Source organism: Sphingomonas sp. 179-A 2A2 NHS (assembly GCF_045371305.1).
GTDB lineage: Bacteria > Pseudomonadota > Alphaproteobacteria > Sphingomonadales > Sphingomonadaceae > Sphingomonas.
Genome location: NZ_JBIQDE010000008.1, coordinates 1 through 53,626 on the forward strand (window position 1 = coordinate 1; position 53,626 = coordinate 53,626).

General features: G+C 64.0%; 61 protein-coding genes and 1 pseudogene (1 of these 62 cut by a window edge). 41 read left to right on the forward strand and 21 right to left on the reverse strand.

The annotated features are described in order from the left end of the window. The 14 genes from ACH0AE_RS16275 to ACH0AE_RS16340 form a co-directional block, all read left to right on the forward strand. A partial coding sequence (locus tag ACH0AE_RS16275; protein WP_406875978.1) for an efflux RND transporter permease subunit occupies positions 1 to 2,920 on the forward strand: 2,920 nt, incomplete at its 5' end. A gap of 53 nt (positions 2,921 to 2,973) precedes the next feature. Beyond that, complete coding sequence (locus ACH0AE_RS16280; RefSeq protein WP_406875979.1) at positions 2,974 to 3,462, forward strand: SRPBCC family protein; 489 nt, start codon at positions 2,974 to 2,976, stop codon at positions 3,460 to 3,462. Next, positions 3,459 to 3,833 carry a hypothetical protein gene (locus ACH0AE_RS16285; protein WP_406875980.1) on the forward strand — a complete coding sequence of 125 codons (375 nt, stop codon included), beginning with the start codon at positions 3,459 to 3,461 and terminating at the stop codon, positions 3,831 to 3,833. Before ACH0AE_RS16280 ends, ACH0AE_RS16285 begins: the two co-directional genes overlap by 4 nt. 45 nt (positions 3,834 to 3,878) lie before the next feature. Continuing rightward, entirely contained in the window at positions 3,879 to 4,220 is a 342-nt protein-coding gene (gene fliE / locus ACH0AE_RS16290; RefSeq protein WP_047867274.1) for a flagellar hook-basal body complex protein FliE, read from the forward strand. Between the two features lie 31 nt (positions 4,221 to 4,251). Then, positions 4,252 to 5,139 (forward strand): bestrophin family ion channel, encoded by an 888-nt coding sequence (locus ACH0AE_RS16295; RefSeq protein ID WP_345907589.1) that lies wholly within the window; start codon positions 4,252 to 4,254, stop codon positions 5,137 to 5,139. Positions 5,140 to 5,144: 5 nt separating this feature from the next. Continuing rightward, on the forward strand, positions 5,145 to 5,528 hold the full coding sequence (locus ACH0AE_RS16300) for a hypothetical protein (protein ID WP_406876023.1): 384 nt from the start codon (positions 5,145 to 5,147) through the stop codon (positions 5,526 to 5,528). 3 nt (positions 5,529 to 5,531) lie between these two features. Further along, complete coding sequence (locus tag ACH0AE_RS16305; protein ID WP_406875981.1) at positions 5,532 to 6,218, forward strand: ZIP family metal transporter; 687 nt, start codon at positions 5,532 to 5,534, stop codon at positions 6,216 to 6,218. Then, complete coding sequence (locus tag ACH0AE_RS16310) at positions 6,215 to 6,823, forward strand: cation transporter (protein ID WP_406875982.1); 609 nt, start codon at positions 6,215 to 6,217, stop codon at positions 6,821 to 6,823. The genes ACH0AE_RS16305 and ACH0AE_RS16310 overlap by 4 nt, the downstream gene beginning before the upstream one ends. After that, a complete protein-coding gene (locus ACH0AE_RS16315) occupies positions 6,820 to 9,321 on the forward strand; it encodes a heavy metal translocating P-type ATPase (RefSeq protein WP_406875983.1) in 2,502 nt (833 codons plus the stop codon). The genes ACH0AE_RS16310 and ACH0AE_RS16315 overlap by 4 nt, the downstream gene beginning before the upstream one ends. After that, positions 9,318 to 10,067, forward strand: a complete 750-nt coding sequence (locus ACH0AE_RS16320; RefSeq protein ID WP_406875984.1) for an HAD-IIB family hydrolase — start codon at positions 9,318 to 9,320, stop codon at positions 10,065 to 10,067. The genes ACH0AE_RS16315 and ACH0AE_RS16320 overlap by 4 nt, the downstream gene beginning before the upstream one ends. 114 nt (positions 10,068 to 10,181) lie before the next feature. Next, positions 10,182 to 10,637 carry an MgtC/SapB family protein gene (locus ACH0AE_RS16325; protein WP_406875985.1) on the forward strand — a complete coding sequence of 152 codons (456 nt, stop codon included), beginning with the start codon at positions 10,182 to 10,184 and terminating at the stop codon, positions 10,635 to 10,637. 98 nt (positions 10,638 to 10,735) lie between these two features. Beyond that, the gene (locus tag ACH0AE_RS16330; protein ID WP_406875986.1) at positions 10,736 to 11,113 is read left to right on the forward strand and encodes a hypothetical protein; all 378 of its coding nucleotides are present in this window, start codon (positions 10,736 to 10,738) and stop codon (positions 11,111 to 11,113) included. A gap of 12 nt (positions 11,114 to 11,125) precedes the next feature. Further along, positions 11,126 to 11,734: a DedA family protein gene (locus tag ACH0AE_RS16335; protein ID WP_406875987.1), complete on the forward strand. Its 609-nt coding sequence runs from the start codon at positions 11,126 to 11,128 to the stop codon at positions 11,732 to 11,734. A 220-nt stretch (positions 11,735 to 11,954) separates the two neighbouring features. Continuing rightward, positions 11,955 to 12,197, forward strand: coding sequence for a hypothetical protein (locus ACH0AE_RS16340; protein ID WP_406875988.1), 243 nt, complete (start codon positions 11,955 to 11,957; stop codon positions 12,195 to 12,197). A gap of 420 nt (positions 12,198 to 12,617) precedes the next feature. Here the strand turns inward: ACH0AE_RS16340 and ACH0AE_RS16345 are convergent, their stop codons facing one another. Next, positions 12,618 to 13,541, reverse strand: a complete 924-nt coding sequence (locus ACH0AE_RS16345; RefSeq protein WP_406875989.1) for an ArdC family protein — start codon at positions 13,539 to 13,541, stop codon at positions 12,618 to 12,620. Positions 13,542 to 13,951: 410 nt separating this feature from the next. Between ACH0AE_RS16345 and ACH0AE_RS16350 the strand changes: the two genes are divergently transcribed. The 3 genes from ACH0AE_RS16350 to ACH0AE_RS16360 all read left to right on the forward strand — a co-directional run bounded on the left by ACH0AE_RS16350 (position 13,952) and on the right by ACH0AE_RS16360 (position 15,414). Beyond that, positions 13,952 to 14,227 carry a hypothetical protein gene (locus tag ACH0AE_RS16350; RefSeq protein ID WP_406875990.1) on the forward strand — a complete coding sequence of 92 codons (276 nt, stop codon included), beginning with the start codon at positions 13,952 to 13,954 and terminating at the stop codon, positions 14,225 to 14,227. Between the two features lie 255 nt (positions 14,228 to 14,482). Then, a complete protein-coding gene (locus tag ACH0AE_RS16355; RefSeq protein ID WP_406875991.1) occupies positions 14,483 to 14,971 on the forward strand; it encodes a helix-turn-helix domain-containing protein in 489 nt (162 codons plus the stop codon). Further along, positions 14,968 to 15,414: a type II toxin-antitoxin system PemK/MazF family toxin gene (locus tag ACH0AE_RS16360; RefSeq protein WP_406875992.1), complete on the forward strand. Its 447-nt coding sequence runs from the start codon at positions 14,968 to 14,970 to the stop codon at positions 15,412 to 15,414. The genes ACH0AE_RS16355 and ACH0AE_RS16360 overlap by 4 nt, the downstream gene beginning before the upstream one ends. Positions 15,415 to 15,618: 204 nt before the next feature. Here ACH0AE_RS16360 and ACH0AE_RS16365 read toward each other — a convergent pair whose 3' ends face one another. The 4 genes from ACH0AE_RS16365 to ACH0AE_RS16380 form a co-directional block, all read right to left on the reverse strand. Beyond that, positions 15,619 to 16,596 carry a hypothetical protein gene (locus ACH0AE_RS16365; RefSeq protein WP_406875993.1) on the reverse strand — a complete coding sequence of 326 codons (978 nt, stop codon included), beginning with the start codon at positions 16,594 to 16,596 and terminating at the stop codon, positions 15,619 to 15,621. 79 nt (positions 16,597 to 16,675) lie between these two features. Continuing rightward, a complete protein-coding gene (locus ACH0AE_RS16370; protein ID WP_406875994.1) occupies positions 16,676 to 17,005 on the reverse strand; it encodes a hypothetical protein in 330 nt (109 codons plus the stop codon). Positions 17,006 to 17,164: 159 nt separating this feature from the next. Further along, the gene (locus ACH0AE_RS16375; RefSeq protein WP_406875995.1) at positions 17,165 to 17,764 is read right to left on the reverse strand and encodes a thermonuclease family protein; all 600 of its coding nucleotides are present in this window, start codon (positions 17,762 to 17,764) and stop codon (positions 17,165 to 17,167) included. Further along, a complete protein-coding gene (locus ACH0AE_RS16380) occupies positions 17,761 to 18,645 on the reverse strand; it encodes a toprim domain-containing protein (RefSeq protein ID WP_406875996.1) in 885 nt (294 codons plus the stop codon). The genes ACH0AE_RS16375 and ACH0AE_RS16380 overlap by 4 nt, the downstream gene beginning before the upstream one ends. 93 nt (positions 18,646 to 18,738) lie before the next feature. Between ACH0AE_RS16380 and ACH0AE_RS16385 the strand changes: the two genes are divergently transcribed. The 16 genes from ACH0AE_RS16385 to ACH0AE_RS16460 all read left to right on the forward strand — a co-directional run bounded on the left by ACH0AE_RS16385 (position 18,739) and on the right by ACH0AE_RS16460 (position 35,121). Then, positions 18,739 to 19,026, forward strand: a complete 288-nt coding sequence (locus ACH0AE_RS16385) for a hypothetical protein (RefSeq protein ID WP_051585695.1) — start codon at positions 18,739 to 18,741, stop codon at positions 19,024 to 19,026. A 499-nt stretch (positions 19,027 to 19,525) separates the two neighbouring features. Then, positions 19,526 to 20,212 carry a lytic transglycosylase domain-containing protein gene (locus ACH0AE_RS16390; RefSeq protein WP_406875997.1) on the forward strand — a complete coding sequence of 229 codons (687 nt, stop codon included), beginning with the start codon at positions 19,526 to 19,528 and terminating at the stop codon, positions 20,210 to 20,212. Then, positions 20,209 to 20,574 carry a TrbC/VirB2 family protein gene (locus ACH0AE_RS16395; protein WP_406875998.1) on the forward strand — a complete coding sequence of 122 codons (366 nt, stop codon included), beginning with the start codon at positions 20,209 to 20,211 and terminating at the stop codon, positions 20,572 to 20,574. Before ACH0AE_RS16390 ends, ACH0AE_RS16395 begins: the two co-directional genes overlap by 4 nt. A 63-nt stretch (positions 20,575 to 20,637) precedes the next feature. Next, complete coding sequence (locus ACH0AE_RS16400; protein ID WP_406875999.1) at positions 20,638 to 20,982, forward strand: type IV secretion system protein VirB3; 345 nt, start codon at positions 20,638 to 20,640, stop codon at positions 20,980 to 20,982. Further along, complete coding sequence (locus ACH0AE_RS16405) at positions 20,975 to 23,365, forward strand: VirB4 family type IV secretion/conjugal transfer ATPase (RefSeq protein WP_406876000.1); 2,391 nt, start codon at positions 20,975 to 20,977, stop codon at positions 23,363 to 23,365. The genes ACH0AE_RS16400 and ACH0AE_RS16405 overlap by 8 nt, the downstream gene beginning before the upstream one ends. Before the next feature lie 13 nt (positions 23,366 to 23,378). After that, positions 23,379 to 24,089: a type IV secretion system protein gene (locus ACH0AE_RS16410; protein ID WP_406876001.1), complete on the forward strand. Its 711-nt coding sequence runs from the start codon at positions 23,379 to 23,381 to the stop codon at positions 24,087 to 24,089. Next, complete coding sequence (locus ACH0AE_RS16415; RefSeq protein ID WP_406876002.1) at positions 24,089 to 24,403, forward strand: hypothetical protein; 315 nt, start codon at positions 24,089 to 24,091, stop codon at positions 24,401 to 24,403. The genes ACH0AE_RS16410 and ACH0AE_RS16415 overlap by 1 nt, the downstream gene beginning before the upstream one ends. A 42-nt stretch (positions 24,404 to 24,445) precedes the next feature. Next, positions 24,446 to 25,450, forward strand: a complete 1,005-nt coding sequence (locus ACH0AE_RS16420; RefSeq protein ID WP_037487028.1) for a type IV secretion system protein — start codon at positions 24,446 to 24,448, stop codon at positions 25,448 to 25,450. Between the two features lie 395 nt (positions 25,451 to 25,845). Next, positions 25,846 to 26,538 (forward strand): type IV secretion system protein, encoded by a 693-nt coding sequence (locus ACH0AE_RS16425; RefSeq protein ID WP_085809884.1) that lies wholly within the window; start codon positions 25,846 to 25,848, stop codon positions 26,536 to 26,538. Further along, entirely contained in the window at positions 26,535 to 27,374 is an 840-nt protein-coding gene (locus ACH0AE_RS16430; protein WP_085809885.1) for a TrbG/VirB9 family P-type conjugative transfer protein, read from the forward strand. Before ACH0AE_RS16425 ends, ACH0AE_RS16430 begins: the two co-directional genes overlap by 4 nt. 1 nt (position 27,375) lies before the next feature. Beyond that, the gene (virB10, locus tag ACH0AE_RS16435) at positions 27,376 to 28,572 is read left to right on the forward strand and encodes a type IV secretion system protein VirB10 (RefSeq protein WP_058733694.1); all 1,197 of its coding nucleotides are present in this window, start codon (positions 27,376 to 27,378) and stop codon (positions 28,570 to 28,572) included. Next, on the forward strand, positions 28,569 to 29,579 hold the full coding sequence (virB11, locus tag ACH0AE_RS16440) for a P-type DNA transfer ATPase VirB11 (protein WP_058733695.1): 1,011 nt from the start codon (positions 28,569 to 28,571) through the stop codon (positions 29,577 to 29,579). Before virB10 ends, virB11 begins: the two co-directional genes overlap by 4 nt. Beyond that, complete coding sequence (locus ACH0AE_RS16445; RefSeq protein ID WP_375601253.1) at positions 29,551 to 31,371, forward strand: type IV secretory system conjugative DNA transfer family protein; 1,821 nt, start codon at positions 29,551 to 29,553, stop codon at positions 31,369 to 31,371. Before virB11 ends, ACH0AE_RS16445 begins: the two co-directional genes overlap by 29 nt. A gap of 1 nt (position 31,372) precedes the next feature. Next, complete coding sequence (locus ACH0AE_RS16450; RefSeq protein ID WP_058733696.1) at positions 31,373 to 32,110, forward strand: LPD7 domain-containing protein; 738 nt, start codon at positions 31,373 to 31,375, stop codon at positions 32,108 to 32,110. Between the two features lie 186 nt (positions 32,111 to 32,296). Then, positions 32,297 to 33,718: an SMEK domain-containing protein gene (locus ACH0AE_RS16455; RefSeq protein ID WP_406876003.1), complete on the forward strand. Its 1,422-nt coding sequence runs from the start codon at positions 32,297 to 32,299 to the stop codon at positions 33,716 to 33,718. Continuing rightward, a complete protein-coding gene (locus tag ACH0AE_RS16460) occupies positions 33,715 to 35,121 on the forward strand; it encodes a hypothetical protein (RefSeq protein ID WP_085809852.1) in 1,407 nt (468 codons plus the stop codon). Before ACH0AE_RS16455 ends, ACH0AE_RS16460 begins: the two co-directional genes overlap by 4 nt. A 107-nt stretch (positions 35,122 to 35,228) precedes the next feature. Here the strand turns inward: ACH0AE_RS16460 and ACH0AE_RS16465 are convergent, their stop codons facing one another. The 5 genes from ACH0AE_RS16465 to ACH0AE_RS16485 form a co-directional block, all read right to left on the reverse strand. Beyond that, entirely contained in the window at positions 35,229 to 36,341 is a 1,113-nt protein-coding gene (locus ACH0AE_RS16465; protein ID WP_085809853.1) for a relaxase/mobilization nuclease domain-containing protein, read from the reverse strand. Continuing rightward, positions 36,341 to 36,910: a hypothetical protein gene (locus ACH0AE_RS16470; protein WP_406876004.1), complete on the reverse strand. Its 570-nt coding sequence runs from the start codon at positions 36,908 to 36,910 to the stop codon at positions 36,341 to 36,343. Before ACH0AE_RS16470 ends, ACH0AE_RS16465 begins: the two co-directional genes overlap by 1 nt. 196 nt (positions 36,911 to 37,106) lie before the next feature. Then, positions 37,107 to 38,120, reverse strand: a complete 1,014-nt coding sequence (locus tag ACH0AE_RS16475) for a ParB/RepB/Spo0J family partition protein (RefSeq protein ID WP_085809855.1) — start codon at positions 38,118 to 38,120, stop codon at positions 37,107 to 37,109. Next, the gene (locus ACH0AE_RS16480) at positions 38,117 to 38,857 is read right to left on the reverse strand and encodes a ParA family protein (RefSeq protein ID WP_085809856.1); all 741 of its coding nucleotides are present in this window, start codon (positions 38,855 to 38,857) and stop codon (positions 38,117 to 38,119) included. The genes ACH0AE_RS16475 and ACH0AE_RS16480 overlap by 4 nt, the downstream gene beginning before the upstream one ends. Positions 38,858 to 38,860: 3 nt before the next feature. Then, on the reverse strand, positions 38,861 to 39,052 hold the full coding sequence (locus tag ACH0AE_RS16485; protein ID WP_085809857.1) for a hypothetical protein: 192 nt from the start codon (positions 39,050 to 39,052) through the stop codon (positions 38,861 to 38,863). Between the two features lie 135 nt (positions 39,053 to 39,187). Here ACH0AE_RS16485 and ACH0AE_RS16490 point away from each other — a divergent pair, with 135 nt between their 5' ends. After that, positions 39,188 to 39,349, forward strand: coding sequence for a YlcI/YnfO family protein (locus tag ACH0AE_RS16490; RefSeq protein WP_161604098.1), 162 nt, complete (start codon positions 39,188 to 39,190; stop codon positions 39,347 to 39,349). Here ACH0AE_RS16490 and ACH0AE_RS16495 read toward each other — a convergent pair. From ACH0AE_RS16495 to ACH0AE_RS16505, 3 genes are all read right to left on the reverse strand, one after another. Continuing rightward, positions 39,346 to 39,666: a single-stranded DNA-binding protein gene (locus ACH0AE_RS16495; RefSeq protein WP_085809858.1), complete on the reverse strand. Its 321-nt coding sequence runs from the start codon at positions 39,664 to 39,666 to the stop codon at positions 39,346 to 39,348. The two genes, ACH0AE_RS16490 and ACH0AE_RS16495, sit on opposite strands and share 4 nt — an antisense overlap. A 531-nt stretch (positions 39,667 to 40,197) precedes the next feature. After that, positions 40,198 to 41,034 carry an RNA replicase gene (locus tag ACH0AE_RS16500; protein ID WP_085809859.1) on the reverse strand — a complete coding sequence of 279 codons (837 nt, stop codon included), beginning with the start codon at positions 41,032 to 41,034 and terminating at the stop codon, positions 40,198 to 40,200. Between the two features lie 436 nt (positions 41,035 to 41,470). Then, positions 41,471 to 42,331 carry a replication initiator protein A gene (locus ACH0AE_RS16505; protein ID WP_085809860.1) on the reverse strand — a complete coding sequence of 287 codons (861 nt, stop codon included), beginning with the start codon at positions 42,329 to 42,331 and terminating at the stop codon, positions 41,471 to 41,473. 317 nt (positions 42,332 to 42,648) lie between these two features. On the opposite strand from ACH0AE_RS16505, the gene ACH0AE_RS16510 reads away from it, so the two are divergent. From ACH0AE_RS16510 to ACH0AE_RS16525, 4 genes and pseudogenes are all read left to right on the forward strand, one after another. Continuing rightward, positions 42,649 to 43,224, forward strand: a complete 576-nt coding sequence (locus ACH0AE_RS16510) for a recombinase family protein (protein ID WP_239436570.1) — start codon at positions 42,649 to 42,651, stop codon at positions 43,222 to 43,224. Positions 43,225 to 43,278: 54 nt separating this feature from the next. Continuing rightward, positions 43,279 to 43,611 carry a helix-turn-helix transcriptional regulator gene (locus ACH0AE_RS16515; RefSeq protein ID WP_239436569.1) on the forward strand — a complete coding sequence of 111 codons (333 nt, stop codon included), beginning with the start codon at positions 43,279 to 43,281 and terminating at the stop codon, positions 43,609 to 43,611. Between the two features lie 11 nt (positions 43,612 to 43,622). Further along, positions 43,623 to 44,051, forward strand: coding sequence for an arsenate reductase (glutaredoxin) (arsC, locus tag ACH0AE_RS16520; protein WP_239436574.1), 429 nt, complete (start codon positions 43,623 to 43,625; stop codon positions 44,049 to 44,051). Continuing rightward, positions 44,050 to 44,460: pseudogene (locus ACH0AE_RS16525) on the forward strand (HAD-IC family P-type ATPase); the annotation flags it as partial. The gene arsC and the pseudogene ACH0AE_RS16525, both read left to right, overlap by 2 nt. A gap of 86 nt (positions 44,461 to 44,546) precedes the next feature. Here ACH0AE_RS16525 and ACH0AE_RS16530 read toward each other — a convergent pair. From ACH0AE_RS16530 to ACH0AE_RS16565, 8 genes are all read right to left on the reverse strand, one after another. Continuing rightward, on the reverse strand, positions 44,547 to 44,987 hold the full coding sequence (locus ACH0AE_RS16530; protein ID WP_239436568.1) for a DUF411 domain-containing protein: 441 nt from the start codon (positions 44,985 to 44,987) through the stop codon (positions 44,547 to 44,549). A 49-nt stretch (positions 44,988 to 45,036) separates the two neighbouring features. After that, positions 45,037 to 45,432 (reverse strand): DUF305 domain-containing protein, encoded by a 396-nt coding sequence (locus ACH0AE_RS16535; RefSeq protein ID WP_239436573.1) that lies wholly within the window; start codon positions 45,430 to 45,432, stop codon positions 45,037 to 45,039. Between the two features lie 107 nt (positions 45,433 to 45,539). Continuing rightward, complete coding sequence (locus tag ACH0AE_RS16540) at positions 45,540 to 45,986, reverse strand: DUF305 domain-containing protein (protein WP_239436567.1); 447 nt, start codon at positions 45,984 to 45,986, stop codon at positions 45,540 to 45,542. Positions 45,987 to 46,068: 82 nt separating this feature from the next. After that, the gene (locus ACH0AE_RS16545) at positions 46,069 to 47,229 is read right to left on the reverse strand and encodes a copper resistance protein B (RefSeq protein WP_239436566.1); all 1,161 of its coding nucleotides are present in this window, start codon (positions 47,227 to 47,229) and stop codon (positions 46,069 to 46,071) included. Then, entirely contained in the window at positions 47,226 to 49,124 is a 1,899-nt protein-coding gene (locus ACH0AE_RS16550; protein ID WP_239436565.1) for a copper resistance system multicopper oxidase, read from the reverse strand. Before ACH0AE_RS16550 ends, ACH0AE_RS16545 begins: the two co-directional genes overlap by 4 nt. A 71-nt stretch (positions 49,125 to 49,195) precedes the next feature. Next, positions 49,196 to 49,765, reverse strand: coding sequence for an RNA polymerase sigma factor (locus tag ACH0AE_RS16555; protein ID WP_239436564.1), 570 nt, complete (start codon positions 49,763 to 49,765; stop codon positions 49,196 to 49,198). Next, complete coding sequence (locus ACH0AE_RS16560) at positions 49,762 to 50,202, reverse strand: periplasmic heavy metal sensor (RefSeq protein ID WP_239436563.1); 441 nt, start codon at positions 50,200 to 50,202, stop codon at positions 49,762 to 49,764. The genes ACH0AE_RS16555 and ACH0AE_RS16560 overlap by 4 nt, the downstream gene beginning before the upstream one ends. Continuing rightward, complete coding sequence (locus ACH0AE_RS16565; RefSeq protein ID WP_239436562.1) at positions 50,199 to 50,471, reverse strand: hypothetical protein; 273 nt, start codon at positions 50,469 to 50,471, stop codon at positions 50,199 to 50,201. Before ACH0AE_RS16565 ends, ACH0AE_RS16560 begins: the two co-directional genes overlap by 4 nt. Before the next feature lie 123 nt (positions 50,472 to 50,594). Here ACH0AE_RS16565 and copC point away from each other — a divergent pair, with 123 nt between their 5' ends. The 3 genes from copC to ACH0AE_RS16580 all read left to right on the forward strand — a co-directional run. Continuing rightward, positions 50,595 to 50,966, forward strand: coding sequence for a copper homeostasis periplasmic binding protein CopC (gene copC, locus ACH0AE_RS16570; protein ID WP_239436561.1), 372 nt, complete (start codon positions 50,595 to 50,597; stop codon positions 50,964 to 50,966). A gap of 1 nt (position 50,967) precedes the next feature. After that, entirely contained in the window at positions 50,968 to 51,897 is a 930-nt protein-coding gene (gene copD, locus ACH0AE_RS16575; RefSeq protein WP_342453538.1) for a copper homeostasis membrane protein CopD, read from the forward strand. Between the two features lie 202 nt (positions 51,898 to 52,099). Then, positions 52,100 to 53,626, forward strand: partial view of a heavy metal translocating P-type ATPase gene (locus tag ACH0AE_RS16580; protein ID WP_274616077.1) — the 5' portion only. Its footprint extends 873 nt past the window's final position; only the first 1,527 of its 2,400 coding nucleotides appear in the window; it begins with the start codon at positions 52,100 to 52,102; the stop codon falls past the right edge of the window.

Sequence of the window (53,626 nt, forward strand, 5' to 3'; positions counted from 1 at the left end):
GGTGGGCGAACGTCTGCAGGGCGTGCAAGAGAACCTGCCCGATGGCGTGAACCCCGAAATGGGTCCGATCGCGACGGGCCTGGGCGAGGTGTACATGTACACCGTCCGGCTCGAGCATCGCGAGGACGACAAGCACAAGCCCGGTGAACCGGGCCAACAGCCCGATGGCAGTTACATCACGCCAGAGGGTGAGCGACTGACGGCCGAAGAGGACAAGGCGACCTACCTGCGCACCGCGCAGGACTGGATCGTCACGCCGCTTCTGAAGAACACACCGGGCCTCGCCGGCGTCGACTCGATTGGCGGGTACGCCAAGCAGTTCCTCGTCGTGCCCGATGTGCAGAAGCTGGCGTCGCTAGGCATCACGCTGACCGACCTGGGCAACGCGCTGGAGCGCAACAACACCAGCGTCGGCGGCGGCTTCGTCAATCGCAATGGCGAAGGTCTGGCTGTCCGCTCGGATGCGCTCGTGCGCAATGCCGGCGAGTTGGCCAGGACCGTGATCGCGACACGTAACGGCGTGCCGATCACGGTCGAACAAGTCGCGACCGTGAAGACGGGTCAGGCGATCCGCATGGGTTCGGCCTCGGAGAACGGCACGGAAGTGGTTGTCGGCACCGCGATCATGCGGATCGGCGAGAACAGCCGCGTCGTGTCCACGGCGGTCGCCGAGAAGCTGAAGTCGATCAACGCCTCGCTGCCACCCGACGTCGTGGTTCAGCCGGTGCTCAACCGCACCGAGCTGGTCAACTCGACGATCAAGACGGTCGCCAAGAACCTGTCGGAAGGCGCGGTGCTGGTCATCGTTGTGCTCTTCCTGCTGCTCGGCAATTTCCGCGCGGCGCTGATCGCGGCGCTGGTCATCCCGATCACCATGATGCTGACCGGCTTCGGGATGCTGCGTGCCGGCGTCTCGGCGAACCTGATGAGCCTTGGCGCCTTGGACTTTGGCCTGATCGTCGACGGCGCTGTCATCATCGTGGAGAACGCGCTGAGACGGCTTGCCGAGCAACAGCATCATGAAGGCCGCTTGCTGAGCGTAAGGGAACGGCTCGCGACCGTGGCGGCCGCCGCGCGCGAGATGATCCGCCCCTCGGTATACGGGCAGGCGATCATCATCCTTGTCTACGTGCCGCTGCTCACGCTGACCGGCGTGGAGGGCAAGACGTTCGTGCCGATGGCGCTCACCGTCATCATCGCGCTCGCCTTCGCCTTCATCCTCTCGATCACCTTCGTGCCGGCCATGATCGCGATCTGGCTGTCGAAGAAGGTTGAGGAGAAGGACGGCCGCATCATCACGTGGCTGAAGAAGCGCTACGAGCCCGGTCTTGACCGGGCAATGAAGCGCCCGACCCTGACAATCGGCGCGGGTGTTGGCAGCCTTGTCGTGGCGGCGCTCGCCTTCACGACGCTCGGCTCGGTGTTCCTGCCGCAGCTCGATGAAGGCGACCTGCTGATCCAGTCGCTGCGCATCCCCGCCACGTCGGTCCAGCAAAGCCAGGCGATGCAGGTGCCGATCGAACGGATGATGTCGAAGCAGCCGGAGGTGGCGTTCGTCTATTCCAAGACGGGCACGGCGGAACTCGCTTCCGACCCGATGCCGCCCAACGCCACCGACATGTTCGTCATCCTGAAGCCGCGCAAGGATTGGCCAAATCCCGATCTTCCCAAGGAGGAGCTGGTAAGCCGGATCGAGGGAAATCTCGCAAAAATCCCGGGCAACGCCTATGAGATCACCCAGCCTATCCAAATGCGCTTCAACGAGCTGATCGCCGGCGTGCGCGGCGACATCGCGGTGAAGGTGTTCGGCGACGACTTCAACACGATGAACCGGACGGCCGAGCAAATCGCCGCCGTACTGCGCAAAACGCAGGGCGCGGCGGACGTGAAGGTCGAGCAAACGACGGGCCTGCCCATGCTCGACATTCGCGTCAATCGTGACGCGATGGCGCGCCTGGGCGTCACCGCGCAGGATGTGCAGGATACCGTCACCGCGACAATCGGCGGACGCACCTCGGGCCAGATCTTCGAGGGCGACCGCCGCTTCCCGGTGGTGATCCGCCTGTCGGAGACGCAGCGCGCTGACATTGGCCTGCTTGAACAGGTGCAGGTGCCGGTGGCGGGGGGCGGCTATGTGCCGCTGTCCAGTGTCGCTGACATCAAGGTCGTCGACGGTCCCAATCAGATCAGCCGCGAAAACGGGAAGCGGCGCGTGGTGGTGCAAGCCAACGTGCGTGGTCGCGACGTCGGTAGCGTCGTTGCAGACGCGCAGGCGGCGATCGGCAGCCAGGTCCGGCTGCCTGCCGGTGCCTATCTCGAATGGGGCGGTCAGTTCGAGAACCTGCAATCGGCGAGCGAACGACTGAAGCTGGTCATTCCGGCCTGCTTCATCCTGATCCTGTTGCTCCTCTACGGGGCATTGGGATCGGTCCGCGATGCCGCGATCGTCTTCACCGGCGTGCCCTTCGCACTGGTGGGCGGCGTTCTGCTGCTGTTCCTGCGGGGCATGGACTTCTCGATCTCGGCGGCGGTGGGCTTCATCGCCTTGTCGGGCATCGCGGTCCTCAACGGCCTCGTGATGGTCAGCTCGATCCAGGACCTGATCCGGTCGGGGCTATCGCGCGAAGAGGCGGCCCATGTCGGCGCAATGCAGCGTCTGCGGCCCGTCGTCATGACCGCGCTCGTCGCCAGCCTCGGCTTCGTGCCGATGGCGCTTGGCGAAGGCGCGGGCGCGGAGGTGCAGAAGCCATTGGCGACCGTCGTCATCGGCGGCCTGATCTCGGCAACGCTGCTGACGCTGTTCGTGCTGCCGACGCTCTACGCCCGGTTCGGGCAGAAAGTGATCGAGAAGCCCGAGCACTACAATGAGGAGCATGAAGGGGACGACCACGGTCAGACCTTCGTGAACAACTTGGCCTGATGGGTGAGCGGGGCGATCCGCGATCGCCCCGCTCATCTCTGGGAGATGGGGATATGCCTCGCACCATAACCAGCTCAATGCTTCACGGCGGGCCACTGCGGATCTGGTCGGCGATCACCGATCCGGATCATCGTCGGGCTTGGAGTCCGCTCGTATTCCTCGACAACCCGTGCCAGCTTGGCGAGACGGAATGTACCTTCGCGATCCAGGGCATCACCCGGCCAATTCGGACGCCGGCCCGGGTCGATCAATTCGACAAGCCGCACGCCTTCGCTTGGTCCTGCGGCATCCCTTATCTGTTCATGCTCGAAGAGCGGTACGAGCTGGCAGGGGACGATGGTGGCACCAGGCTAACACATAGCTGCACGCTGCGCGGGGCGCTGTCTCTGCCGTTCGCGGCGATGATGTTGCGTCGCCTGCGGTCCTTGATGATCGAGGCTGACGATCGCCTCGCAACCTATCTGCGCTGGCGGGTGGGTCAGCCTGCCCGTGGGATCAATCGTCAGCGCGTCCCCTCCCGCTACAGGAGGAAGGCGCGATGATGCCTTTGAAGCGGGTACTGCCCGCCCTCATCCTCGTTGTCGGGCTGGCGGCTTGCACGGAAAGCAAGCCGCCAGCCCCGCCAACGGAGCAGCAAATCCATTCGTCCGACAGCGCCGTGGCGACCGGCGAAATGGGGCGCCATCCCTATCGCTGTTCCGACGGGGAACCGCTGTTCGTCGACTACAAGGACAACGGCCTGCAGATCGATTTGCGGCGCTCCAGCAGCGCCATGCCCATGACGCTGACCGCGCCAGCGCAGGGCCTCCAATATGTCGGCGAGACAGCCACCGCGACCTTCAAAGGGGCGCAGCTCACCGTCGTAGAAGGGGAGGGCCGCACCCGGACCTGCGAACGGGAGGGCACCCGATGAACCGTCCTGTCTTCCGACACGTCGCACCGCAACGGGAGAGAAACGATGTCTGACACGTCGATCTCGAATGTGATGGCCATTCGCGCCGAAGTGATCGCGCGAAGCCGCGCTTTGCGTGAGGCGCAGCCGACGGCACCGCCCGGCGTGACGCCGACCGCTCCGGCGTCGAACTTCGCCGACACCCTCAATGCCGTGGTCGCAAAGGTCAACGAGACCCAGGAGCAAGAGGATGTCGTCACCGAAGCATATGAGCGTGGCGAAACCACCGACATTGCAACCGTCGCGCTCATCCAGAGCCGCGCATCCATTACTTTCGAGGCGACCCTGCAAGTCCGGAACAAGCTGCTGTCTGCATATCGGGACATCATGAACCTGCCGATTGGATGACGATCGCGAAGATATTTAAGGCGCAATTGATATGATAGTCGGCGCGAGGCCACGTTTTAGGCAGATCATTATTGAGGTTTGGAAGCCTCTCACGATCCTGTTCGTGTGGGACGTGGCGGTGACGGCATTCCACATGATGACCCCGATCAAGGAACCGCCTTTGCCGACGGCGCTGTTCGGTACTGCCATCGCGCTCTTCATGGGGTTTCGGACCAACGCAGCTTATGCGCGCTGGTGGGAAGCGCGAACCCTTTGGGGCGCGCTCATCAATGCGTCGCGCAGCCTGGCTAGGATCACACGCAGCCTGACCAAGGGGGAACCCGAGGGCAGTGAGATGCGGCACAACATCATCCTGCGGCAGATCGCCTTCGCGCACTCGATGCGCTGCCAGCTTCGCCGACAGTCGCCCTATGAAGACATTGCCCGGATCGCCGGAACGGACGTCGCCGATATGGCGGTCGCTCGCCTGAACCCTGCCAACGCGCTCTTGGAGGACATATCGGGCATTTACGCCGACGCGCTCGCGGAAGGTCGGATCACCGAGATCCAGCAGGCAACTGTCGAGCGCGTCCTGATCGACATCGCCAATGCGCAAGGTGGCATGGAGCGGATCAAGAACACGCCGCTGCCCAATGGCTTTCGGTTCTTCCCGAACCTCTTCACGCGCGTGTTCTGCGTGCTGCTCCCGATCGCGCTGGTCGAATCCCTTGGCCTTGCCACGCCGATCGGATCGACGCTGATCGGACTCGTCTTCCTCGCGGTGCTGAGCATCGGCGAGGATCTGACCGATCCGTTCGCCAATAGCGTTCACGATGTCCCGCTCACGGCCATGTGCCGCACGATCGAGATCGACCTTCTTCAGACGGCGGGACTGCCAGCCCCTCAGCCGCTGACGCCCGATCACGGCGTGCTGTGGTGAGGGCGGTGCATGCCTTGCGGCACCTGCCTGGCCCTACAGCCGCGCGCATCGGCGCCGTTCTGTTCGCGGGTATGGTCGTCGGAGCGTGCAATCCCGCGCCGAGCGAACCTGTCGAGCCGGCGCATGAAACGCATCTGACGCCCCGATTGATCGCGCAGCGCATCATGTATTGCGACGACGGATCGCGCGCCGATGTCGACTTCATCGATGACGGCCTGAAGATGGCTGTCACCTGGCTGCCCAAGGGCAGAACCGAGATCCTGCACGCGCAACGGACCGGCGATGAGTTTCGCGGCGACCGGTCGCGGGCAGTCGTGGCGGGTGGGTCGATCGCCTTCACGCAGCGCGGGAAGATCCGCGTCTGTCACCGAACCCCGGAGGGATCATAGCATATGCAAGCATTGCTCTACACGCTTGCGCCTGTGCTGGCGGTCGTGCTCGGCGCGATCATCGCGAGCCGCACCAAGTTGAACCCTGGCCTCGTGGCGGGCCTACAGCATCTCGCTGCCGGCGTCGTGTTTGCGGCGGCAGCGACCGAAATCCTGCCGCAGGTCAAGCATGAGGCTTCGCCCAGCGCGACACTGATCGGTGGGGCGGCGGGTGTCGCGACGATGTTGGGGCTCAAGGCTTTTGAGGCTCGTTTCAAGGGACCGATGGCGTTGCTGGCCGCGATCGGCATCGACATTCTGGTCGATGGTCTGGTGCTCGGCCTTGCGTTCGTCGCGGGCGAGAAGGCGGGATTCCTGCTGACGATCGCGCTGACGCTCGAAGTGCTCTTCCTGGGTCTGACACTGACCAACGAGCTGGCGGAAACCTATCGCTCGCGCCCGCGCATCATCGTGATCGTCTCGGCCTTGGCGCTGCTGCTGCCGATCGGCGCGCTCGCTGCCGTTCCTGTCGCCACGCTCTCGCCGGTAATGGTCGCTGGCTTCCTGAGCTTTGGGCTGATGGCGCTGCTCTACCTCGTCACGGAAGAGCTGCTGGTTGAGGCGCACGAGAAGCCTGACACCCCGCTCATCAGCTCGATGTTCTTCGTAGGGTTCCTTGCCCTGCTAACGCTCGAGGAGATCATGGGATGATCCCGAGCAACGACAACAATGGCGGCGAAGAGCGTCGCACCCTCTGGATCGTCCTGCTGCTGAACGCGGCAATCGCGGCGGGCTTCTTCGTCTCAGGATTTTTCGCGGATTCGAGCGCCCTGATCGCCAACGGTGTCGACAACCTGTCCGATACGGCCGTCTATGCGCTGAGCCTTGTGGCGCTCACCCGGGGCCAAACGTGGAAGACGCGCGCCGCGGTCGCTTCGGGCGTCATGTTGCTGATTTTCGCGGGCGGTATTCTGATCGACGTTGGCCGGCGCTACCTTCAGGGCAGCGAGCCGATCGGACCGACCATGATGGTCATGTCGGCGATCGCCGGCGTCGTGAACTACCTGTGCCTGCGGCTGCTCCAGCGGCTCAAGGATCCGGACGTCAACCTTCGGGCCGCCACCACCTTCAGCTTCAATGACTTCATTTCCAATGGCGGCATCCTGATCGCCGGCGTGCTGGTGTTGTGGCTGGGCACCAACTGGCCGGACCTGCTGGTCGGCTTCGCCACTGCCATCATCGCCATCAAGGGCGGTGTCGAAATCCTGCGCGACGCACGCGCCGAAACCAAGAAAAGGGAAAGGAGGTCGTCATGAACGACAAGCTCGAACTCGATATTCCGGTCCTGCTGCCGGACCTTCCGGACGCGGCCGACGCGTGTCTGGACCGTCTCGTATCGACCCTGTCGAAGCGCGAAGGCGTCGAGCGGGCCCATGTGATCTGCGTCGACGGCGACACGCCGTCGGCGCTGTGCATCCATTTTGACGCCGCCAAACTGCCGCTGCCCCGCTTGCGCGAAATGGTGCGAGCTGCGGGGGCTGAGATCACCGAACGCTACGGTCATGCGATCTGGCAGGTGACGGGTATCAATCACGCGCGCCGGGCGCGGACCGTCAGCGATGCGCTGTGCGCCTTGCCCGGCGTCATCCAGGCAAGCGCCAGCACCAGCGGCTCGGTTCGGGTCGAGTATGATCGCCGGGAGACCACCGAGGAGGAGGTCCGCGCCGCACTACGCAAGCTGAAGGTCGGTGTGGGCAAGCGGGTCGCGGCTGACGACCATGCCGGCCATGACCACGGGCCGGGTGGCTACGGCGCGGGCGAGGAGAAGCACGGTCCTGGCGATGGCCACGACCATAGCCATGCCGAGTTTCTTGGCCCCAACACCGAGCTGATCTTCGCGCTCGCCTGCGGTGCCCTGTTGGGGGTCGGCTATGCGATCGAGAGGCTGGTCACTGGTGCGCCGGACTGGCTGCCCACCGCCTGCTATATCGCGGCCTATTTCTTCGGCGGGTTCTTCACGCTTCGCGAGGCGATCGACAATCTCCGGCTGAAGAAGTTCGAGATCGACACGCTGATGTTGGTCGCTGCCGCCGGCGCCGCTGCGCTGGGCGCATGGGCCGAAGGCGCGCTGCTGCTGTTCCTGTTCAGCCTTGGCCATGCGCTTGAGCATTACGCAATGGGACGCGCCAAGAAGGCGATCGAGGCGCTGGCTAAGCTCGCGCCCGAAACCGCGACTGTGCGACGCGACGGGCAGACCAGCGAAATCCCGGTCGAGCAAATGGTCGTTGGGGACGTTGCCATCGTCCGCCCGAACGAGCGCCTGCCTGCTGACGGCTTCGTCATCAAGGGCACCAGTGCGATCAACCAGGCCCCGGTGACGGGTGAAAGCATTCCGGTCGACAAGGTGCCGGTCGCGGACGCTGCGGCGGCGCGCGCCAAGCCCGATGCAGTGGACGCGGAAAGCCGGGTTTTTGCCGGAACAATTAACGGCGGCGGCGCGATCGAGATCGAGGTGACACGCCGTTCCAATGAAAGCGCGCTCGCCAAGGTCGTGAAGATGGTGAGCGAAGCGGAGACGCAGAAATCGCCGACGCAGCGCTTCACCGACCGGTTTGAACGGATCTTCGTACCTGCCGTCCTGATCCTGTCGGTGCTCCTGCTGTTCGCATGGGTGGTCGTCGACGAGCCGTTCCGCGACAGCTTCTATCGCGCAATGGCGGTGCTGGTGGCGGCAAGCCCGTGCGCGCTCGCCATCGCAACGCCGAGCGCGGTCCTGTCGGGCGTTGCCCGTGCCGCGCGGGGCGGCGTGCTCGTGAAGGGCGGTGCACCGCTCGAAAACCTCGGATCGCTCAAGGCGATCGCTTTCGACAAGACGGGCACGCTGACCGAAGGTCGTCCGCGCATTACCGATGTCGTGCCCGTCGATGGCACCGATGAAGGCGAGCTGCTGGCGCTGGCCGTCGCCGTCGAAGCGTTGAGCGACCATCCTCTGGCCCAAGCGATCGTCAAGGACGGCCGCGAACGACTGAACGATCGTACCGTGCCGACTGCCGGCGACCTCAAGAGCCTGACCGGTCGGGGCGTCACCGCGAGCGTGGATGGCGAGACGGTCTGGATCGGCAAGGCCGAGATGTTCGGAAGTGAGGGCATTCCGGCGCTAGGGCAGGGAGCGCAGGACGCGATCGCGAAGCTGCGCGAGAACGGTCGCACGACGATGGTGGTCCGCAAGGGGGACCGCGACCTGGGCGCGATCGGCCTAATGGACACGCCCCGCGAAGCGGCAAAGACCGCGCTGCGCCGGCTGCACGAGATGGGCGTGTCGCGGATGATAATGATCTCTGGCGACCACCAGAAAGTCGCCGAAGCGATCGCCAACGATGTCGGGATCGACGAGGCATGGGGCGATCTCATGCCGGAAGACAAGGTCGCCGCGATCAAGAAGCTTGCCGGCGAAGACAAGGTAGCGATGGTCGGCGATGGCGTGAACGACGCGCCGGCGATGGCGAGCGCAACGGTCGGCATTGCGATGGGTGCAGCCGGCTCGGACGTGGCGCTGGAGACGGCCGACGTGGCGTTGATGGCCGACGATCTGGCGCACCTGCCGTTCGCGGTCGGCCTGAGCCGCCACACGCGCGGGATCATCCGACAGAACGTCTTTGTCAGCCTGGGCGTTGTCGCCTTCCTCGTTCCTGCCACCATCCTTGGCCTCGGCATCGGGCCAGCGGTGGCGGTCCATGAGGGTTCCACGCTGCTCGTCGTCATCAACGCGCTCAGGCTGCTCGCCTACCGCGATCCGGCGGGGAAGGCGGCATGAAGTGGCTGATTGCCTTCGACCTCGACGGCACGCTTGCGGAGAGCAAGCGGCCATTGTCACAGGAGATGGCCGCAACCCTCGCCCGATTGCTCGCCGTCACCGACGTGGCGGTGATCTCGGGCGGTGACTGGCCGCAATTCGAGAAGCAGGTCGCCTCGCGTCTTCCTGCCGGCGCCGCGCTTGACCGTCTCTGGTTGATGCCGACCACAGGCACAAAACTCTATCGGTTCATCAACGGCGCTTGGCGCGCGGTCTATGCCGAGCTGTTCGACGACGCAGAGAAGGCGACGATCCGCGCGGCCTTCGATCAAGCCCTGACCGATGCCGGCCTCGCCGACGAACGTATCTGGGGCGAACGGATCGAGGACCGGGGCAGCCAGATCACCTTTTCGGGGCTGGGGCAGGCAGCGCCGCTAAAGGAAAAGGAAGCGTGGGATCCCGACCGAAAGAAGAGGACCGCGTTGCAGGCCACGTTGCGCGCGACGCTGCCGGACCTCTCGATCAATCTAGGTGGCACGACATCGATCGACGTGACCAGGGCAGGGGTGGACAAGGGCTATGGCCTGAAGCGCCTGAGTGCTGAAAGCGGCGTCCCGCTCGACGGGATGCTGTTCATCGGCGATGCGATCTTCCCCGGTGGGAATGACTATCCCGCCGCTGAAATTGGCCTCGATACGGTGAGAGTGCGCGACGTTGCGGAAACCACCGCCGTCGTGACCGCCATCATCGCATGTCTGCACCGGTAGGGATCGCCGATGTTCGCGATCTCCGCCTTGGGCCTGAACGTCTGTGGGACTCTCGTCCCGACCTTACCCCTTTACCTCCGGTCTGGAGCAATCGCGTAGAACAGGCAGGCCGACATGTTTCAAAGCTCGTGGTGGGAGATAACCACCCATATCATCAGTCTCGCCGTCGCCTATGCGCTCGCCCTTCTTGTTGGCTGGGATCGCGAGAAGGACGCCCGCAGCGCAGGCATCCGCACATTCCCGTTGGTGGCCATCGCCAGTTGCGGCTTCGTGCTGGTGGGCATCGCGATCCTCGGCCGCACGTCTCCAGCGCAAGCCAGGTTACTCGAAGGTCTGATTACGGGCGTCGGCTTCATCGGGGGCGGCGCGATTCTGAAGAAGGGCGACAAGGCGTCAGGTACGGCGACGGCGGCCAGTCTGTGGGCGACTGGGGCACTCGGCGCGGCCGTGGGCTACGGCCTATACGACATCGCCTTCATCCTGAGCGCCACCACCTTCCTCACCCTGCGCTGTTCTCGTCCGCTCAAGCGCGCCACCAAAGGCGACGTCGGCACCTCGGCGAGCCCATGACGAGCCCTTGGGTAAGCCGATGGATGCGGCCTGTGCGATACCTTACCCGGCGCTGGGCACCGGCGAGGACTATCGCGGCACGGGACTGCCAACATCGCTTGCTGCGCTGGGCGACGCTGCTGGAGCGCAATCCCCACCAGATCATCGGCCTGCTGTCCCCCTCTTGGACGGGCGGTGACGCGCGCGGCACGATGGTCGATCGGCCGAGCGCGATTGATGTCGCATGGAACGACGTGGTGCTGCGGGTGATGGGGTTGGCGGGACGGTCATGCGGTGAAGCAAAATCGTTCTTCGGGTTGTCGGATGCCGAGCTGGATCGGATTGCCGCAGGTTCGTGGCAATGTCCAGTTCGACCCGCTTGGCAGGTCGCCGTGCGGATCAGGAACGTCGAGTGTCCGCGCCTAGAAAATCGGATCGTTGGGTCCGTAGTCGCCCTCCTGCTCGTGATTTGCGCGATCTCCTGTTGGATCTTCTGACGAGGCTGGTTTGTGTTCGACATCATAACATCGATCCTCGCGTCACTCGGCGGCTTTGGCGTCTTCCTGTTAATGCTGGCCGAGAACGTCTTTCCGCCGATCCCGTCGGAAGTGATCCTGCCACTTGCCGGCTACACCGCTGCGCAGGGGCGCGGCTCGCTGTGGGTGGTGGCAATCGCCGGCACCCTCGGATCGGCTGCAGGGGCAGTGCTGTGGTACTATGTCGGCCGCTGGATCGGCATCGATCGATTGAAGCGCTTTGCTTCCCGCCACGGCCGATGGCTGACGTTGACGCCCGGTGAGGTCGATCATGTCGACCGCTGGTTCGATCGCTACGGTCGTTGGGCGGTTCTGTTCGGGCGCATGGTCCCGGGAGTCCGAACCCTGATTTCGGTGCCCGCTGGGGTCAGCGGGATGCCCCTTGGTCCATTCTTAGTCTCGACGCTCGCCGGCTCGGCCATATGGACCGTGATCCTCGTGCTGGCGGGCTATGAGCTGGGCGAGCGCTATAGCCAAGTGGCGAGCGTCATCGAGCCGGTCAGCAACGCCGTGCTCGCGCTGGCCGTCATCTGGTATCTTTGGCGGGTCGCGACTTTCGAGCGATCAAGGGGTGGCCATTGATGGCTGGCCTGCTGCCCGTGCCTCCTGCCGGCCTTTGGCTCATGGCGGCTTCGATGCTTGTCCGCATCACACGCTTCGCACGTGCCTTTAGCCTGATCTCGCCAGCCAGCGCGATCGCCCTCATCAGATTGGTTGGAAGGCTTCACCGCAGCGGATTTCACGCATGGCGTCGCAACGGAGGGAAGTGGCGTTGGGCCGGAATATGGAGAGGATCGACATAATGGGGAACGGCAAGCAGCGGACGGTCATCGCCATTGCCGCGACAATTGTTCTGTCCGGATGCGGGCTGATTAAACCACGCGACGCTGGCTATTTCCGCTTTCACGCGGAGGAAGCGAGACTGGTGGTCACACGCTGCGAGCGGGGCCAAGAAACTGGCAGCGATTGCGAGGCCGCGGCGCAGGCCGTGGCCGAGCTCGACGCGGCGGCGCGGCGAGAGTCCTCCGCGAACGGCCGACGCTGATGCTGGCAACGACCGCCGTTTTGACCCCGCTTGCCGCGAGTGCACAGCATACCCGGCATGGGTCAACTGGTGCCGTGTCAAGCTCGCGAAACGAGCCGCCCGCTACGCGCGGCCTACCAGGCCGCAATGCCAAGATGCACGGCGCCGCGATCCCCCCGTGCGCCGCCTCGCGGCCGAAGTGGTGGCGACCCAGAGGCGCGAGATCGCCGAAATGCGGACTTGGCTTGCACGTCGGCAACCCCGAAAATAGCGGCTGATTGAAAAATTGGCGCTCACCGCCGTCAATGATGGCGACGGTGATGCGCATGATCGCGATCAGCTCGTTGAGGGTTTCCTCGCTGACGGTCGCGATATTGGGGTCATAGACCAGTCGCGCCGCCACGCCCCGGCCCTCGTCGGGGCCGGGACCGTGGGGGGCGCTCATGCCGCCTCGTCCAATTCGGGGGCCGTCTCAACGGCCATGCGGCTCAAGAGCCAGTCGGCCGCATCCTGCGCAAGCCTCGCCGCCGTGAAGATGCACCTTTTGTCGTTGCGTAGGGCCTGTAGCCAGCTCGCCAGATAGGCGGCGTGGTCTTCACGGTCGTGAAGCTTGATACCGATGGTCGCGCTGACGAACGCGGCCCCAAGCTCGGCAACCAGTTCCTCGCGGGCATAGTCCTCGCGCTTCGTGGAAATGAGGGAAGGGCGGGCGAGGCGGTCGACGTGGCCCGTCGCGTGGCAAAGTTCATGCGCTAGGGTCGAATAATAGTCGTCGCTGGTGTGGAAGTCCGTAAACTCGGGCATGACGACATGATCGCCGCTCGGCTGATAATAGGGCTGGGAGCCAAAGTGCTTGAGGGTGACGGGCACGCGGGCAAAGAGTGCGTCGAGTTCGGCGTCCCGCTCGTCGGGATTGGTCGCGATGATGATCGGTGCGGGGGTAGGATATTTCGCCTCGATGCCGTCGATCTGCTCGGCATTAAAAACGGTGTAGCGCTTGAGGAACGCCACTTGGCGTTTGCCGTCCTCGCCACGCTCTCCGCCCTTTTCGGCGTCCACCTCGATCTTGTTAGCATAGACGACGGTTGAACCCTTCTCGCCCTTGCGGACGCAACCGCCGAGCGCGAGCGCCTGCTTGAAGGTCAACCAATGCGGGGAAGCATAACCCTTCGTCATGGCGGCAACCCACAGGGTCAGGACGTTGATGCCGCGATAGGGAACGCCCGTGGAGCGAAGCGGGATATTGGGCACTGTGCTGCCGTTCCACGATTTCGACCAAGGCCGGGTGCCTGCCTCGATCATGGCAATCATCTGATCGGTGATTTCCTGATAGATGTCGGCCCGGTTGTCGGTGATCCGTCCCATGTCACTTTTCCTTTCCTTTGAGGCTGAAAGCCGGTCGCAACAGCAACCGGCTCTGCCTCCGGCGAGGAACGGGATGGGGAGGGAGGGCGAGAATCTGGCCCCTGGCGCGGGCGAGCCGCCCTAGCGCGGCCGACGCCCCGGAAGGCGTCGGGTGCCGCGCTTGGCGGATTACACGGGGGGCCTGATTGTCGTTCGGGAACGAAAGGGCAGCCGTCCTTGGCGTTCCCTCTGCGCCGGCGGGCCTCCGGGGGAGGGCCGCGGCGCCAGCGAGCCTATGCCGCGCCTGTGGCGCGTCGGCAGGTGTGCCACGTGGCACACTTCTACCCCTCATACCGGCGAGATCGTCAGCGCCTCTTGGCACCGCAGCCGTCTTGGGCGATCAACGCTCATCAAGGCGGAGCGAGTGAGACGTGACCAGCATTCGGATTCTACACCGTGATCCCGCCGGCAAGGTGTCCGATGGCGGCGTTGAATTTGGCCTTGAGCAGTTCGCCGGTCAGGTGCCGATGATCGGCGATATGATCCTCGATCCTGGCATGCTGCAGGGCCAAGACCGGCACATGCCGCAAAACCGGTCGATCTGGACGGTGGTGGGCCGGGTATTCAATCCTCGCGATCGGGAAGACACGGTGGCGTTGATCGTCGAGTCTCGCGACGGTAACATCGCCGACGAAGCCTTCGCTTAAAATGGGGGCGAGGGGGAGGTCGTGGGGGCTCCCCGTTGGCTTATCCTCGGTTGATACGCCAGGAGTGTAGCCTGAGCGGTTCCTATATGGGGATGTCCTATACTTTGTAGGCCCCCAGCGGCTCCCGCCTCCTAGGCGCCTCGGCCCGGGGACTGGGCGGCCCTAGCGCCCAGGGAGGGCGCCCGTAGCGCCGCCCCCTTAAACTTGAAGGATGCTCGCGCGAAGGTCATATCCGCAGTCGAAAGGATTAGACCTATGGCTGCGAAGAAGCAAACGGACAGCAGCGCCGATCTGCGAACGAATGAGAAGAAGTGGACCAAGCCGCTGATGGATGCGGGTTGGACCGCGTTGCCGAGCGTCATTATCGAAAACCAGCGTCAGCTCGGCCTCGAACCGCTCGACCTCAACATCGTCGTGTATCTGGCGAGCAAGTGGTGGACGGCGGAAGGCAAGCCCTTCCCGTCGAAGTCCACGATGGCGAAGGCCATGAACGTCCACCCGCGCACGATCCAGAAGCATATCGCTGGGCTGGAAGGGGCGGGCTATATCCGCCGTGAAGAGCGGCGGACCGAGACGGGCAGCCGGACCAACATCTATCACCTCGATGGCCTGATCGAGGCAGCGGCGCCGTTCGCGGCGGAGAAGCTGGCCGAGATCAAGGACAAGTCGGAGCTGGCGAAGCGTCGCGAGAACCGGCGCGGTGCCCCCAAGCTGCGCTTGGTGAAGAAGGATGACGACGCGTGAACGCGCATGTTCAGGAAGCGCCGCCGAGGGTGCCGCCCAAGGTCACGGCGGCACCGAGCATCCGTCAGCTCTATTGGTGCGACTTCCCCCAGGACGCGCAGCTTCCCGAGTTCTGGAAGCGGCGTCCGGTCGTGATTCTGTCGTTCAAGAACAGCCTGCACGGCGCGGTGACGGTGATCCCCTGCTCAACGCAGGCGCAGCCGGGCAACAAGTGGGCGTTCCCATTGCAGACGACGATCGACGGCCGCGCCGCGTTCGCGATCTGCGACAAGCCCACGACCGTGGCGGTCAGCCGTCTGACGCCGGACAAGGGTGGCATCGTGCGGATGCCTGTTGCTGAGTTCGACGACATGCTGCGCCTAGTGCTGGCATGGCTGCCGGTACCGTCAGCGTTGCCCGCGCCGGCATCCGCGCCAGCGGCACCTGCTGGCCCCGCGGCCTAAGGCCGGCTGGGGCGATTCAAATTTTAGTTGAATCCTAAGAGATGGGTTTCTACATGGGGAGCACGCGCGGCCTCCCCCTGGGGAGTGTCCGTTTCCCGCGAGGGAACTAAACGGTCGGGGCCGCCTCAAAAGGGCGGCCCTTGGCTTATCTGCTGCCGGCGTGCCTGCGCGGCATTCCCCCCCTCCATCGTTCCTGACAATTTGCTAGAACGGCACGTCGTCGTCCAGATCCCATGCCGAAGGCGCGGAGGGAAGGGCGGCCTTGGGAAGCGGAAGATTGTTGACGACGAACAGGTTCAGGATGTCGTCGCGATCCATGAACATGACCTGCGATCGCTTGCTGGCGTCGAGCTTGTTGCCGATCCAGTTGCGCGCCTGCTTGGTGATCTCGCCCCCCGCTACGATGAAGGCGTGATCGACCAGCACGCGCCTGCTGAGTTCCGGATCGAAGATTTCGTGCCCGAGCATCATCGACACCTGGTTGTGGATCTCGGCGACGTTGCTCGTGCTGACGCCGGAGGAATCGAGCTTCCCCTTCTTTGCCTGGATGCCGAAATAAAGGACGTGGAGCGTCGGCAGGGTGTATTTCATCCAGACGTCCTTGCCGTACTCCAGCGCCTTGTCCTTGTGGCCCGCTGCGGTGATCCGGTGAAAGCCGAGCTGCCGGAACAGCGGCAACAGCACGTCCTCTATCAGCTCGTCTTCGGAGCAGCGGCCGAGGAAGGCGAGGAGCTGGTCGCGCCGCTCCAGCTCGGACGGCGTGAAGGGTCGGTGCGGGTTGGCCATCTGCGCGACGGTGTTGGTCGCGATATGCTTGATCTGCGCGATGCCGTGGTCGTCATAGAACACCTCCCAGCCCTCGCGCGCGAGGGTGATGTTCAGGGCGGCGAGAGCCAAGCTGCGCTCGGCGTCGTCGTTGACGACCTCTCCCCTATCGAGCAGCCGGCGAATGATCCGCACGAAGGCATCCGGCATCGCAGTCGCCGATGCCTTCGGCATCGCGAGTACTTCTTCGACGCGCTCGGCCGCCCATACGGGCCGGGTTTCGCCTTGGTGGACGAACTCGAGGTCGCAATCCTCGAAGAACTCGGTGATGTATTTGCTCGAACGATAGTGGAAGTGCTCGGCATCGCCGACGATCATCCGGCCCATTTCACGCAAGTTTCGGGGTTTCCACGTCATCTGGCACTCATAGTCGGTTGTAGCCGGATCGTGCACGCCTTCCGGGGGTGTGCCACGTGGCACACCCTCCACGCGGCCTCTAGAGCCATTGCGCCTGAAGGACCGCGCCGAACTCGATCGCGAGGGTGACGGTGCCGGCGACCAGCGCGGCGAGCGCGAACAGCGCGAGCCGCGCCAGGATGCCGGGGCGCGGTCTGCCGGTGTCTGTAATGGCGATGGCGGCCCCGATCGCCAGCGCGAGGATCAACGCCGGCCCCAGCTCGTAAAGGACGAGGCCGGGGAGGCGGTTGGGGAGCAGGTAGGGGAAATTGCGGATGACGCGACCGGCCAGGACGGCGCCGATGACAAGGGATAGCGCCATGCCCCAGCGGCCGATCAGGACTGCGGCGGGAGAACCGCGCTCAAGCATTGGAGCGGTTTCCCGCACAAGCTATGCCCGCCCGCGAGGGCGGTCCGCTGTGGCCTAGTCCGATCGTCACCCGCATGGGCGGAAACCCGGCTACGGGGTTCCGCGAAGCGGCGTGGCACACGCCAGCGAAGTAGAGCGCGGGCCGAAGGCAGGCCCCGCTTACTGCTTGATCGTCCCTACACTGCATCCCTGCGGCACCTGTGCCCTACGAACGGCAAGTTGACGCATCGCCTCATAGTCGACGCCCCAAAGTCCTGCCCTTCTCGCTGCGGCCTTCTGCATCAAATCGACATAGGCCCCGCCTGAAAACACCCGGTAATCGACGGCATAGCCCTGAGCGACCATCGTAGCTCCGACGCTCGCTTTATTCGCGGAAAAGCGACATGCCAGATTCAACCGGCCATAACTCTTCGGATCGGTCCGACATTGGTTCTCTCGACGAAGCGCATAGTCGAACATCGACACGGAGCAATCCATCCCACCGTCCCGCGTCGCCAATCCCCGCAACACGTCTGTCGACATGGCTTTGAGCTGCGGCAAATCATCGTCCGGCGCATCGATCCCGACGACACGCACCCGCCCGTTGGAAAAATCGACGGTATCTCCATCGATAATTCTCGGCGTCGTCGACGAAAGTCGCGTTTTCGAGACTTCGATCAACGACTGCTTGTTCTGCGAAATTGCATAGGTCGCGACGATCAGGAACGTCGCGCCCATCGTCCATCGCTGGAACCGCGTCGCTCCCGGAAACAGCTTCATAGCGAACGGATCTCGCGCAAGAGGTCGTTCCAGTCGCCAGCATGGGGCGGCGGCTTGACGACGAGCTGGCGGCCGTTGGCCGTCAGGTGCGGGGTGGCGCGCTCGATAGCGCGCGCCGCCTCGCCCCCATGCTGGCTGTAGATGACGACGGTGTGGACGCTCTGCGGGATGGCGACGGCCTGATACCGCTCGATCCCGAGGACGGGCCACACGAAGCGTCCAGGCCCGAGCATGTTCATCACGCTCGCGGCGTCCTCGACGCCTTCGGCGAGGCGGAGCGTGCCGTCGAGCGGGATGCCGCCCCAGCGGACCGCGCCGACGCCGGGGTTGCCGAGCATCCGTTTCGGCTCATCGAAGTCGGCCTTCCAAAGCCCGTCGGCGCGCAGGAAGGTCCGGTGGATGGCGACGACGCCGGCGTCCTCCTCGATCGGCACGATCAGCGCCGGCGCGAACGCCTTGGCGGCACCGGCGCCGCACTGGCAGCGCGGATCGAAGCGGGCGTTGATCCCGTCGGGGACGATCGAGCGTCCCTCGCGCAGGTAGCGATCGGCAAGCGTGCCGGCGAAGGGCTCGGCGTGGCTCCACACGGCAAGCGCGAGCTTGTTGAAGTCGGCCTTGCCCTCCTGCCGCTGACCGGGGTCATGGTCGTTGGGCGCGAGGATCCTGCCCGAGCGCAGCGCCGCCATGATCGCGTCGGTCGTACAGCCGGCAAAGCAATGGAAGAGCACGGCGCGTTCGCCGACCCGGATCGACAGGCTGGCCCTGCCATCGGCGTGGGCAGGGCACCGACACATGGCGGACGCGCCATGCCATTTGCCCCCAAGCTGGCGAACAATGCGGTCGGCCTGATCCTCGATCGTAGCGGTCTGACGTTGAGCCATCTAAGACACCCCCGGTGCAGGACGCATACAGGCTACCGGGGGGCGGCCCAAAGCACCAGCGAAAACAGCATGAATCGCTACAGGGGGACAGGCATGGAATTTGAGCTGCTGCTAGAACGTGAACTGACGACGATGCGGCCCCCGGGCGGCACGATCACCGACGTCCACGTCTGCCAGCACGACTGCGGCAAGTGGCATATCAATGTCCGTGTGAGCTGGCGGGGCACCGCCCTGTTCCACGTCGGTCTTTACGACAAGAAGCGTATCCGTCTGTATAAAAAGGCGTCTTCTGCCATTCGGCACGTCATCCTCGGCTATGGCTACGAGGATGTGGTGCATGTGCATCCCTGGCCGGGGCTGCGCGACGAGAAGGCGTTCTGACACGACGAGCCGTCCATCAGTTCTGAAACTTTTGTCATTTTCTGGCTAGGCAATCGCGATCGAGCGATTTAGCTTGTTCTCACTCTAGGAGTGAAAACATGGCAAATCGCTTGTTTTCGTATGTGCCAGTTGCTGGCCTCCTGACTGCCTCGATGGCGGCGCTTCCCGCTCGTGCAGCCGATTCGACCTGGGCGTGCGAAGTCCTGCTCTGCGCCAGCAATCCGGGTGGATGGATGCAGTTCGCGGAGTGCGTTCCGCCGATCCGCAAGCTCATTACCCATCTCGGCCTGGGCGGAGGTTTTCCGACCTGCAGCGCGGGCGGGGTCCGCAAGGCGGACTACACGAAGCCCAGGAACGGACGCCCCGGCTACGTCGTGATGACGATGCAGGATGGCTCCCGCACCCGATACACGGTGCCGAGTAGCGCACAGATCGCTCAAGCGGAGGCAACAGCACAGGCGGGGCCAATACCAGGCTCCGGGACACTGGAGCGGTAGCGATGCTCCCGTCCGCAATCGTCCTGGGGTTGGCAGCGCAGTGTGCGCCAGGTGTCGCCCCGGAGACGATCGCGGCAATCGTGCAAACGGAAAGCCGGGGTTTCGAGCTGGCGATCGGGGTCAACGGCCTTGCTCGCCAGCCCGCGCGTGCCTCGAGCGTCGCGCAGGCGGTCCAAACCGCCCGCTACTATGTCGGCAAGGGCTATTCGGTCGATCTCGGTCTCGGGCAGATCAACTCCCGGAACATGAAAGCCCTCGGCCTGACCTGGGACAACGTGTTCGATCCCTGCACCAACATCGCCGCGGCGGGGGCCGTGCTGTCCGGGAATTACTACAGCGTGCGCGCGGGGCTGCATCCCCAGCGCGCGCTCCGCATCGCCCTGTCCATGTACAATACCGGGTCGCAGTCGCGTGGTTTCTCCAACGGCTATGTCGGCAAGGTGGTCGGCAATGCCGGCGTCTCCGACGGCGTCCGGCCTGTCGCGGTTCGCGTCAGCGCGTTCACGGACGCGACGAACACCGGCGAAGGGTCGAGCGCGGCTGCGCAGCTCGCCGCGCTGGTCGAGGAAAACACGTCCGATGCGGGACAGCGACAAGCTGCGCCTCCCCCACCGCCGCCATCGTGGGACGTGTTCGCGAGGGCGGAATATGAGCGAGCGCGGCTCGCCGGAGAAGGAGAAAACCGATGAACCTCGCATCTTTCGGTGGGCCCGCGCTCGCCCTCCGAAGCCGTGTCACGGGCTATGTCGACGCACTGACGCCGCGTCAGCGCAAGACCTCGCGGCTGCTGTCAATGTTCAGCCTGGTGGCACTGACGTCGCTGCTCTCGGCCGAGCCGGCGTTCGCCCAGACCAATCTGGAGAGCTTCGGCACTGCCGTCCTCGGCCTTCTGACCAACGGCCTGCTGCGCACGATCGCGATCCTGGCGCTCATCGCGGCGGGGTTCGGGTGGCTGACGGGCCGGGTCAACACCGGGGCGCTCGTCACCGTCATCATCGGCATCGCGATCATCTTCTCGGCGCCCTGGATCGTCGATCAGCTCGCGGGCTGATCTCTATGGAAACGGGGCGTTCGCCACGCCCCGTTTCCGCCCGTGTTTCCTGGAGTGCGTAGCGTGAACGAAGAACGGGAAGTGATGGCGCGCAACACGCTGTTCCTGGCGGTGACGCGACCCGCGCTGTTCGCGGGCATCCCGATCGAGGCGGCGGTGGTGATCCTGCTGGCCTCGGTCATTACCCTGATCGGCACGACGAACCCCATCTATGGCCTGGTCGTCGCCGCGGTGATGTTCGGCATTTCACGCCTCGTGGTGCGCCATGACGTCAACGCCTTCCGGCTGATCTTCCTGTGGGGCCGCACCAAGGCGGCCAACCGCAACCGCGTCTTCTGGGGCGGATCCAGCTACACGCCGCTTCCCCTAAAGGGCATCAAGCGGAAGGGGTTCGGCCGCAATGGCTAGGGCCAATCGCCTCTCCGAACAGGTGCCGATGAAGGTCGCGCTCAAGGAAGTGATGCCGACCAAGTTCCTGCCCTATGCGCGGCATGTCACCGATGAAGTGGTGATGCTCGATTCCGGCGCGATCATGCTGACGTTCGAGCTGCAGGGGCGGGCGTTCGAGACGGCCGACGTGCGCGATCTGAACGACTGGCACGCGAAGCTCAACGGGATGCTGCGCAACCTGCACGACGATCGCCTGTCGATCTGGACGCACCTCGTCCGCGCGCGGGTCGAGCAATATCCGGGCGGCAACTTCCGGTCCCGCTTCGCGCGGGATCTCGATGCCGCCTACTTCGCGCGGATGAACAGGGAGCGGTTGTTCATCAACCGCTTCTTCGTGACGCTGGTGCTGCGCCCCTCGGTCCATGGCGCGGACAAGCTCGTCCAGCTCTTCAGGAACAAGGCGCGGGCGGAAGCCGAGGCCGATGCGGTCGACGCCGATCTGCTGGAGGCGCTGGAGGACAAGGCGCGCGATTTCGAGAAGCTGATGGACCGCTGCTCGCCGCGCCGACTGTCAATCTACGGGTACAACGGGCTCAAATTCTCCGAGACGATGGAGGTCGCGGAGATGGTGATGACGGGCCGGCATCGCCGCGTCCCGATCATCCGAGGGCACCTCGGCAGTGCGCTCTATCGCCAGCGCGTCGTCTTCGGCGGCGAGACGGTGGAGGTCCGTGACGCCGATCGCAGCGCCTTTGGCGGCATTTTCGGCATCCGGGAATATCCGGCGACCACGACGCCGACGCAGTTCCAATCACTGCTCGCGGTCGATTTCGCGTTCGTGCTGACGCAATCCTTCACCTTCCTCGGCCGCGCTGCGGCGTCGGAGCGGTTCCGGCTGCGGCAGAAGCAGATGGAGAACGCCGACGATCGGGCGGTCAGCCAGATGCTCGATCTCGTCGACGCGGCGGACGACCTCATGTCCAACCGCTTCGTCCTGGGCGATCATCACTTCACGCTCGCGGTGTATTCGGACAGCCTCAAGGGGCTGCGCGACAACATGTCGGTCGCGCGCGCGGCGCTTGCCGATACCGGCATGGTCGCGGCGCGGGAGGGCGCGGCGCTGGAAGCGGCCTATTGGAGCCAGCTCGTCGGCAATTTCGCATGGCGGGCAAGGCCGGCGCCGATCACGTCGCTCAATTTTGCGGCGTTCTCGCCCTTCCACACCTATCCCGCCGGCCTGGCTACCGGCAACCATTGGGGAGACGCCATTGCGCTGATGAAGACCAGCGCGCGCAGCCCCTATTTCTTTAGCTTCCACAAGCGCGACATAGGCCACACGCTGATCGTCGGCCCGACTGGGGGCGGCAAGACAGTCATCGTCAATTTCCTGATGGCGCAAGCCGAGAAGACGGGCGCGCGCCAGATATTCATCGACAAGGATCGCGGCGCGCAGATTTTCGTGCTGGCATCCGGCGGCACCTACCTGACGCTCGAGAACGGCAAGCCGACCGGCTTCGCGCCCTTGAAGGCGCTGGAGAACAAGCCGGAGGATCGGGCCTGGCTGTCGCTGTGGGTCCGCCAGCTCGTCCGCACCGAAAGTCGCCCGATCACGGTCCAGGAAGAGCGGATGATCGATGAAGGGATCGCCGCGGTGATGCGGCTCCCGCGCGAGGATCGCTCGCTGGACGCGCTGCGCACGATGCTCGGCATGTCGGACGCGGGCGGCATCGGCGCCCGCCTCGAAAAATGGACCTCGCGCGGGTCGATGGGGTGGGTGTTCGACAACGCCACGGACGAAATGACGCTCGATGCCCGGTTCATCGGGTTCGACATGACGGACTTCCTCGACAACGCCGACATCCGCACACCGCTGATGCTCTACCTGTTCCACCGGCTCGACAAGCTGTTGACCGGCGAGCGGACGATCATTGCCGTCGACGAGTTCTGGAAGGCGCTCGGCGACGATGCGTTCCGGAGCTTCGCGCAGGACGGCTTGAAGACATACCGGAAGCGCAACGCGATGATGGTGTTCGCCACGCAATCGCCGGCGGACGCGCTCAAGAGCGACATCGCGCATTCGATCCTCGAACAGGTCGCGACCCAAGTGATGCTGCCCAACCCCAAGGGAGCGCGCCGCGACTATGTCGAGGGCTTCTCCCTCACCGAGGCGGAATACCAGCTCATCCGCGAGGAACTGTCGCCGGAATCGCGCAAGTTCCTCGTGAAGCAGGGTCATGACAGCGTGGTGGTCGAGCTGGATCTGACCGGTCTCGATGACGAGCTGGCGGTGCTGTCAGGCCGTGCCGAGACGACGCCGATCGCGGTCCAGGCAGCGGCCGAGTTCGGCCCCGATCCCGCCAACTGGCTCCCCGTATTCCACCAACGTCGTCGGCCAAGCTGAAGGAGAGAGGGACATGCGTAGAATGAAGGGAATCGCACTCGCGCTGTCAGGATCGGCGCTCATGCTGGCCGGATCGGCACACGCGCAGGGCATCCCGGTCCACGATGTCGGCTCGATCCTCCAGCAGATCGAGCAGGTGAAACAGGGCGTTCAGGTCATCCAGCAGGGCGCCGATCAGATCCGTGAGGCGCAGAAGCTCTACCAAGACCTCAACAAGATGACGGACATCGGCAACGTCGCCCAGCAGCTCAAGAACGACGTGCTGCGCACCAGCAACGTGTCGTCCAGCTCCCTCGACGGCTACACCAAGGGCGATCTCAACGTCGTCGGCGGTCTGCGGGGGAAGGCCAACGACGTCTATCAGGATCTGATCGGGCGCGGCTCGCCAACGATGACGGCCGATCAGAGTGCCGCCTACGAACAAGGTTCGCGCGAGGCGGCGGTTACGACGGGCTTGGCCGGCAATGTCGGTGATGCGGTAACGAGCCGGCGCCAGGGCCTCGAAGCGCTGCGTAGCCGCCTCAACAGCGCCAACTCGGCCGCAGAACGTGCCGATATGTCGGCGCGGCTCCAGCTCGAACAAGCGCAGATGATGAACGATCAGATGGCGCTTCAGGCGATCGAGCTTCAGCGCCGCGCCAAGGCTGAAGCCGATTACCAGCGATATGTGGCCATGCAGCAGGCGGACCGTGCCAGCTTCAAGGCTGGGATGGGGATCGACTGATGTTGCTCACCGCGCGAACTACCACCGCCGTCTTCGCGAGCGTCGCGCTTGCCGCCTGCTCGCCATCGGAGCGGCAGCAGACCGGAGACGATCTCCGGTCTGATATGCCGCTGCGCGATGCCACTTACTACACGCAGCACGAACAAGAGCGCGTGGAGATGGCTGGTATCTGTGAGACGTGGAAAGCGTCTCAGCGACCTCCGGCAAGCTGGCCCTCAGTTGTCGTAAACAACTGCAACAACGTGGATACAGCTCGCCAACTCCTCCAGTCGAAGAGAGATCGAGACGAGTTCAAGAAGGGCATGGGCATTTAACTTATCGGGTCTCGCGACCGCGTAGGAGTGAAAGGTCGGTGAATGGGTAACCTCTTCCAGTCGATGTTCACCTACCTCAACGACGCTCTGGCGGCGATCATCGCGGTTTATGCGGGGGTCGTTAGCTGGATTTCTGGGCCTCTTCGTGTCGGTGTGACGATCTACATCATCCTCCTCGGCTTCGCGATCCTGCGGGGTGCAGTCGAGTACCCGTTCCGGGAGTTCGTCTATCGCGGGATGAAGCTTGCCGCGCTCGTCTTTGCTGTCACGACGCTCTACGGTGCGTCGGTCAGCTTGTTCGCCATGAACGGTCTTCCGCGCGATGTCGCTCAGGCCGTTGGCGGGTCGGACGTCAGTGGGCTCGGTGACTTCTTCGATCAGATCGTGAGAGGCGCATCCACCACCGTTGCCAAAATCACGGAGATCCAGGACGCGAGAACGACCGCTGCTGGCAAGAACCTAGTCGGTCTGCCTAATAACATCGTCGAGATATTCTTTACGGGGATTTACTGCCTCGTGCTGATGGTGATGGCCATTCTGTCGGCCGCCCTCGGCTTCACCATCTGCGCCTTTGCCCTCTTCGCCCTTGCTCTGCTTGCGGCCGTGGGTCCGATCTTTGTCGCCGCCCTGCTGTTCGACTCCACGCGGGCCTTCTTCTTTGCCTGGCTGGGCTCCGCAATCAGTTATCTCATGCTCGTCGCGTTCGCGCTTTTGCTGACGATCTTCATTCGAAACACGGGCGAGGATTTCATGAGCCAAGCCTTCGCCGGTGATACAAACATTGCCGTGATCGCGATCCGTGCCATCGCATTCTACGTCCTAGGTTTCTTCTTCTTCCTCCAGATCCCGGGTCTTGCTGCTGGCCTTGGCGGAGGCGGCGCGTCGCTCGCGACGCAGTTCGCGAACGCTTCGACTGGCAATGTCGTCCCGTCAGCGGGGCGCGCCCTTTCCTCGGCTCCAGGGAGTATCGCCAGTTTGCCGTTGAGGCTTGGCCGGTCCTCACGCGCGTCGCGGGCCGCTGGCGGCACCCTCTACAACAACAGCTAATTGGAGGCCCGGCATGAAGCTCGGTTCGGTCTTGGCTCTTCTCGCTCTTGCAGCTCTTACTCCTCCGGTTCCAGCGGCCGCCGCGAAGGATGATAAGCTGCCCCGCTGTAATGGCCGGCAGAAGCGCCCCGCGAACCTCTACGGGACGGTTCTTCCATCAATCCCGTCGCGCAACTCAACGTCGGCCGCTGCAGCACCGTCCGCTGGAGGTGTGCCACGTGGCACACCTCAATCAGCCCCAGCGCCGGCGACGAACCTATTCCCACCCGATGAAGCGGCGCCAGCTCCCCGAGGGTCGGACACGTCGCAGGCCGGCAAGGTGCCGGCGATCGGCGCACTCACTCCGAGCGCCGGCCCGACTGCCGCGCTCTCAACCTCCTATGCGAGCTGCTGAGATGGCGATCGGAGTGAAGGACAAAGACGAGGATCTGAAGGCCTATTTCGCGGAAGCGGAAAGCTGGGACCGGGATCGGTTCGTGGCCGCGGTTCGCTCGCGCCGGATCGCGTGGATCGTTGCTATCATCGCGATCGTGTTCGCCGCGATCTGCGCGGCTGCGGTGCTGGCGCTGTCGCCGCTCAAGACGGTGGTGCCCTATGTCGTCACGGTCGATCGTTCGACAGGCGCAACGGAAGTCACCCAGGAGCTGCGCGGCGACAAGACGATCACCTATGACGAGGCGATCCGTAAGTATTTCCTCGCCGACTATGTGCGCGCTCGCGAAGGGTGGATTCCCCAAGCGCGGGAGGAGTTCTTCCGCAAGGTGCTGTCGCTCTCGGCGCGGGAGGAACAGACCCGTTGGACAGCCTTCTACAAAAAGGACAATCCGGACTCCCCGCAGAACCAGTTCACCGCCAATGACGCGGTGTTCGTGGCGATCCGCTCGGTCGCGTTCATCTCGCCGAACGTCGCGCAGGTTCGCTTCATCAAGAGGCTCCAGCGCGATCAACAGGTGATCGAGACGCCCGCTATCGCGACCATCACATTCGATGTGCTGTCGAAGCCGGAAACGGAAGCCGGTCGATACGCCAATCCGCTCGGGTTTCAGGTGAAGACATACCGGGCCGACGTGGAGGTTCCGACACGATGAGGACGATTCTGCTCCTGGCCACGGCGATCAGCGCCGTGGCGGCAGCGCCCGCACTGGCGCAGACCCCTACGCAACACGGTCCCGACGCACGTATCCGCGAGGTCGCCTATACCGACGGGAACGTGATCCAGATCCGAAGTGCGTTCCGCACCGCGACGCAGATCGAGTTCGCCCCGGGCGAGGTCATCAAGTTCGTGGCGATGGGGGACACGGTGTCCTGGGAGGTCGCTCCTGCTGACAACTCGTTGTTCGTGAAGCCGCGCGAGCGCGCTGGCGCCACCAACCTGATCGTCGTGACGGATTTCCAAGGGGCCAAACGCAACTACACCTTCGAGCTGTCGGCCGTCGCTACGGCGCGCTCGCGCGGCACCTTCTTCAAGGTGCGGCTCCGCTATCCGGAATATGAGGCGGCACAGGCCCATTTGGCGCAACAGCGCGCGCAGCTCGCCGCGGCCCTCGCCGCGCAGAACGGCGCGATCAAAGCCGCGCTCGATATCGGCGTTCTCGAAGGCACGCGGAACCTCAACTACAAGGTCCAGGGCTCATCGGACCTGCAACCGTCCGAAGTCAGCGACAACGGGCAGTTCACCGTGATGCGCTTCCCGAACCAGCGCGAGATACCCGCGATCTTCACGGTCAACCCCGACGGGAGCGAGGCCACCGCCGCGTTCGACGTCCGCGACGAGTTCGTCATCGTCCATGGCGTCTACAAGGAGATGCGCCTGCGCCGGGGGAAGGTGGTGCTGTGCATCTACAACGAGAGCCCGAGCTTCTACGGCCGCGACCCTAAGACGGACACGGCGTCGGAAGCGGTCGAGCGCACGACGGAGAACTGACGTGTCCGATAAGCGATTCGACGTCGACGCGACGCCCGACGTGAACGAGATTGATCGCGCTCCCCCTGCGGCCGATCGCCCGAACCGCATCCCGTCACTGAACGCCGTCCAGTGGGACAACAAGAAGATGGTCGTGGGTGCGGCGCTGGCCGGTGCGGTCGTGTTTGGGGCGCTGTCGCTCGTTTCCGGGTCTGGCAGCGACAACAAGGCGCTGGAAGCGCGGAAGGCCCCGCCTCCGGCTGCCGAGGCGCCTTACGATCCCAACTCCGTGATCGCACCGACGCTCGCGACCGCGCCCCGCGATCCGAACGCCCCGGTCCAGCTCACGGGCGAGCAAGTACCGGCCATCGGCCCTGACGGTCAGCCGATCACTCCCTACGGATCGGCAGGAGGGCAGCAGCAAAGCCGCGGCGTTAGCGAGGCAGAGCGGCGTGCCAACGAAGCTCGGGAGCTGCGCGACAATGCGCGGCGATCGACGCTGATCGCCTACAATGGCGACCAGACCGCCAGGCGCGTGCTCGGAGACGTCGCCGGCGCCGGCAACCCGCAAGGTGATGGCGAAAATGCGCCGTCGAGGACCAGTCTCGACAACCTCAAGCAGACCTCGGCGATCGGGACCGCCACGGCGCGCATGATCGGCGACCGCAACTATCTCGTCACAGCGGGCGCCATCATCCCGTGCACGCTCCAGACCGCGATGGATAGCAGCGTGCCGGGCTACACGACCTGCATCATCCCTCGGGATGTCTATTCGGACAACGGCCGCGTCGTGCTGCTCGAGAAAGGCACGCGCGTCTTCGGCGAGTACCAGGGTGGGTTGCAGCGCGGCCAAAATCGTCTCTTCGCGATGTGGACGCGGGCGGTCACGCCCCGCGGGGTCGCGATCGACATCGGCTCGCCGGCATCGGACCCGCTCGGTCGGGCCGGCGTCACCGGTAGGATCGATCGGTTCTTCTGGCAGCGGTTCGGCGCCGCGATGCTGTTCAGCGTGCTTGATGCGGGCGGGCAAATCGCCGGCCAAGCCGTCAGCCCGCAGGGCTCGACGGTGTTCCGCACTCCCGGTGACACGACATCGCAGATCCTCAATGACACGCAGCAGATCCGCCCGATCGTGCGCGTCAACCAAGGGACCGAGATGGCGATAACCGTCGCCAAGGATTTCGACTTCTCGCAGGTCTATGGGCTCGGCCTCAAATGAACGCCCCGTTCCGCAACACGGCGATCCTCGATCACGCTGTTCGCCCGCTGCGCCAGTATCTCGATGACGATGGTGTGACCGAAGTCGTCATCAACGAACCGGCGATCGTCGGCGTCGAGCGGCATGGAGGGTGGACCTGGGAGCATGAGGGCGATCTGACGCTCGATGCCCTCAACCAACTGGCCAGGGCCGCAGCCGCGTTCACCTCTCAGGACGTGACGCGCGAGAATCCGATCTGCTCGACGATTTTCCCGACCGGCGAGCGCGTCCAGCTCGTGCTTCCGCCCGTCGTGCCCGACGGCACCGTGTCGATCACGGTCCGCAAGCCGTCCACGAAGACGATGACGATGGCGGACTTCGAGGCGAACGGCCTGTTCGCGGAGACGAAGGTGGCCACCAAGCGGGTCAGCCCCGTCGAGGAACGATTGCTCGGGTTGCTCCATGCGGGTCGGCATGTGGAATTCTTCGAACTCGCTGTGCGGAGCCGGCTTAACATTCTCATCTCCGGCGCCACGGGCTCTGGGAAGACGACGTTCTCCAAGGGCCTCATCAAGCTGATCCCGGACAATGAGCGTCTGCTGACGATCGAGGACACGCGCGAACTGGTCGTGCCTCACAAGAATGTCGTCCATATGATCTACAGCAAGGACGGCACCGGCACCGCCAAGGTGACGGCCAAGGAACTGCTGGAAAGCGCGTTGCGCATGAGGCCCGATCGCATTCTGCTCCAGGAGCTGCGTGACGGGACCGCGTTCTTCTACCTTCGCAACGTTAACAGCGGTCACCCCGGCTCGATCACGACGATACATGCGGACTCGGCCGAGCTGGCGTTCGAGCAACTGACGCTGCTGGTAAAGGAGAGCGAGGGCGGCGCGGACCTGGCGCGCGAGGACATCCGCTCGCTGCTGAAAATTCTGGTCGACGTCGTGGTTCAGATGAAGAAGATCGACGGCAAATTCCGAATGACCGAGATCTACTATGATCCGGCAGGGCGCCATGCTGCCTAAAAAGGGCGCCATCCTCGCGCTCGGCATCCCGGTCGGGATTGTGGTCGCCTTCCTCATCACGTCGGTCGTCGCGTGGATCTACCTCGGACTCCCCAGCGCAAAGTTCGACATATTCAAGATGCCGGCGTTCTTCTGGTATTACCGGCATGACCCGGTGGTGCTGAAGGCCCTTGCCGGGGGTGCTCTGGTCGGCGTCATCATCGCCGGCCTGATGCTGTGGTGGGTCGCGAAGCAGAAGCCGCCCCTCCACGGTGCCGCCCGCTTCGCCAAGGAAGGCGAAATCCGCCGCGCCGGCTTTCGCGCCGATGACGGCATCGTCCTGGGTAAGAAGGGTGGCAAGTTCCTCACCTTCGGCGGCAGCGAACATTGCATCGTCGAGGCCCCTACCCGCTCGGGCAAGGGCGTCGGCATCGTCATTCCGAACCTCCTGTCATGGCAGGAGTCGGTCGTCGTCCTCGATGTGAAGCGTGAGAATTGGGACGCGACGGCGGGCTTTCGCAAGAAATACGGCCAAGCGGTTTACCTGTTCAACCCGACCGATCCGGAGGGGCGGACCTCCCGCTACAACCCGCTCGGCTACATCGATCGCACCGATCCCGACCAGGTAGTGATCGAGCTGCAAAAGATCGCAACGATGTTGTTCGTCCCTCCCGAACGTGGGGAACCATTCTGGACGGACTCGGCGCGGACCGCCTTCGTCGGTGTCGGTGCTTACCTCGCGGTCGCCGACCAACCCTTCACCATCGGCTCGATCTATCGGCTGATGACGACGGGCGACACGCGCGGGTTCTTCAAGCGCGTCCTCGACGATCGCTCGCTTGCTCTGTCGCACGGGTGCCGCAACGCCCTCGCCGATTTCACGTCGGGGGCGGACAATACGTTCGCCGGCATCGTCCAGACCGTCACGTCCAAGCTGAGCCTGTGGCTCAATCCCCGCGTCGACGCGGCGACGGAGGAGTGCGACTTCGATCTGCGCGAGCTGCGCACCAAGCGCATGTCAATCTATCTCGGCGTTTCCCCCGACGAGCTGGATCGGGTCGCGCCGCTCTACAACCTCCTGTTTCAGCAGCTTGTCGACCTGAACGTGCGCGATCTGCCCGGTGCCACAACGCCGCTCAAAGTCCTCGTCATCCTCGACGAGTTCGCGCGGATCGGGCGGGCACAAGTGATCGCCAGCGCCTTTTCCTACGTCGCCGGCTACGGCATCCGGCTCCTGCCCGTCATCCAATCCCGATCGCAGCTCCGCGCCGTCTACGGCGAGCACGTCGCCAACGAGATCGTCGCCAACTGCGGCGTCGAGGTCGCGTTCACTCCCAAGGAGCTACGGGTGGCAAACGAGCTTTCCGAACGGATCGGCTACGTCGGGCAGGAATCCGTCACGAAGTCGCTCACCATCCATGGCGTTCTGGCAAACCGCTCCAAGTCCATGTCGGACCAGCGTCGTGCCCTCCTGCTTCCGCAAGAGCTGATGCAGTTCCCGGATGGCGAATTGCTGCTCCTTCGGGGCGGCATACCTCCGATCCACGGCGACAAGATCCGCTACTATGCGGACGGACTCTTTCGTGCGCGTGTCGAGCCGGCGCCGGAAGTGCCTCCGATCCCCCGCACCCTGCGCGACGGCGAGGACCTGCCCGACTGCGCGCTGCCGACGTTCGATCAGCTCACGGACCCCGACCCGTTCACGTTCGCGATGGATTGCGTCGTCACCCAGGATCACCCTGACATGCTCATCGACGTGTCGGCCGAGCAACGTGGTGACGAGGTCGTTGGTGTAATCGAACAGGAGCGGTGACATGGTCGAGAATGTCGAAGGTGCCGGTGTCGGCAAGGAAGGCGAGGCTCGCCGTAGGCGGCCGATGGAAGTTCCGCCTGAGCTGGACTCTCGGTTCCTGCGGGTCGGGAACAAGCTTTATCGGAGCGCACACGACAAACAGCCGGTCGCGACAATCACGCCGGATCGGATCAAGGCCAAGGACCGGGACTCCCTCCCCGACCTGATCCGGCTCGCGAAAGAGAACGGGTGGACGTCGATCAAGGTCAGCGGCGATGCCGAGTTCCAGCGCGCCGCCTACCTCGCGGCCTCTGCGCAGGGTATCAAGGTCGACGGCTACAAGCCCGACGACAAGACGAAGGCTGCTGCCGAACGCGAGCAAGCGCGGCAGGCCGGCCTTCCCGACAACCAAGGGCAAACAACGCGGACTGCCAACCAGGCGCGAGACGCGAGAGAACAGCCCGAGCCTCGAACCGATCTGGCGGAGCGGTTTCGCCGGCAGTCAGACGTCCAGAACGCAAAAGATCCGGAGCTGCGGAAGGCCCAAAGCCATGTCGCGCTCGCGATGACGGTTGCAGCCGACCGCTTCCCCAACGACCACGAGAAGCGGCGCGAATTTGTGGCGGAACGCAAGGAAGATGTCGCGGCGCGGCTCGGTCGCGGCGAAGCCATCGCCGGCATCGAGGTGAAGGCTCGGCAGGAGCAACAGGTGCGCGAGATGACCCAGGATCAGGTCTTGCAGAAGTCCCGGTCGCGATGAGGTGGGGGTAGCCCTTCCTACAAGCAGGCCGATGGTGTGCCACGTGGCACACCATCGGCAGGGCAGCTAACGACCAGGACTCTTTCGTTATCAACCATGAAGCTTACGGCCGGCTAGCACCCGCCTCTTGAAATGTTCCCGCTGCGTTCCAAGCTTAGCCGGGGATTCTAAAAAAACGGGGATCGGATGCGGCAGCTCGACGTAGAGAACAAGCTCCGCGATGTTGTGAGCCGGATCATGCTGCAGGTTGAATTGGCGACCTCCCAAGGCCGCACCGATATCAACCTTGCCTTAGAGGATGCGCTGATCCCGATCCTCAGGTCAGTTTACAATCTGCCGCAGCTCATCAACCTTAATCGCAAACAGAAGAATTTCCCTGGCATCGATCTTGGCGACGACCACGATCGGGTCTGCTTCCAAGTCACCTCGACCACCTCACTTGAGAAGGTGAAGGCGACCGTTCGGCAGTTCATGGACCGCTCTTACTTCAACAGCTTCGACGAACTCTACGTTCTTATGCTGACGAAGAAGCAGGCGTCGTACAGTCAGGCCGCCGTCAACGAACTTGTTGGTGATAGCTTCGCGTTCAATTGCAAGAAGCACATTATCGATCTGGCCGATCTGCTCGGTGAAGTCGCTAAGCTGAGACTTGCGGCGCAGGAACGCGTACTCGGAGAGTTCCAGCACATTCTGGGTGAAGTTGACGCGTACATCAGCTACAGCTCAGAGACTGTCGCGCGCCCGACAGCAATTACTTCGAACCTCCAGCACATCCGCCTGCCGGCGGTTGTGTACGTTGCCGAACTGACGATCGACGACAAAGCCGTGGTTGCGCAGGCTCGGCAGTCGCTGTCCTACAAGCGCAGCCCGCGGGGTAGGACGCCAATCGTTAAGCTCGCGCTCCTGCTCAACGACATCCACACTGACGCTTGGGTGTGTCATGACAACAAGCTGTTCACCTTTCACGACATGGAGGCGAGTGGCCTCGTCAGCATCGTCGACGAGGGCTCGATCGATCAGCTCGAAGTCGCCGATCTCGCAGACTCGACGGAAATCGACAACGTGAACGTGCTGAAGCAGCTGCTGACTGCCGAAGCCCGCGAGCGGCTTAAACAACGCCATGTCCGCATGCAGCCCCGCGACCGCTTCTTCTACTTCACGGCGACTGAAGAAGGGCAGACTGAGCGTCGCGAGGCTTGGGTCGGAAAGCGAACTTCGATCCGCCGCGTATACGGGGTCAAATACCAGAAGAAGGACCCTACCAAGGTCGCCCACCACCAGCACCTGTCGTTCAATCTCACCTTTTCGAAGCTGGGCGACGAGTGGTACGCCCAGATCGTCCCCAGCTGGTTCTACTCATACGATGGGTGGCGCCAGTCGAACTGGCACGACGACCTGCTGTCGCAGCAGAAGCGGCTTGAGCATAACTCCAGCGTGCGGAACCTCGTCCGCTTTGTCGCTCACTTCCTCTCCGCTGCGGACGACGATGGCGGCCTCGCATTCGGGTCTCTCCTCGAGTTCAATGTCGGGGATGCAGACAACCTCGCGGACGACCAGGAAGAGATCTCCGATGGCTTTGACGAGGCCGACACGGGAGTCGCCGCATGAAGCTGACTACGATCGCCGAACCGCTCCTCGAATTCGGCACCGGCACCCACATCTGCCCACGCACCGGCATCGAGCACATGGGGGTGTACGATAAGCGGGACGAGCTACGCCGGACCGAGCTGCGGATCGGAGTCGTGGGCCGTGGCGAGGGCGTGGACCTTCTCGACGAATGGCTAGTCCAGTGCCGCAACGGCATTGAACGCAAGAAGGAGTCACAGCTGCTAAACCTCTTCCGGGGCTTCGGCGGCATCAACCAGAGCTACGGCTTTCTCACCCGTCTCATCAACTCCCCGCAGTACACCCGAACGCTCCAGAAGTCTGAGATCACGGCCGTCCTCAAGCTGCCTTCGCGGGCTGATCGCGTAGATCGCGCCGTTGAGCTATATTACGAGCAGGTTCGGTTCCTTGCCGAGAATCGCTCCGTAGATGTCATCGTCTGCGTGATGCCTAACGAGATGTTCGATTCCGTTACTTCCTCAAAGGACAGCAACGACGGCGAGACTGAGCTAGAGCACAACTTCAGACGCATTCTGAAGGCTAAGTGCATGCATCTCGGCACCCCGCTGCAGCTGGTACGCGAGAAAACCATTCTCATCACCAAGTTCTCCGGCGATCAGCAGGACGCCGCTACTAAGGCATGGAATTTCTGCACGGCCCTCTACTACAAAGGGAACCGCACCATCCCTTGGCGCCTCGTGGAGGACACCGCCAAGGTGAAATCCTGCTATATCGGCGTCGGTTTTTACAAGAGTCGCGACGGCGAGACAGTCTCGTCCAGCCTAGCGCAGGTGTTCGACGAGTTTGGGCACGGCATCATTCTACGCGGAACCCCGGTCTCCATCGACAAGAAGAACCGACATCCCTTTCTAGACGAGGATCAGGCCTACGAGCTCCTACGCGACGCGCTGGAGGAGTACGACCGTGCACTCCAACACATGCCAGCTCGGATCGTGATCCATAAGTCCAGCCACTTCCGCGACAGCGAGCGCCGCGGCTTCCTGCGTGCGCTGGACGAGAAGGGCATCCGTTCAAAGGATTTCGTCGCGATCACTGATACTGACGTCAGGCTCTTCGGCGATGGCACTTATCCTCCAAGGCGCGGCACCATGCTCGCCATCTCAGAGACCGAGGGTATCCTCTACACACGCGGTACGGTCGACTTCTACAAGACCTATCCCGGCGCGTACGTCCCAAAGCCGCTGAAGGTCACCATTTACGAGCAGGACTCCTCTCTTGAAAGCCTTTGCGAGGAGATCTTGGGCCTCACCAAGATGAACTGGAACAATACTCAGATGGACGGACGCCTGCCGATCACGCTGGAGTGCGCGCGCAAAATCGGTGACATTATGAAGTACGTAAGCCCCACGGAAAAGCCGCAGGTTAGCTACAGCTTCTATATGTAATCGCCCTGCCTGTGGTCGGGATCGGTGACTGGCGTTCAAGCCTGCACAACGGCCCTAAGTAAGTTTGTCGGATTGAAGGCGGGCTTCCTGTAGCTGGTGGCGGACAATCAGCGCCTCCTGGTAGGCGGCGGAGGTGTGCCACGTGGCACACCCTGTTCCTGTTCCTGCGCCGAGCTGCTCCTGGTTCGCCTCTCCGCATCTCTCACGCGCGCCTCTGCCTCGCGCAGCATCCGATCGGGAACGGTGTCGATGCTGGCTCGCTCCTGAAGGAATTGCCGCACGTCGCGCGCGAGGTTGCGGTCCTCGCGATCGGGGCTGCGGTCGAGCCGTTCGGCCGCTGCCTCATAGCGCCGCTTGGTGTCCTGCCAACGCGCCCGCGTTTTGGACACAAAGGCGGGCTGCTGCGCCTTCCCAAGCGCGATCTGCATCGCCTCGCGCGCTTGCCGTAAATCGGCCTCAGTCGGCTGACGTGAAGCGCCGCTACGTATGCGTGCGCGGAGCTGCGTCAGCGCCATGCTGGTGCCAGCCCTTCCCTGGCCTCGCGTGTAGCGTGGCGTTGCCTCGGCCTCGACACCGCGGCTGCGGAGCGCCTCCGCGAATGCCTCCCGAAAGCGAAACAAATCCTCCCGCCTCGGATCAAAGCGCTTGCGATCAAGGCCCTCGGCCTGGACCGTGAGATGGACATGCGGGCGCGGCGTGTCCGTATGGAGCGCCATCAGATAGTCGTGGTTGTCGCCGATCATTCGCTCGGCCGCCTCACGAACCGCCTGCTTTACGGTCTCCGGATCGGTTCCCGCCGGCATGGAAAACACCATTGCCACGGCCGACACGGTCGTGCCTTGGCGCCAGTATAGCGGATCGGACCACTCGTCTGCGATCCGCTGCGCGTCCTCCTTCGTCGCGATCTGCTCGCCATCGCGCGTCTCGATCCGGATGTCGCCGTGGCGGCCGATATAATCGAGATGTGCAGCGAGATGCTTGGCGCCCTTCTTCCGTCCGGTCACCTTGACGAGCACTTCGGGCGTGCATCGAACGACACGCGCCAGCGTAGCCCGGGCGTCTCCTCGATGATGCGACGCTGCCGGCGATCTAGACGCAAACGGCCCCGTGCCGTTGACGACGTTCCGGGCATATTTGACGTTCGGATCGCTGACGAGGCGCGGCTTGAAGCTCGGCTTCATCGCCTCCCATAATTCGTCCTCGCGATCCCCGAACGGCATCAGTCGGCGACCTCCCAGAAAGCGATCTCACCGCGCAGCACGTCCGCCAGCGAGGCGATCTGCACGTTGATCTCCTCCCGCATATCCGCGATCCGGCGCAGCTCGCGATCGATCTGCAGGCCACTGTCGGCCATCATCGCGGCGTTACCAGCCTTCATCGCCTGATTGAGATTGCGGCCGATACGCTGGAGCTGCATGCGGATCGGCGCCACGGCATCGCGCAGGCCGTCGTCCACGCCGGCCTTTAGCGCGATGTGTCGGCGCACCAGTGCCTTGATCCATCCAGCGCGATCTACGCCCCGCTCGGCCGCGCGATGATCGAGGACGGCCGCTTCGGCGTCCGTGAAGGTGAGCGACACGCGATTGCCGGCACTGTCGGCGCGCGGAGCGATCCGGGGGGCATCGGCTACATGCTTTAAGGCTTGCTGAAGTACGGTGCGGAGAAGCGCGCTGCGCCCTCCCCTGCCCTCGGCCACGGCGTCGAACGCGGCAAGCAGTTCGCGATCGACGCGCGCCGTCAACATCGCTGAATCTTTGGTGGGGGATGCAGATTGCGGCGCGAGCGACATGGCCCTGCAAGGGTAATGTAATACAGTGAACGCAGCAACGCCTATCCTGCCATTTAACACCCCATACCAAAATCAGCCTTCAAGTGTGCCACGTGGCACACCCAATCCGTTTTAGAAGTGATGAAGTCGCGGAAGGAAGGATTGGACCTGAGCGTGAGTGTCGGTCACCACCGACGCTCTCCGTCAGCCGGCGCGATCAGCGCCAGCTTACGATACGGGGTTCCGCCTCGTCCTCAAAGTGCAGCAATGCCTCGACGACCATCGCACGCTTGCCTTCGATCTCGATCGTTGGGCGCTCCACCCGCTGCTTGCCCGCCCTGGGCTTAGATGGCGAGCGAGGCCCGGGAGCAGGGGCCTCGGCCAAAGCACTGTCCGTCGGCGCTTGACCGACAGGCACCGGCGTTTCGTCCATTGCGCGATCGGCCTCGTCGTCCCGGATCACATCCGTCGTCGCCGTCGCTTCGCCTCCTTCAGCCGCTGCCGGATCATCTTCGCCGGTAGGGGGGGGCGTTTCGGCTTGAGGGGCAGGCGTAGGCGGGGGCTTTGGCGCCGATTTCTTCGCGCCAACCTCGCGCGCGAACCGCTCGCACGCCAACACCGTCATATCCTCGACCGCGGTGTTGGCGACGAATACGCGGGTTGCCGCATCGTCGGTCTTCGCGGCCTGGGTGAGAGCGACCGCGCTCCGCATCGAAATGTCGGCAAACAGCGCAGCGATATAGTCGGGAGCCTTCGCGAGCCCCTGATAGCGGGTTAACAGCGTGCGGTTGCGACCGGTCGCACGGGCCAGCTCGGCGAGCGAACGTCCGTTTGCGACCTGTCCGGTGACGAACCGGATCATGTCGGCTGTCGACAAGTCCTCGCGCTGATCATTCTCGATGAACTGATCGATCCGGACCTGCTCGACGTCGTCCGTCTTGCTGACGATCGCGCGGACTTGCACCCCGAGCTTCTGGCACGCGCGCCAGCGCCGCTCGCCATACATGATCCGATAGCGCCCTTCGGCATCCTTCGGGGCAACGGTGATGGGCTGAAGTTGGCCACGCTCCTTGATCGTCTCGGCCATCTCGTCGATCTTAGCCGAGTCGATCTCGCTGCGGACGTTCTCAGGATCGGGGTACACCAGCTCGGGATCGAGGAGCTGGACGCGATCGGCGTCCGCCACGGCCGCCTTCTCGCTGAAAACGTCGAAGCCGGAGAAGTCTGTCATTTGTGGCTCCCGATCCGGGTCATGGCTTCCTCGAGAAAAGCGCGCATGGGCGGGAGTGAAGTCCGCACATCCTTGTCGAACCGCCACACCGGCACATGCTCTTGGATGGCCTGGCTGTAGTGCGCTCGTTCTGGAAGGAAGTTGGTGAACAGGTTGCGCCCGATCTTCTCTTTGATTGCAGCCAGCATCTTCATTTGGTGGGTATCGTTAGCGCGCACTCGATTGGGCACGAGCCCTACGACGTGGATCGGCGTTTTCCGACGCTGGTTCACGGTCTGGATCGAGTCCGACACCTGCTTGGTCGCTGCCGGACCGAACGGCCCCAGTTCGACGGGGACGATCAAGTGGTTGCACACCAACAGAGCCGCGAAATTGATCCATGACCAGGAGGGCGGCGTGTCGATGATGCAGAAGTCGAAAAACGGATCGAGCGTCGGAAAATTGGCGTTCAGAGCCGACAGCGCGCGGGGGTAATCAGCGTCATATTCCCCGCCCATGCGATTGGAGTAGATCGCGAGCCGGGGGAAGGTAGCAGGCGGCACATATTTCGGTTCGAACAGCGGCTTGCACGTGCCGAGGCTCTCGAACTCGGCTAGCGCGTCGGTCGCATTGCACTGGCGATCGAGATCGAGGAACAGCACACGATGACCGGCGTCGGCGAGCAGCCATGCCAAATGGCACGCGATCATGGTCTTGCCCGCGCCGCCCTTCTCGACATTGATGGCGATGGTCTTCACGCCCTACCAGCCTCGATCAGAATTGTTTTTCCAGTGCTCATAACCGCGATAGTTGGAATCCGTGCGGGTGTTGCGGCGCCCCTCCTCGTCCGGAGTGTCGCCACTCCAGATGCGCGGGGTAGAACCGCCACCGCCTCTTAGGACGGCCCACGCGATCAGGACGAATAGCCCGATCGTCAGCAGATTACCCAACATGGCCTTCCTCCGTCGCCTTGATGAAAGGCGCAGCCTGTAATATACGATACCGCAAATGCCGTCAATATGCGGTATCGGTAATTACTAGGGCAATGGATGACGTCTAGCAAGGTCCGTTCCGTTGGTCGCCCTCCGATGGAGGATCAGACGCTTGCGCGTTTTCCCAAGGGCACGCTCGGGCGCATCAAATCTGTTCTGCGGGAGAGCGAGAGCCAGGCCGACTTCATTCGCGAGGCGGTCGAGCTGGAGCTTCGCCGGCGGGAAGGGCCGCCGGTAGGCGGCCCCGACCGCGCCTAGTCGCGGTCCTCCGAACCCTTGGCGAGAACCGCGAAGCCGTCCGCGATCAGCTCCACCGTGTAGCGCCGGCCCTCGGTCGTGTCGTAGGAGTTTTGGCGGACGCGGCCCGTGATGTGAACCAGGTCGCCCTTCTGCGCCTTGGCGGCGCGCTCGATCAGCTTGCCGAACAGTGTCACCTCATTCCAGTGCGTGTCCGTCACCCATTCGCCATTCTCCTGCCGGTTGTAGTTGGCGGCGACGTTCACCTTCGTCACCTTGTCATGCTCCGTGATCTTTCCGACCCGGCCGATGATCCGAAACTCCGCGATGTTCTGCATGGTCCTGTCCTTCGATCGATCAGGCTCATTCCTGATGGGTATCGAAGGGGAGTGCAGACGCCGCGATCAAGCAAAAAAACGGAGGGTCCGCACAGCGGAAACCGTAGGCGCAGCCGGTTATTTGCTTGATCGTAGAAGGCGGCCAACACCCATTGTCCCATCAGTTCAGGAATAGCCGATCGAAAGGGCTCGGACGTGAGACGCGCGCGGATTTCGCCGGCGGGACGAGAATCGCAACGCACTTGGTGATGGTCGACCGGCTCGCCACTGCCGCGGAGAAAGAAATCGCGACATCGCCGAAGAGCGACGATGTCGGGTCCGATCGCGCGCAACGAGGCGCTCGGGGCTGACGCTACGATGGCGTTCGTCGACGAGAAGCGGCTGCATCAGGCGCGAACGTGACCATTTGAGCGCGACAGAAAACGCATGCTCCTCCTGGGAGCACCGCGACGCGTAGCGTCGCGTCCGGCAGTTCGGCTGGGCTTTGTCGGTGGGGTTTGTTCTTTCGGTTTCGTCAGGTCCGTCTCGCCGTCAGGCGTTAAAGCGTTGGCCGTCTAGGCCAACTCCATCTGTGCTTAGAACATATGAATCTAGGAGCGGTTGACCATTTTTTTGAGACTCCTGCTTCTCGATCGCGATGGCAAGGCTGTCCAGCACACGACGCAGGCCCGCGTCCTCGATCTCCTCAGCCACAACCTGGCGAGGCGTGCGCCACAGGCGCATTGCCTCGATCTCCTCGATACGATCGGTTTCACGCTGCACCACGTCGTCGGGAAGCGGGACGGGCCGAAGCCGCCGCGGAAGGAAGCGGGCAAGCCTGTTGGGGAAACTCATCCGATAGACGTTGGACGTCTGTGCGTTGCGAGCCTTCGGGCGATCGGCGGGAGGGTCGATCGGCACGCACCGGCGCTGCTTGTCGAGCAAGCCCATCTTGGCGAGGATCGACAGCCCGCGCCCCACGCTCGCGCGGGAAAGACCGGTGTGCGTCTCGATCCACTCCCAGGTCGGGAATACCTTGCCGGCACAGGTGCGCGCGAGATGTGTAAGCTGCTCGAAGACGCGGACCGCCGCGGGCGTAATCAGCGTGACGAGCCGTTCGTCCTCGGTGAGCTGGCGCCCCTCGGAGCGGGCAAGACGACGGATGGCGTTCTTGCGCTTCAGCAGCTCCACGGCCTTCTTGTAGAGCCGGTCGGTCTCACCCTTGGCGTAGGTGTAGAAGAAGTCATCCTCGAAGGTGCCGGCTCTGCGGCTGTTCGGATGCACATGCGCACGCGTGGGGTTCGGTGCGCCCGATCGTGACCTCGGCCGCGCCCGTTCGAGGCGATCGAGCGCCATGAAGCTCGCCCGCGCGAGTGTAACAGCTCCCATCTTCCGTCCCCTTTTTGGGGCCGGGACCAGGCAAAACTAGAGCGTGGCGCGAAGCGCGCTCCCTTGAACCAAGGCTCGGGAACGGGTATGAGAAGGATGTCTTACGTCCCGATCGATGCCGCCAAGCATCGCTCATCACGTTCCAGGGTGCCCGGCCTTCGTGCCGGGCATTCGTTTATGTGGTCACGGCCGATCCCCGTTTCTGCCGCCCGCGGTTCGCGTTCGACGACGGCGATTTTTGCAGAAATCACGGCGCCGGCGAACAACAACAATTCGTGCTTTGGCGGACCCAAGCCCTAAAAAGCTCGTGCTTTGGCGGACCTCAGCGCTTCGCATTCGTGCTTTGCCGGACCGGCGTTCGTGCTTTCACGGACCCGCGTTCGTGTTTTGCCGGACCACACGTCTCCGGACGAACAGATCGATTCGGAATGCCCTGTCAGGCGGCCGACAGCGACGGCTTGGGGGTAATCGTCACAGTTGTGGCCGCAGTCGTTCGCCGCTTGGTCGTCGACATCTCAGCAGCAGGGCCATCGCCCATGACGATGTGGTAGTCCGGGATGGCGTTCTCTTCCGAGATTCCCTTCATCACGTGCCGGAAGTGCTTCAGAGAATTCTGGTAGCCGAGCTGAAGACGCAGATCGTCCAGCCCCACTTGAACTGCCCCGGCCGTACACGTCGATCGAGCGACTTCGTAAAGTCTGCGCTCGACCGGCCCGAGCTGGAAGTAGGACGGAGAATATTCCAGAACGCGCCGGTCGCGCAGGATCGCGCGATAGAGCCAATCGCACAGTCGGACCTTGACGCCCTTGAGGCGCTTTTCGCCCCGAGCATTCTTTTGGTAATGAAGCTGGGCTTCCGACAGCCACGAAAAAAAGCCCGCCTGTCCCTCGCCACCGGCCTCGATGTTGGTCTTGATCTGCGTACCCTGCAGTCGTTCCAAGGCATCCGACAGCCGCGAATAGGATCGCGCCGAGCCGTTGACGCCGGTGACGCGGAATAGATCGTGGGCGGTGAAATAAAAGTCCTGCGCGACCGTCTCCCCGGCATCGAGCTTCGCCACCAGAAGGCTGGCGATATAGAGCAGCACTTCCTTGTCGTAGATGGTCGCCACGCCGCGGGGACCAGGTCCGATCTCGATCGACACTGACTCGGTCTTGTAGATCAGCGGCCGCTTCCACGCTGTCTTGGTCAGCGCGAAGAACGGGTAGGCCATCAACGACTGCTCGCCGCGAACCTCTGTCAGCAACGGGCTGTCGAGGACGAACAGGTCGCCTTGCCCTGCAGCGCGCCCGGTCATGCAGCGACCTCCGGAAGCAGCTCGATCGCTAAGGTCCGCGAAAGCACGAAAGAAGGGAGGCGGTGGTCCGTGAAAGCACGAAACGAAGCGCTCGCCCCCTCGGAGAAGGCAGGCAGAAAGCCAAGCTGACGCCCGCTTTCGTGCTTTCGCGGACCCGGGTGAGGAGTGGCAGCGACCGCACGACCCCGTATCGCAAACGATCGATTTTGATGCGCTACCATGTGAGAACGTCTAGCAGGGGTCACGGACGTATCAAAACACATTCTCGATTGCTCGGACCCGTGCTAGGCACGGGAGATGAGTTTTGAGAACGCTTCATGCTGATTGGCTACGCTCGGGTCTCGACCTCCGAACAGGATCTGAGGCCCCAGCTTGACGCGCTGCGTGAGGCAGGGTGCGAGCGGATGTTCAGCGACAAGGCCAGCGGCGCCAAGGCGAACCGCGTCGGTTTGGCCGACGCCCTCTCCCATGCCCGAGCCGGCGATGTGCTGGTGGTGTGGAAGCTCGATCGCTTGGGCCGAACGATGAAGGGATTGGTCGATCTGGCAGCTGATCTGGCCGAGCGCGCTATCGGGCTCCGATCACTGACCGATGGGATCGACACGGCCGGGACTGCCGGCAAGCTCGTCTTCCACATCATGGCCGCGATGGCGGAGATGGAACGCGACCTTAATCGCGAGCGCACCACGGCTGCCCTGATGGTGGCGCGGCGGGAGGGCAGGGTGGGCGGCCGGAAAACGGTGATGACACCCAAGCGGCTCGAGGCGGCTCGCAAACTCCTTGCGTCGGGTATGCCGATGCGCGAAATCGCGCCGGCGATCGGCGTCTCGGTGCCGACCTTATACCGCCACCTCCCGGCACCGGAACAGGAAGGCATCAACGCGGAAGGGTGACGAAAGCCAGTACCGGTGACTAGCCCCCACTGATATATCCTCTATGTTGGATATATGGAAAGTCAGTCGGCTATCACCGCTTTGAGCGCGCTCGCGCAAGCGACACGCTTGGATGTCTTCCGCCTGTTGGTGCGGCATGGACCGGACGGCATGGCAGCGGGCGACATCGCTCGTCAGCTCGACGTGCCGCAGAACACCATGTCCGCACACCTCGGCATCCTTGCGCGCGCGGGCCTCGTGCGATCCGAGCGGCGCAGCCGATCCATCATCTATCGAGCCGATCTGGACGGCCTGCGCGCACTGACACTGTTCCTGGTCAAGGATTGCTGTGCCGGCAACGCGGAGTTGTGCGCGCCGCTCGTCGCCGAACTCACCCCCTGCTGCTGAAGGACGCCCGCATGGCTGTCGCTATCGTCATTTATCACAACCCTGAGTGCGGCACCTCCCGCAACACCCTTGGCCTGATCCGCAATGCCGGCATCGAGCCGCATGTCGTCGAGTATTTGAAGACCCCGCCCGCGCGCGCGCTGCTGGTCGAACTGATCGACCGAGCTGGCATGACGCCGCGAGATTTGCTGCGCGAAAAGGGGACGCCCTATGCTGAACTGGGTCTGGGCGACACGTCGCTCTCTGAAGGCGCGCTGATAGACGCGATGATGGAGCACCCAATCCTCATCAACCGGCCGCTGGTCGTTTCGCCGCTCGGTGTGAAGCTCTGCCGCCCCTCTGAGGCGGTACTTGATCTGCTGCCGGCGAGCCAGCTCGGCGCCTTCGCTAAGGAGGACGGCGAACAGGTGGTGGGCGCGTCGGGCCAGCGCATCGCCTGACCTCATGCCTGAGGATAAGGTGGCATCGATCAAGAAGATGGCCGAAACCGACAAGGTCGCGATGGTGGGCGACGGCGTCAACGACGCGCCGGCGATGGCCAACGCGACAGTGGGCATCGCGATGGGCGCGGCCGGCTCAGACGTCGCGCTGGAGACGGCCGATGTGGCGTTGATGGCCGACGATCTCGCGCACCTGCCGTTCGCGGTAGGACTGAGCCGGCGAACACGCGGGATTATACGTCAAAATGTATTCGTCAGCCTCGGGATCGTCGCGCTTCTCGTCCCTGCCACGATCTTTGGTCTCGGCATTGGTCCGGCGGTCGCCGTACACGAGGGATCGACGCTGCTGGTGGTCTTCAACGCACTCCGGTTGCTCGCCTATCGCGATCAGGCAGGCAAGGCGACATGAAGAAATGGCGGCGATCACGCCGGCCATGACATCCCAGGCGCGCCGTCGAAGTACGTAGGGGAGGGGAGGCGCTCACGCTTCCCTCTTCAATGGCGCGCGAACACCCTGCGACCGGCCGCCCCGAATGCGACAACCTCGAAAGCCTGCGCCGGTCGGCCCGCTACTTCCATTCCGGGGGAACCGAGCGGCATCCCGGCGACAGCGAGGCCGCTGACGCCTTTCGGCCGTTGCGCCAGCGCGCGCTTCATGTCCGCGATAGGAACGTGGCCCTCGAAGGTCATGCCGTCGATGATCGCGGTGTGGCAAGAAGCTAGATCTGCGGAGACGCCGCGAGCCTTCATCAAGGCTGGTCGGTTTGCGTCTTCGACGATCCGCACGGACCGGCCGAACTCCGCCTTCACGATCTTCGCCCATTCCCCGCAACAGCCGCATCCGGGGTCGCGATGCACGAGGATCGCGTCGGCCGCGACGGCGACGGAGGGGACGCCCAGCGCCAGGGCGGCAAGCAGGTAGCGGATATTGGTCATTGTCGAAGCCTGGTTGGCGACCCCGCCCGGGTAGGGCGGAGCCATGCTATTACTGAGCGGGCTTGCCCATCTTGCGGAGCATCGCGTTCAGGGTCGCGATCTCGCGGTTCTGGCTGGCGATGGTCTTTTGCGCTTCGCCGCGGATGTCCGCGTTCTGTGAGCTGCGCACCACGATCTGCGACATGGCGACCGCGCCGCGATGATGTTCGATCATCTTGCGAAGCCAAGTCTCGCCAGCGTCGCCCCCCATCGCCGCCATCATCTTCTGGTGCATGTCCATCTCGGCCGGGCCGTAGGGGTTGGCCACGGTCGGCTGCATCATCTTGGAATGATCCATGCCCTGATGGTTCATGCCTTGATGGTTCATGCCTTGATGGCCCGCCTGCTGAGCGAAGGCCGGGGTGGCAAGCAAAGCGAGGGCCGCTAGCACAGGTGTAAGTCGCATGTCGATCTCCTTGGGTCGTGTCGATGTTCTACGCGCCGGAGAAGCGCACCCCTCACACGCGCAGCAATAATCGCCGGGCGACGCTTTCATATCCGCCAAGTTTGATCTCAGAGCCGGGAAAGGATCGCCTTCATCTGGTCGATCTCGCGACGCTGCCCCTCCACGATCTCGCCGCACAGCGTCTTCAGCTCGGGATCGGCGAGCGACGCCTCCTGGCACATGAGGATCGCACCCGAATGATGCGGGATCATCGACCGCGTGAATGCCCGATCATCGATTGTCGTCTGCGTCCGGATTAGCGCAAAGCTGCCGAGGAAAACCGCGATCGAGCCGACGATCAGCGCGCTGTTCGCGACCTTTGAGGGGAACATATGGCGCATGGCGAGGATCATCGCGACGACCATCGGCGCGACCATCATCAGCGTCATGTAGAACATATTCAGGTTGTTGTAGAAGCTGCCGAGACTATCGATCATCACGAACATAACGAAATACATGATGATGCCGCTGACAATCGTCTGCACCGCCAAGCTCACATAGGCGTTTTTCATCATGATCTCTCTCCCGTGTTGGTGCCACTTGCCCGACCCGCGTGCGGCCGTGACTGGCCCGTCGTCGACAACCTCGCGCGGCTCCTCAGAACCAGGTCCGCACGCCGACAACGAAGCTGGGTCCGCCGACATCCTCGCCTTCGGCGCGGGAAAAGCGGGCGCTGTCGCCTAGCCGGCGATCGTAGGAGACGCCGATATACGGCGCGAACTCGCGCTTGATCTCGTAGCGAAGACGAAGCCCCAGCTCGATATCGCTCAGGCCCGAACCGATACCGTTCTCCGGCACGTCCTGCGCGGCGAAGTTGAGTTCGGCGCGCGGTTGCAGGATCAACCGTTGGGTGATGCGCTGGTCGTAATAACCTTCAAGCCGCCCGAGCACGTCGCCCTTGTCGGACAGGAACAGCGCGCCCTCCACGTCGAACCAATAAGGTGCCAACCCCTCAAATCCAACCGTGGCGTAAGTGCGCGAGGGGTTGGGCTTGAAGTCGTAGCGAATACCGGCTTGGAGATTGAAGTAAGGGCCGATCGCGCGGCTGTAGAGCGCCTGAACCTCGGCGTCTTCGACGCCGCGGCCAAACTCGGCTCCGCCTTCGGTCTTGACCGTCAGCCGGTTGATGTCGCCCCCGAACCACGCCTCGCCGTCCCAGCGGATGCTGTCGCGTCCGTCGCGGACCTGCACCTCAGCGAGGTTGAAGTTGACTTGCCAGAAGGTGCCGCCGCCATGCTCATTCCGAAGCAGGGCGCGGGCATCGGCCATCTCCTGGGGCGAATAGACGCGATCGGCATAGTTCGGTTCGGGCGCGGCCGGGGCGGGGGCGTTGCCGGGGGGAAGGGCGGTGCCGCCCGTTCCCATGTCCTGGTTCATCCCACCGGCCATACCGCTAATATCATAGCCCGCGTGCGGGTCGGGCGGTGTCGCGGTCGCCGGGGGCTGGGGCATGATATGCCCGGCATGGGGGTCGGCCAGGGAGGGTGCTTGGGGCATCGTCGTTCCCGGCATGTCATGGCCCGCGTGCGGGTCGGCGGCCCCGGCCGGAGCCGGCGACACTCGTTGAGGCGCTGCCAGCGCGGGCTTCGCCTTGGCGCGCACGGACGGGCGGGGCTTGGGAGCTGGCTTCGCCTGGGGCTTTGCTGCCGGTTTGGCCGGCGTGGTCATCCCAGGCATGTTGTGCATCGAATGATCCTGCGCGGCGACAGGCGAGGCGAACGCGATCGGGGCCGCGGCGGTCAGGAGAAACGCTTTCATGCCGCGTCTCCCCCGCGTGGTCGAACGGTCACGACCTGCATCATGCCGGCATGCATGTGGTAGAGCATGTGGCAGTGGAATGCCCAATCGCCGACGGCATCGGCGGTGAGGTCGAACGTCGCGGTGCCGCCGGGCTGGACCATGACGGTATGCTTGCGAGGCGCGAACTCGCCGTGCCCCGTCACCAACTCGAAGAAATGGCCGTGAAGGTGAATCGGGTGGCCCATCATCGTGTCGTTGACGAGCGTCACCCGCACCCGCTCGCCTTCAAGGAAGGGGATCGGTTCTTTAACCTCCGACAGCTTCTCGCCGTCGAATGCCCACATGTAGCGTTCCATGTTGCCGGTAAGGTGAATCTGTATCGCCCGATCGGGCGCGCGCACGTCGGGGTTCCGGTCCACCGCCATCAGGTCGCGATAGACGAGAACCTTATGCCCGACATTCTCCAGTCCTTGACCCGGTTCGCCCATCCGATCGACAGGCATCGGGGATATGGTCTGCACCGTCGGGGTCTTCTTGACGCCCGGTGCATTGGAAAAGTCGCGCATCGAGTGGTTCATACCGCCCGCGCCGTGGTCCATGCCCGCCATTTGCCCGCCAGTGCCGCCCTGCATGGCTCCGTGGTCCATCCCGGCCATGCCGCCCGCTGCTGGTCCCTCGGGGGGCATCACGTGTCCCATAGCAGCGTGATCCACCGCCGCGCCCGCCTGCGCCGGAGCGCCATGATCCATGCCGGCCATCGAACCGCCACTCATCTCGCCGCCGCTCATGTCCATGCCGCCCATGCCCATGTCCTTCATGCTGGCGAGCGGGCGCTTGCGGAGCGGCGGGACGACCGCGGCTATGCCTTCGCGCGGGGCGAGCGTCGCACGCGCCATACCGGAGCGGTCGACGCTCTCGCCGACAAGCGTATAGGCACGATCGTCGGTCGGGGTGACGATCACGTCATAGGTCTCGGCGACGCCAATCTGGAACTCGTCGATCGTCACTGGCCGCACATTCAGCCCGTCGCTTGCCACCACGGTCATCTTCAACCCCGGAATACGGACGTTGAAGGTGGTCATCGCGGACGCGTTGATGACACGCAGCCGCACCCGCTCGCCGGGCCGGAACAGCCCGGTCCAGTTGTCCTTGGGACCGTGGCCGTTGATGAGATAGGTATAGGTCGAGCCGGTCACGTCAGCGATGTCGGTGGGATCCATCCGCATCTTGCCCCAATCGACGCGCTCCTTTGCGGATTGGCCTTCGCCGCGTAGCAGCCCGGCGAGCGTCTGCTTCTGGTAGTTGAAATAGCCGCCCTGCATCTTGAGCTTGCGGAAGATAACATGCGGGTGAAGCTGGCTGTGGTCAGAGAGCATGATGACGTGCTCGCGGTCGGAGGCGATCGGGTCTTCGCCCGCCGGGTCGATCACCAGTGGGCCGTAATGGCCCATCTGCTCCTGCAACCCGGAATGGCTGTGATACCAGTAGGTGCCGGCCTGCTTGACCGGGAACTCGTAGGTGAAGCTCTTACCCGGATCGACGCCGGGGAAGCTGATACCTGGTACACCGTCCATTTGGAACGGCAGGATCAGCCCGTGCCAGTGGATCGAGGTCTGCTCGTCGGGAAGCGCGTTGACGAGGGTCAGGCGCGCCTTCTGCCCCTCACGGAGCCGGATCAGCGGCGCGGGCGCTGTGCCGTTGATGCCGATCGCGTGGCTCTCGCGACCGTCGACCTTCATCATCTGATGAGCGACCCTAAGCGTGATGTCGTCACCCGAGACCATCGGCATCGGCTTGGTGATGCCCCCGGAAGTCGTCTGCGCCCATGCCGGCATATAGGCCGATAAGGCGAGCCCGCCGCCTACGAGAGTAGCGCCGTGCAAGAGCTGGCGACGGTCAAGAACGCGCGACATTCAAACTCCTCAGAAATGTGGGCGCGAGGCGACCCCTTCGCCCTCGTTTACGCGCCCGGCTCACCCATCCCTTACCGGAGGCCGAGTTTTTCGAGCAGGCGTGCCCGCGCGCGGTAGAGGCGGGTTTCGACCGCCTTTTGACTGATCCCCAGCACCTCGGCCGTCTCGGCCTGGCTGAGACCCTCGATCGTCCGGAGAACCAGCGGCTCTTTCAGGTTCGCTGGCAGGGTGGAGATGGCGCGGGTGACGCGGTCGAGTTCCTGCCGGTCGCTCGTGGCATCGTCGACCGGGGCCTGCTCGTCCGCGATGGCTTCGACCTGATCGTTATTCGGCAAGGCGAACGACAGAAACCGCCGCACGGCGCGTTTCCGGGCCCAGTCGCGGCACTTGTTCACGGCGATAGTAGTAAGCCATGCCTGCATCGGCCGGGTCGTATCGTAGCGCGACAGCGCCAGGTGGGCCGCCACGAACGCCTCCTGGGTCACGTCCAACGCTTCGTCGGCATCACCGATAAAGGCGCGCGACAGCCGAAAGATCGGTTGTCGGTAACGCCGCACGATTTCGGCGAATGCCGCCTGTCGGCCGGCGATGCTGAGCGTCGCCAGCTCGCCATCCGACAGCGTGGTCCAATCGAGACTCACCCCTGGCCGTCGGTGAGCGCCTTCACCACCGCAGAGTCGAACTGAGAGGTCTGATCGGCCCGCAGAAACTGGCGCATGGCGAAGATATGCGCCAGCGTTGCCTTCTGCAGCTCTCCCATCGCGGCGTGGCTCTGATCAACTGCCGCGGCAACGCGAGGGCCGTTACCATGCTCAGCCTGGATCGCCTCGGCAAGGTGAGCATTGGCGGCGCGCAGCTCCAGCTCGAGCGCACGGCGCTGCACCGCGAATCGGTCCTCGAGCACCTTCAATTGCGCCTGCTGACTGGCATCGAGGGCAAGCTTATGATGCAGAACGTCATGCAGCGCGGCACCCGGCTGCTTAGGCTGGGGCAGCAGCGCGCGCCCGATGAATACGCCCCCGATCGCAGCCAGAAAGGCGAGCAAGACACACAGGACGATCCGCTTGGTCGAGGTCATGGCTCGCCCATCAGCAACGCGGAAGGCGCGAGCGGCGAGGCACCGCCAAGCGGCGCGAGCGATACGGCGGGGTTCGCCGTAGCCGGCAGCTCGGCACCCACCATCCCGATCGCGAGCGCCGCGACCGCTACCACGCCGATGCCGAGCCCGGAACCGCGCACGGCAGGGCGGCTACCGATGCGTGCGAGCACCTGGTCCTCGATACCCTCCAGTGCGGCCGGGGCGGGTGCGCCCGCCAGTCGCGCCAATGCTCTGTCCAGATCGTCCATGCTTTCCACTCCGCCCCTCTATCATTGGTTACGCATCGCTGCCCATCATCCCTCACAAGGCCGAGTGAGGGATGCGATCACGGGCCGCGTAAAAAGGGACACGAACCTTATTGGAGTAGCCTCATGCGTCGTTTCGCCCTTCCTGCTGCCATCGCTCTCCTCGGCCTTGCCAGTGCTGCTCAGGCTCACCCCAAGCTCGTCTCGGCCTCGCCCGCGCCCAACGCGACCGTCGCAAAGCCCGCGCGTGTCGCCCTGCAGTTCAGCGAAAAGTTGATGCCGAAATTCTCAGGCGCAGACCTGATGATGACGGGGCACGGCGGCAAGACGCACCCGCCGATGAAGGTCGCGGTCACGGCAGGGGTGGCAAATGATGGCCAAACGCTGGTCGTCACGCCCAAGTCGCCGCTCGGCCCAGGCCGCTATAGCGTGGCGTGGCATGTGGTTTCGGCCGACACGCACCGGATCGCCGGCAACTTCGCCTTCGCGGTGAAGTAAGGTGGAGGCCGACTGGCCGCTGATAGCGGTCCGCTTTGCGCTCTATGTGACGTTGAGCGGGCTGTTCGGCCTGTCGGCTTTCAGCCTCTACGGGCTAAAGGCCGGGGAGCGGGCCGACGCATTCGCCTTGCGGCCCTGGCTGGTCGGGACCGGCGTGCTCGGCCTCCTGCTCTCCGGCATAGCCCTCGCGCTGCTGGCAGCCGCAATGGCCGGCACCCCAGCTTGGCCGATCGATCGAGAGGCGATCGGAATGCTGCTCACCGGGTCCGCGACGGGCACGGCGTGGGAGACGCGCATGGTCGCGCTAGTAGTCGCGTCCGTCGTCGCGCTGATGGCGGCAGGACGTGCCGTTCCGCTCGGCCTGGTTGCGCTCGCGGCGGGAACCGCACTCGCGACGCTCGCCTGGACGGGTCACGGCGCGATGGACGAGGGCGCGACGGGCTGGGTCCATCTGCTGTCCGATATTCTGCATCTGTTGGCAGCGGGGGCCTGGGTCGGCGCGCTCCTCGGGCTGACGCTGCTCGTCGCACGCGCGCCATGTCGCGTCGACGCCGCCCATCTCGGACTGACTTATCGCGCACTGCACGGCTTCGGTCTGGTCGGCACGATTGTAGTCGGCACGATCGTCTTGACGGGTTTGGTGAATGGCTGGCTGCTGGTCGGCGTCGGCAATCTGCCGAACCTTTTCACCACCCTCTACGGCCAGCTTCTTCTCGCCAAGCTCGTGCTGTTCGGCGCGATGCTGGGGCTGGCTGCCCTCAATCGCTTCCGGCTGACGCCGGCATTCGAGCGCTCGATCGCCGCGGCCGATCATCGGGGAGCGCTCGGTGCACTCCGGCGCAGCCTCGCGGTTGAGGCGGGCTGCGCCGTCACGATCCTGGCGCTGGTCGCGTGGCTGGGAACCCTCGAGCCGGCGGCTTCGGCAATGTAACGATCGGTACGAGAGCAATCGGGTTCGGCGACGTAAACCAGTACATACGGTGCGTCGCTGGAAATGGGGGCTTGACCCTGACACGGTGTCAGACCCTACATACCCTCGGGTCGAAGGAGTTTCTTCTATGAACGACCCTCATTCCCACGCTAATTCTGCCGGAGGCTGCGGCTGCTCGGGCAAGCAAGCCGGTAAACCGGATATGATCGAGCCCGAAGCTGCCGCGTCCTGCTGCTCGCCCTCCGAACCTGCGGCTGTCGAGCAAGCTGGCAAAGCGGGCTGCTGCTCGGGAAAGGCGGGCGGTGAGCCTACGGCGACCGTAACGGACCCCGTGTGCGGCATGACGGTCGACCCGGCAAAGACGGCACACCATGCCGAGCACGCAGGCCACGCCTATCATTTCTGCAGCGCCGGCTGCCGCACCAAGTTCGTCGGCAATCCCGACGCGTATCTCGGCGACAAGCCAAAGCCCGAGCCGATGGCGGCGCCCGGGGCGATCTGGACGTGCCCCATGCACCCGGAGATCCGCCAGGAAGGGCCAGGAACGTGCCCGCTCTGCGGCATGGCCCTTGAACCGGAAGAGCCGTCGCTCGAGGACGGCCCCAACCCCGAACTGGTCGATTTCACCCGTCGCCTATGGGTGGCGGGCGCGCTCACCATCCCGCTGCTTATCGTCTCGATGTTCGCCGAAATGTCGGGGATCCACGTCGTCAGCCCTACCGCTTCGCCTTGGGTCCAGCTCGCACTCACTGCGCCCATCGTGCTGTGGGCGGGATGGCCGTTTTTCGAGCGGGGGTGGACGTCGCTTCGCACCCGCCATCTGAATATGTTCACGCTGATCGCAATCGGCGTCGGTGCGGCATTCCTCTACAGCCTGGTCGCGACGCTCGCGCCCGGCATCTTCCCTTCGACGTTCCGGATGCACGGGGGCATGGTCCCGGTCTATTACGAAGCTGCCGGCGTCGTGGTGACGCTGGTGTTGCTCGGGCAGGTGCTCGAATTGCGCGCCAGGGCAGCGACCGGTCGCGCGATCCGCGCCCTCATGGATCTCGCTCCCAAGACGGCGCGACGGTTGCGGTCTGACGGCTCGGAGGAAGAAGTCGGCCTTGCCGACGTGGCGACCGGAGACCGGCTGCGGGTTCGACCCGGCGAGGCGATCCCGGTCGACGGTGTGGTCGTCGAGGGTCGCTCCTCGGTCGATGAATCCATGCTCACCGGCGAGCCAGCTCCCGTCCTCAAAGAAGTCGACGCTGCGGTCACCGGGGGAACGGTGAACGGCACGGGCAGCCTGGTCATGGAAGCCCGCGCGGTTGGTTCCGAAACGATGCTGGCGCGCATCGTCCGCATGGTTGCGGAAGCGCAGCGGAGCCGTGCCCCGATCCAGGCTGTTGCCGACCGGGTATCGGGCTGGTTCGTACCCTTGGTCGTGGTGATCTCGGTCGCGACCTTCGTGGTCTGGTCGCTGGTCGGCCCAGAGCCACGTATGGGTCATGCCCTCCTCAACGCAATTGCCGTGCTCGTGATCGCCTGTCCATGTGCGCTCGGGCTTGCTACGCCCATGTCCATCATGGTCGGCACCGGGCGCGGCGCGCAGGCCGGCGTACTGGTCAAGAATGCCGAAAGCCTACAGGCGCTCGATAAGGTCGATACGCTGGTCATCGACAAGACGGGCACGCTTACGGAAGGCAAGCCGTCGCTGATCGCGATCGAGGCAACCGGCACCATCGGA

What these genes read in the sequence shown, in the direction of transcription:
- ACH0AE_RS16280 (WP_406875979.1), top strand. Translation starts at nt 2,974, where the DNA reads ATGCCTCGCACCATAACCAGCTCAATGCTTCACGGCGGGCCACTGCGG.
- ACH0AE_RS16285 (WP_406875980.1), top strand. Translation starts at nt 3,459, where the DNA reads ATGATGCCTTTGAAGCGGGTACTGCCCGCCCTCATCCTCGTTGTCGGG.
- fliE (WP_047867274.1), top strand. Translation starts at nt 3,879, where the DNA reads ATGTCTGACACGTCGATCTCGAATGTGATGGCCATTCGCGCCGAAGTG.
- ACH0AE_RS16295 (WP_345907589.1), top strand. Translation starts at nt 4,252, where the DNA reads ATGATAGTCGGCGCGAGGCCACGTTTTAGGCAGATCATTATTGAGGTT.
- ACH0AE_RS16305 (WP_406875981.1), top strand. Translation starts at nt 5,532, where the DNA reads ATGCAAGCATTGCTCTACACGCTTGCGCCTGTGCTGGCGGTCGTGCTC.
- ACH0AE_RS16310 (WP_406875982.1), top strand. Translation starts at nt 6,215, where the DNA reads ATGATCCCGAGCAACGACAACAATGGCGGCGAAGAGCGTCGCACCCTC.
- ACH0AE_RS16315 (WP_406875983.1), top strand. Translation starts at nt 6,820, where the DNA reads ATGAACGACAAGCTCGAACTCGATATTCCGGTCCTGCTGCCGGACCTT.
- ACH0AE_RS16320 (WP_406875984.1), top strand. Translation starts at nt 9,318, where the DNA reads ATGAAGTGGCTGATTGCCTTCGACCTCGACGGCACGCTTGCGGAGAGC.
- ACH0AE_RS16325 (WP_406875985.1), top strand. Translation starts at nt 10,182, where the DNA reads ATGTTTCAAAGCTCGTGGTGGGAGATAACCACCCATATCATCAGTCTC.
- ACH0AE_RS16340 (WP_406875988.1), top strand. Translation starts at nt 11,955, where the DNA reads ATGGGGAACGGCAAGCAGCGGACGGTCATCGCCATTGCCGCGACAATT.
- ACH0AE_RS16345 (WP_406875989.1), bottom strand. Translation starts at nt 13,541, where the DNA reads ATGGGACGGATCACCGACAACCGGGCCGACATCTATCAGGAAATCACC.
- ACH0AE_RS16355 (WP_406875991.1), top strand. Translation starts at nt 14,483, where the DNA reads ATGGCTGCGAAGAAGCAAACGGACAGCAGCGCCGATCTGCGAACGAAT.
- ACH0AE_RS16365 (WP_406875993.1), bottom strand. Translation starts at nt 16,596, where the DNA reads ATGACGTGGAAACCCCGAAACTTGCGTGAAATGGGCCGGATGATCGTC.
- ACH0AE_RS16370 (WP_406875994.1), bottom strand. Translation starts at nt 17,005, where the DNA reads ATGCTTGAGCGCGGTTCTCCCGCCGCAGTCCTGATCGGCCGCTGGGGC.
- ACH0AE_RS16375 (WP_406875995.1), bottom strand. Translation starts at nt 17,764, where the DNA reads ATGAAGCTGTTTCCGGGAGCGACGCGGTTCCAGCGATGGACGATGGGC.
- ACH0AE_RS16380 (WP_406875996.1), bottom strand. Translation starts at nt 18,645, where the DNA reads ATGGCTCAACGTCAGACCGCTACGATCGAGGATCAGGCCGACCGCATT.
- ACH0AE_RS16385 (WP_051585695.1), top strand. Translation starts at nt 18,739, where the DNA reads ATGGAATTTGAGCTGCTGCTAGAACGTGAACTGACGACGATGCGGCCC.
- ACH0AE_RS16390 (WP_406875997.1), top strand. Translation starts at nt 19,526, where the DNA reads ATGCTCCCGTCCGCAATCGTCCTGGGGTTGGCAGCGCAGTGTGCGCCA.
- ACH0AE_RS16395 (WP_406875998.1), top strand. Translation starts at nt 20,209, where the DNA reads ATGAACCTCGCATCTTTCGGTGGGCCCGCGCTCGCCCTCCGAAGCCGT.
- ACH0AE_RS16405 (WP_406876000.1), top strand. Translation starts at nt 20,975, where the DNA reads ATGGCTAGGGCCAATCGCCTCTCCGAACAGGTGCCGATGAAGGTCGCG.
- ACH0AE_RS16410 (WP_406876001.1), top strand. Translation starts at nt 23,379, where the DNA reads ATGCGTAGAATGAAGGGAATCGCACTCGCGCTGTCAGGATCGGCGCTC.
- ACH0AE_RS16415 (WP_406876002.1), top strand. Translation starts at nt 24,089, where the DNA reads ATGTTGCTCACCGCGCGAACTACCACCGCCGTCTTCGCGAGCGTCGCG.
- ACH0AE_RS16420 (WP_037487028.1), top strand. Translation starts at nt 24,446, where the DNA reads ATGGGTAACCTCTTCCAGTCGATGTTCACCTACCTCAACGACGCTCTG.
- ACH0AE_RS16425 (WP_085809884.1), top strand. Translation starts at nt 25,846, where the DNA reads ATGGCGATCGGAGTGAAGGACAAAGACGAGGATCTGAAGGCCTATTTC.
- ACH0AE_RS16430 (WP_085809885.1), top strand. Translation starts at nt 26,535, where the DNA reads ATGAGGACGATTCTGCTCCTGGCCACGGCGATCAGCGCCGTGGCGGCA.
- virB11 (WP_058733695.1), top strand. Translation starts at nt 28,569, where the DNA reads ATGAACGCCCCGTTCCGCAACACGGCGATCCTCGATCACGCTGTTCGC.
- ACH0AE_RS16445 (WP_375601253.1), top strand. Translation starts at nt 29,551, where the DNA reads ATGATCCGGCAGGGCGCCATGCTGCCTAAAAAGGGCGCCATCCTCGCG.
- ACH0AE_RS16450 (WP_058733696.1), top strand. Translation starts at nt 31,373, where the DNA reads ATGGTCGAGAATGTCGAAGGTGCCGGTGTCGGCAAGGAAGGCGAGGCT.
- ACH0AE_RS16455 (WP_406876003.1), top strand. Translation starts at nt 32,297, where the DNA reads ATGCGGCAGCTCGACGTAGAGAACAAGCTCCGCGATGTTGTGAGCCGG.
- ACH0AE_RS16460 (WP_085809852.1), top strand. Translation starts at nt 33,715, where the DNA reads ATGAAGCTGACTACGATCGCCGAACCGCTCCTCGAATTCGGCACCGGC.
- ACH0AE_RS16465 (WP_085809853.1), bottom strand. Translation starts at nt 36,341, where the DNA reads ATGCCGTTCGGGGATCGCGAGGACGAATTATGGGAGGCGATGAAGCCG.
- ACH0AE_RS16470 (WP_406876004.1), bottom strand. Translation starts at nt 36,910, where the DNA reads ATGTCGCTCGCGCCGCAATCTGCATCCCCCACCAAAGATTCAGCGATG.
- ACH0AE_RS16475 (WP_085809855.1), bottom strand. Translation starts at nt 38,120, where the DNA reads ATGACAGACTTCTCCGGCTTCGACGTTTTCAGCGAGAAGGCGGCCGTG.
- ACH0AE_RS16485 (WP_085809857.1), bottom strand. Translation starts at nt 39,052, where the DNA reads ATGTTGGGTAATCTGCTGACGATCGGGCTATTCGTCCTGATCGCGTGG.
- ACH0AE_RS16490 (WP_161604098.1), top strand. Translation starts at nt 39,188, where the DNA reads ATGGAGGATCAGACGCTTGCGCGTTTTCCCAAGGGCACGCTCGGGCGC.
- ACH0AE_RS16495 (WP_085809858.1), bottom strand. Translation starts at nt 39,666, where the DNA reads ATGCAGAACATCGCGGAGTTTCGGATCATCGGCCGGGTCGGAAAGATC.
- ACH0AE_RS16500 (WP_085809859.1), bottom strand. Translation starts at nt 41,034, where the DNA reads ATGGGAGCTGTTACACTCGCGCGGGCGAGCTTCATGGCGCTCGATCGC.
- ACH0AE_RS16505 (WP_085809860.1), bottom strand. Translation starts at nt 42,331, where the DNA reads ATGACCGGGCGCGCTGCAGGGCAAGGCGACCTGTTCGTCCTCGACAGC.
- ACH0AE_RS16510 (WP_239436570.1), top strand. Translation starts at nt 42,649, where the DNA reads ATGCTGATTGGCTACGCTCGGGTCTCGACCTCCGAACAGGATCTGAGG.
- ACH0AE_RS16515 (WP_239436569.1), top strand. Translation starts at nt 43,279, where the DNA reads ATGGAAAGTCAGTCGGCTATCACCGCTTTGAGCGCGCTCGCGCAAGCG.
- arsC (WP_239436574.1), top strand. Translation starts at nt 43,623, where the DNA reads ATGGCTGTCGCTATCGTCATTTATCACAACCCTGAGTGCGGCACCTCC.
- ACH0AE_RS16530 (WP_239436568.1), bottom strand. Translation starts at nt 44,987, where the DNA reads ATGACCAATATCCGCTACCTGCTTGCCGCCCTGGCGCTGGGCGTCCCC.
- ACH0AE_RS16535 (WP_239436573.1), bottom strand. Translation starts at nt 45,432, where the DNA reads ATGCGACTTACACCTGTGCTAGCGGCCCTCGCTTTGCTTGCCACCCCG.
- ACH0AE_RS16540 (WP_239436567.1), bottom strand. Translation starts at nt 45,986, where the DNA reads ATGATGAAAAACGCCTATGTGAGCTTGGCGGTGCAGACGATTGTCAGC.
- ACH0AE_RS16545 (WP_239436566.1), bottom strand. Translation starts at nt 47,229, where the DNA reads ATGAAAGCGTTTCTCCTGACCGCCGCGGCCCCGATCGCGTTCGCCTCG.
- ACH0AE_RS16550 (WP_239436565.1), bottom strand. Translation starts at nt 49,124, where the DNA reads ATGTCGCGCGTTCTTGACCGTCGCCAGCTCTTGCACGGCGCTACTCTC.
- ACH0AE_RS16560 (WP_239436563.1), bottom strand. Translation starts at nt 50,202, where the DNA reads ATGACCTCGACCAAGCGGATCGTCCTGTGTGTCTTGCTCGCCTTTCTG.
- ACH0AE_RS16565 (WP_239436562.1), bottom strand. Translation starts at nt 50,471, where the DNA reads ATGGACGATCTGGACAGAGCATTGGCGCGACTGGCGGGCGCACCCGCC.
- copC (WP_239436561.1), top strand. Translation starts at nt 50,595, where the DNA reads ATGCGTCGTTTCGCCCTTCCTGCTGCCATCGCTCTCCTCGGCCTTGCC.